Origin of the sequence: Sporosarcina sp. SAFN-015 (assembly GCF_051966875.1) — a bacterium.
Classification (GTDB): Bacteria; Bacillota; Bacilli; order Bacillales_A; family Planococcaceae; genus Sporosarcina.
On record NZ_JBQCKP010000010.1, the window covers coordinates 57,672 to 115,342 of the forward strand.

Sequence of the window (57,671 nt, forward strand, 5' to 3'; positions counted from 1 at the left end):
TTTACATTGATTGGGGCGACGACTAGAGCCGGTTCTTTGTCCGCTCCGCTTCGAGACCGTTTTGGTGTGCCGCTCCGTCTAGAATATTATGGAGAAGTTCCATTGAAGGAAATTGTAATTAGAAGTGCAAGCTTGTTCGATGTCGATATCGACGCCAATGCAGCAGTTGAAATAGCGAGGCGCTCAAGAGGAACGCCACGAATTGCCAACCGTCTCCTGCGCAGAGTGCGTGATTATGCACAAGTGCGTGGCGACGGCAGTATTACAATGAATATCGCGAAAGAAGCGCTTGAAATGCTGCAAGTCGATTCGCACGGTCTCGATCACATCGATCATAAATTGCTTGTCAGTATGATTGAACGATTCCGCGGCGGTCCGGTCGGGATTGATACGATTGCCGCAAGCATTGGCGAAGAGTCCATCACGATTGAGGACGTTTATGAGCCTTATTTGTTGCAAATCGGTTTCCTTCAAAGAACACCTCGCGGCAGGATTGCTACTCGACTCGCTTATGATCACTTCGGTTACGAGCCGCCCGAATCGATTACGTAATAAAAGATGTTCAATTATTGATAGAAGGAGTTCACGCGGATTATGGATGTAAATGATTTTGATTTTGATTTACCTGAAAGCCTCATTGCACAAACACCTCTCAAAGATCGGACTGCGAGCAGGTTGATGGTTTTGGATAAAGTGACGGGAGACGTAAAACATCGTCAGTTCCGTCATATTGTGGACGAGCTGCAGGAAGGGGATATCATTGTTCTGAACGATACAAGAGTCCTGCCTGCACGTCTCATTGGCACAAAGGAAGATACAGGCGCGTCGATTGAAGTTCTCCTTCTGAAAGAGACTGGCTCTGACGAGTGGGAGACACTCGTAAAGCCTGCAAAACGAGTGAAAGTAGGAACTGTTGTTTCGTTCGGGGACGGCAGTTTGGAAGCTGAATGCACTGAAATCCTCGAACAAGGGGGAAGAATATTTAAATTCCGGTACGAAGGCATTTTCTATGAAATTCTAGATGCCCTCGGACAGATGCCCCTCCCACCTTATATAACAGAGACGCTCGACGATCAATCGCGTTATCAAACTGTTTTTGCAAAAGAAAGAGGCTCCGCTGCTGCGCCAACTGCCGGTCTTCATTTCACCGAAGAAATATTGCAGGAGATCAAGAGAAAAGGCGTTGGCGTCGAATTTATCACATTGCATGTCGGCTTGGGAACATTCCGCCCTGTCAGTGTAGATTCCATCGAAGATCATACGATGCATTCGGAGTATTATCAAGTGACTGAAAAGGCGGCAAACGCAATCAATGAAGCGAAGGCGAGAGGTGGAAACGTCATTGCGATCGGTACGACTTCGGCGAGAACTTTAGAGACAATCGCTTCGCAAAATGACGGAAAAATCGTGCCGACCAGTGGGTGGACGTCAATTTTTATCTACCCTGGGTACGAGTTCAGCATTCTTGATGGTATGTTAACAAACTTCCATTTGCCGAAATCGACGTTAATCATGCTTATTTCGGCTATGGCGACACGTGAAAATGTGCTCGCCGCCTATAAAGAAGCGGTGAAGGAGAAGTACCGTTTCTTTAGTTTCGGGGATGCGATGTTCATCAACCCGCACAAAAAGTAAAGAGGTACTAATCCTCGAAATAGAAAGGATCACACGAAATGGCAGCAATTACTTACGAACATATAAAAACATGCAAGCAGACAGGAGCACGGCTTGGCATCGTCCATACGCCTCATGGTTCATTTGAGACACCGGCATTCATGCCTGTCGGGACTCAAGCGACGGTGAAGACGATGTCTCCTGAGGAATTGAAAGAGATGGGAGCCGGAATTATCCTAGGCAATACGTATCATCTTTGGCTCCGCCCAGGAAATGATATTATTAAAGAAGCAGGCGGCCTCCATAAATTTATGAACTGGGATCGACCGATTTTGACAGATTCAGGCGGTTTTCAAGTGTTTTCATTAAGTGAATTCCGTAAAATCGAAGAGGAAGGCGTCCATTTCCGTCATCATTTGAATGGCAGTAAGCTTTTCCTAAGCCCTGAAAAAGCGATGGAAATTCAAAATGATCTAGGTTCGGATATTATGATGGCTTTCGATGAATGTCCGCCATATCCTGCAACTTTCGAATATATGAAGGCGAGTGTCGAGAGAACGTCGAGGTGGGCAGAACGGTGCTTAAAAGCGCATGCCCGTCCTGGAGATCAGGGGCTTTTCGGCATCGTGCAAGGAGGCGAATTTGAGGAGCTTCGCAAACAAAGTGCTAAAGACCTCGTCTCGCTCGACTTCCCAGGATATGCAATTGGTGGGTTATCCGTAGGGGAGCCGAAAGATGTCATGAATCGCGCGCTAGAATTTACAACACCATTATTGCCGGAAAACAAGCCTCGCTATTTGATGGGGGTCGGTTCTCCAGATTCGTTGATTGACGGAGCAATTCGCGGAGTTGACATGTTTGACTGTGTATTGCCGACGCGTATCGCACGGAATGGAACGTTGATGACTAGTGAAGGCCGCCTTGTTGTGAAAAATGCGAAATACGAACGCGATTTCGGACCATTGGATCCGAATTGTGATTGCTATGCTTGTAAAAACTATAGCAGAGCATATATCCGTCACTTGATCCGCGCGAATGAAACATTCGGCATCCGTTTGACGTCCTATCATAATCTGTACTTCCTACTACGATTAATGGAACAGATTAGGGATGCAATCCGAAATGATCGCCTCGGCGATTTCAGAGAAGAATTTTTTGAACAATACGGATTCAACAAACCAAATGCAAAAAACTTTTGAATCTTGTATAATAAACCGAGAGAAGAGGGGGGAATAGAATGAATGATGGTAGTATGCTTGGAACGTTGCTTCCAATTATTGCGATGTTCGCGATCATGTGGTTTTTGTTGATTCGACCTGCACAAAAAAGACAAAAGCAGACGAAGCAGATGCAAGAAAGTTTGAAGCGTGGCGATAAGGTCATTACAATCGGCGGTCTTCACGGCGTGATCGATGCTGTTGACGATACATCCGTATTTTTGAAAGTCGCTGACGGCACAACTTTGCAATTCGATAGACAAGCTGTCGGTCGTGTTGTAGCATCTTAATAATGTACATGTTCAAAGAGGCGGATTCACAGTATTGAAACTGTGAACCGCCTCTTTTTAATTTGGGTATATTCCTGATCGGGAAAAGGCATGCTTTCCTGAAGAGGAGGGATACATAATGAATGATCTTCTTATCATTGGATTCAGGACAATATTGCTATATGCGTTCATCCTGATTATTCTCCGGCTGATGGGAAAACGGGAAGTTGGAGAACTAAGCGTCATTGATGTCGTAGTCTTTGTAATTATGGCGGAGGTTGTTGCGGTTGCATTGGAATCGCCAGATAAAAAGTTGAGCCACTCTGTTTTCCCGGTGCTCCTTCTACTTGTAATCCAGCTGCTGACATCTTTTCTTTCCTTGAAGAGCAAAAAATTCAGAGATGTTGTCGATGGAGACCCGACGTTGATTATACAAGATGGAATCATCCAAGAAGAGCAGATGAGAAAACAGAGATATAACTTGGATGATTTATTTCAACAGCTTCGTGAGCAGCAAATCGGATCAGTACGCGATGTGTCCTATGCATATTTAGAGCCTTCTGGAAATTTGTCAGTATTCACATATGAAAACACCCAACCAGTCCTCGCTCTCATATCCGATGGCGTCGTCCAAAGCCGCCATATTCAATTGATCGGAAGGTCCGAAGATTGGCTCATTCAAGAGCTAGAAAAACAAGGTGTAAATGAAGTAAATCAAGTCTTTTATTGCTCATTCGAAAATGGGAAGATACACTTTCAGCTGAAAAAAGCTTTTCAATAGTTTTTTATCAATCTCTTCAACATGAAAACATCGTTTTTCTTCACTTGCCCGAAAAGCAACAAAATGACGAGAAGGAATGCTGTCGTAATTATGCATTCGGTCAACAGACCGAAATTGCCGATTGGTATGAAAATAGGGCGTATGACGGCAACCATGATAAAGGATACATAAGGCAGAGCGAACATTGTGAAGCCGGCCGCCGCTGCTTTGTTTTTTCGTAATGTTGCTATATGAAGAAATGAAGTGACAAGGACTCCGAACCCAATCGCAAGCACTGCCCCTGTTTCCTGTAAGCCTGGCTGGGATGCTAAGACGAACATGACTCCCAGCTTAGCAATTCCGCCATATACTGAATTCATCATTCCTGCCTTTGCATCCCCAGTTGCTTGCAAAATGGAGTATAACGGGCTTTGGATATAATAAAAGAAAAATATAGGGGCAAGCAATGTCATATAGGAACCGCCATCACTAATATGAAAAAGCTTCTCGGCAAGCGCCTGTCCGTGAATATAAAAAACAGCTGCAGCGAAAGCGCCGGTCAATGCTGAAAGCCGCAAAGCCAAATGGATCCGCTCTTGCAGTCTTTTCTTATTGCTTGCAGCTGCAGCTCCACTTACAGCAGGCACAAGCACGACAGACAATGCGTAAGGGATAAATGAAGGAAAGAGCAGCAAAGGGATGAGAACACCTGAGATGACCCCGTATAGCGATGTAGCCGCTACTGCTCCGACTCCTGCCATTGATAAGGCACGAAGAAAAATGATTGGCTCTAGGAACCATGTGAACGTGCCGAATAATCTGCTGCCAGAAGACGGCAACGCAATCGATAATAGCGGCTCCATTGGATAGCGTTCTTTTTTGACAACAGGCTTCCTGTCACGACGTTTATGTTGTTGATATTTGAACCATAAATAACAGGCGGACAGCCCTTCGGCAAGCAATGTTATACCCATCGCGTAAGCGGCATTCATAGGGTTGTTATCGGGTACTAGAAAAATAGGCAACATCCATGTAATCAAAACGATTCGGAATAGCTGCTCAATAATTTGCGACCAAGCCGTTTCTTCAATTCTGACTATCCCTTGAAAATATCCACGGATCAAACCGCAAACAGCTGCGATCGGAATAATGGCGATTCCAACATATAACGTAGTGGAAGTAGCAGCATTTCCTAATAACGTTTCAGCTAAATAAGGGATGAAAAGAATGGATAGCGGGATGAATATCGCACCTGTGAAAATTGTTATGAAAGTTGCAGTCTTCATGACGGCAGGAAGTTTTGCAGTTTCCCCTTTTACCTTTAATTCCGCAATCACCTTCGCAACTGCGATTGGCACGCCTAGTTGAACGAGTGATAAGAAGAATATGAACGCCGGATAGGCGGTCATGTAGATTCCGACCGCTTCTTCTCCTGCGACGCGCATGAATTGGATGCGATAGACGAATCCTAATAGCTTTGTCATGAATACGGCAATCATCAGTATGGCAGTTCCACGGATGAAAGTGGACAATAAAAACAACTCCTTCTCAATTCCGGTCATTTCGTATACACTAAATCTATGCATAGGTTTGTCTATTTACGACTGAACGGGAAAGGGATGGAAATGGTGACGATTCAATTCGAGCAGATATTCAAACATGCACTGCCTGCTATTCAAAGTAAAAGGGATGAATTCCGTCTTTATGGCTATCACACAGTGACAAATGAAGAAATATGGAAATTCTGTATTCGTAAAAAATGGCGGAAGAAAAATGTGTCTACGATGCGAATCCACGAAATCGTGAATGGCATCTTGGCATTGACGCCTGCTGAATTCATGACGTATACCCAAATCGAGGAACAAAGGGATTCGAATTGGTTCTCAGATTTGAACAGCGATGAGCTGCAGTTGCTACTTTCACCGAAAAGTAAATCGTAATTAGATGTTCAATGAATGTCCAACTATTTGACAGATGCAATACTCTGTTTCATAATTGGAGTGTTGTATTTTCTTAAAAACTGTACATAGCAAACGTCTTACCGTTCCACGTACAGAGGGGGAACTAACTTATGAAAAAAAGAAGCCGGATCGTATCGTTCCTATTATTGCTTGTCTTGTTGGGTTCTTTAATAGGCGTTACGGTAAATCCGATTATAAAAGATGTTAGGCTCGGACTTGATTTACAGGGGGGCTTCGAGGTCCTATACGAAGTTCAGCCACTCAAAGACGGTCAAAAAATTACGGAAGATGTTGTGGCCGATACAGCTGGTGCATTACGAAACCGTGTTGACGTGCTCGGAGTAAGCGAGCCGGTTATCCAAGTCGAATCCAATAACAGGATCCGCGTGCAGTTGGCCGGTGTCGAAGATCAGGAAACGGCACGTGAACTATTATCCACTCAAGCAAATCTGACATTCAGAGATGCAGACGATAACCTGATGTTGGATGGAAATGATTTGAAAGAAGGTAAGGCGAAAGCCAACTTCGATCCAAGTGGTAATCCTGTCGTTACACTCGAGATGAAAGACCCGGACAAATTCGGGGAAGTGACAGCTGAAATTAAAGCGAAAGCTCCTGAAAATGTCATGGTCATCTGGATGGATTTTGAAGAGGGCGTCGATTCATTCAAAGAGGAAAGAATGAAGGAAAAGCCAAAATTCATTTCCGCTCCTTACGTAAGTAATGTTATCAATTCATCCAGTGTTGAAATTTCAGGAAGCTTCACAGTGGAAGAAACAAAAAGTTTGGCAGGCATCTTGAATGCAGGTGCGTTACCAGTTCATCTTGAAGAAATCTACTCTACTTCTGTTGGTGCTCAATTCGGAGCACAGGCGTTGGATAAAACGATTCTAGCTGGTATTGTTGGTATATCATTAATTTTCATTTTCATGTTAATTTATTACCGTATTCCTGGATTTGTCGCTGTTATTACACTGTCTGTTTATATTTACCTTATCCTTACTGTCTTCACAAGCATTAATGGCGTTCTTACACTTCCTGGAATTGCAGCTCTGATGCTCGGGGTCGGTATGGCGGTCGATGCGAATATCCTGACATATGAGAGGATTAGAGAAGAACTACGTGTAGGGAAATCAGTGAAGACGGCATTCTCGGTAGGTGCGAAATCTGCATTCACTGCCATCTTGGATGCCAATATTACAACTTTGCTAGCAGCTGTCGTCCTATTCATTTTCGGGACAAGCTCTGTCAAAGGCTTTGCAACAATGCTAATCATTAGTATCTTAGTCAGCTTCTTAACAGCTGTATGGGGCTCGCGTCTATTGTTGGGCCTACTCGTTAATAGCGGTATGCTTGATGGCAAGACTGGCCTATTCGGAATTTCGAAAAGGCGGGTCCACGCACCAGAAGAAAATGTGGATACGCTTGAACTATCAACGAAATTCGATCGATTCGACTTTGTTCATTCTCGAAAGAAATTCTATGTCATTTCGATGGCATTAATTATTGCTGGCATCATTGTCCTTGGTATTTTCAAATTAAACCTCGGGATTGACTTTGCAGGCGGTACGCGTGTAGAAATTTTATCGGATTCTTCTTTAACGACTGAAGAAATTTCAAATACGCTTGAAAAAATCGGCCATCCAGCAACGGATATTGTCATTTCTGGTGATACGAACAATATTGGCGTTGTACGTTATAAAGAAGAATTTAAGCAAGAAACCGTAAATAAATTCAAAAAAGATCTAGAAGCTCATTACGGTGCAGACCCAAATATTTCAACAGTTTCCAATACTGTAGGTAAAGAACTTGCTGAAAATGCATTGAAAGCTTTGATAGTCGCTGCACTCGGAATCATCATCTATGTTGCCTTCCGTTTTGAATGGCGCATGGGTGTATCATCCATTATCGGCTTGATCCATGATGCTTTCTTCATGGTAGCAGTATTCAGTATTACGAGGCTGGAAGTGGATATTACGTTCATTGCCGCTGTCCTAACCATTGTCGGATATTCGATAAACGATACAATCGTAACATTCGACCGAATCAGGGAGAATTTGCATAAGATCGGGAAAATTGATAATGCGGATACGTTGGCTGATGTCGTCAATAAATCGCTTCGTCAAACATTGGGACGTTCCGTGAACACTGTATTGACAGTCATATTTGTAGTAGTCGCACTAATTGCTCTTGGAGCAGAAGCGATCCGCCCATTCTCGATCGCCTTGCTGATCGGTTTGCTCGCAGGTACGTATTCCTCCATCTTCATCTCAGCTCAAATCTGGTTTGATTTGAAGAAGAAAGAGCTTCAAAAAACAGGCACGTTGAAAGTCGATAAAGTGAAAAAACAATGGGGTTCAGACGAGCCTGTAGTGTAATAACTACGGCTCCGACGACGTTTCAAACCTCAACAGGACAGGGTATACTCTACGTATATCCTGTTTTTTTATTTCAAAAGCGTAGGGCGCTTGCCCAGATACAACAGGCATAAGGCGAAGATGCGAAGTGGCGCTTTTTGCCACATAGCAGATTTGACTTATGACCCGAGCAAATCGAACTGCGAAGGGTTCGATTTGCCTTAATTTCTGCAGCTTTTTACAGAAATTAAGGCATCCTTATAGCGCCTGAAGCTGGATGTTAATTTTTTGAAAAGGAAGGTGGAGAAGAATGAAGATGCAATGGTCGTTAATACTCAGTATTCTTTTCGCCATCATTATCGCTGTATTCGCAATACTTAACGTTGACCCAGTCCAAGTAAACTACTTGTTCGGAGAAGCGCATCTGCCACTCATCCTCGTCATTCTTTTTACAGCTCTACTCGGCGCAGCCATTAGCGGCTTCCTAGCAATGTTCAAATCCATCCATGCCAATAGACAAATCAATGAACTAAAAAAGGAAATGACTGCAAAGGAAATTACAATCGCAAACCAGCAAAACGAACTAGCTGCATTGCAACATCTTGTTGATCCAACAGCCAAAGAGGAGAAACTTGAAGGTGAAACGTAAACAAAGCATCCTATTCGGGTGCTTTTTTCATGCAGTGCAACATAAACGATTTATTTATTAAGGAAACCGGCTATCCCCTTTAAGAGTCCGCCATCTTCCGATATAATGGGGATAAGAGGATGTGAGTCATTATGATAGAATCAATGAAAAACTGGACGATTAACCGTCCGGATGAAACAATCGTAAATACATTCATGAAAGAGCTTAGTATCCCTTCCATCCATGCTAAAATTCTAGCTTCACGAGGGTTTACGGATGTAGAGGTAACTAAGTCCTTTTTACATATGGAAGAAAATTGCTTGCATGATCCGTATCTTCTTTTCGATATGGAAAAAGCTGTCAATCGGATTCAGCTAGCAATTGATACAGGTGAAAAGATTACCGTCTATGGCGATTATGACGCAGATGGCGTCACAAGTGTCACTGTATTGACAACGGCTCTTGAACAGCTTGGTGCAAACGTCGACTTCTCTATTCCGAACCGCTTTGAACACGGATATGGACCGAATATCGGGCTGTTCGATGAACTGCATAAGTCAGGAACAAAGCTGATTATCACGGTTGATAATGGAATTTCCGGCTTGGAGGCTGTTGCCTTTGCTAAATCCGTCGGTATGGATATCATAGTGACAGATCATCATGAAATTGGTAACGAACTGCCGATTGCAGATGCGATTATTCATCCGCGTCATCCAAAAGGCGATTATCCTTTCGGTGAGCTAGCGGGTGTTGGTGTTGCTTTTAAGTTGGCTTGCGCATTACTAGGTGAAGTGCCGGAAGAACTGTTCGAAATCGCTGCGATCGGCACTGTCGCCGACTTAGTTCCATTGAAAGACGAAAACAGGTTCATCGTCAAGGAAGGCATCAAGAGGATGCGCTTGTCGCATCGACCAGCGATTCAGGCGCTCGTCAAAGTAAGTGGGACCGATCAGCATTCGCTGTCCGAGGAATCACTCGGTTTCATGATAGGGCCGCGCTTGAACGCCCCAGGGCGTCTAGGGAGTGCGGATCCCGCTGTCCATCTGTTGAAAACGGATGATCGGATGGAAGCTATGTCCATTGCGCAGCAATTGGATTCATTGAATAAAGAAAGACAAGCACTTGTTACAAAAATAGCAGATGAGGCTGAACAGGCGATGGTTGACATGTATGGCGATATGTTGCCGTATGTCATTGTCATTGCAGGGGAAGGCTGGAATCCAGGGGTAGTCGGAATCGTTGCTTCCCGATTGACCGAAAAATATTACAGGCCATCAATCGTCCTTTCCATAGATCATGATACAGGAATCGCAAAAGGTTCTGGGCGGAGCATAGCAGGTTTTGATTTATTCAAAGAGCTTTCGAAAGCTAGTGACCTATTGCCTCATTTTGGTGGCCATGAGATGGCGGCAGGCATGTCGCTTTCGATAAAAGATGTTGTGGCCTTGCGGAATCGGTTGAACGATCAAGGAAAGTTGAGTTTAACGGATGAAATGCTAACTCCGCAATTGCAAATAGATGTGCCGCTAGAAATCGGAGAGATTGATGTCGACGTTTTGGAAGCATTGGAATTGCTACGGCCATTCGGTGTATCATTCGAAAAGCCTGTTTTTTTAATCGAGAACTTATCATTGTCTTCTGTAAGGAAGATCGGAGCAGCCAAAAATCATTTAAAGCTTGAATTGTCCGATGGAGTGGATAGCCTTGATGTAATTGGTTTTGGTAATGGATATCTCGCCGATGAAATGAGTCCTGGCGTCACTTTATCCATCACTGGCGATCTTCAAGTGAATGAGTGGAATGGACGTAAAAAACCGCAGATGCTGCTCACCGATATCCAATCTAAGGATTGGCAGCTTTTCGATTTGCGTGGTATAAGAGAGCCAAATCGGTGGATTTCAATCATTCCTGAGAAAAATAATTTATTCATCGCCTTCCAGGAAACAACGATTGCCCATTTCCAACCAATCCTGAAAAATATACAAATTCATCAGTTCGGGCAAATAGAACTGTCGGAAACCGATCATATAATCATTTTAGATATGCCGGCAGGGACGGAGCAAATGAAAGAGTTGATTGAAAGAACGAATCCCAAAAGGGTATATGCTCATTTCTTCGTGAATGAATCATTATACTTCGAAGGAATTCCTAGTCGGGAGCATTTTGGATGGTATTATAGCTTTTTGAAGAAGCGGGGTACATTTGATTTGAGGAAGCAAGTACATGAATTGTCCAAGCACCGAGGTTGGAAGATCGACACAATTTATTTCATGACAAAGGTGTTTTCCGAGCTCGGATTTGTTAAGATAGAGAATGGTCTTGCTATAGTAAATGAAGACGCAGGAAAGAAAAATCTTTCTGAAGCGCCTTCTTACCAACAGAGAGAGCGTCAAATCGAATTGGAAAAGATGCTTGTATATGCACCCTATATGGAATTGAAAAATTGGATTGATGGGATTTTCAAAGAAACCGTCAACAGGGAGGAACAATTATGGATTTAAAAAGTTACGTGACAATCGTCCCGGACTATCCAAAAGAAGGTATTAGCTTTAAAGACATTACGACGATTATGGATAACGGGGATGCTTATAAATATGCGACCGATCAGATTGTCGAATTTGCAAAGAAAGTTGGAACTGACATTATTGTTGGTCCTGAGGCGAGAGGGTTCATTATCGGATGCCCTGTCGCATACGCATTGGAAGTCGGTTTTGCACCCGTCCGAAAACCTGGCAAGCTGCCTCGCGAAACGATAGCTGTCGAGTACGATCTTGAATACGGCAAGGATTCGTTAACAATTCATAAAGATGCCATCAAGCCTGGTCAGCGTGTATTGATCGTGGACGATCTGCTTGCAACAGGCGGAACGGTCGGTGCAACAGTTGAGCTTGTTGAAAAACTCGGTGGAGTAGTGGCTGGGTGCGCGTTCCTTATCGAACTATCGTATTTGAGTGGCCGTGAAAAGCTAAAAGGCTACGACATTCAAGCACTTATCACTTATTGAAGAAAAAAGATCCTCGCATTAGTTGCGGAGGATCTTTTTTGTTCTAAGGGCTTTACATTTTTATCTGTTTATACATACAATAGAATTATCTTTAATTTTTTTGCGGAATTAGTCGAAAGGAGTAGAAAAATGGCGAAAAATCGTGACATGACGGCAGAAGATATATTTGAAATCGTTGCCTCATATATGAATGAACAGCATGTCGCGTTCGTCAAAAAGGCGTATGAGGCAGCAGAGGCTGCTCATGAAGGGCAGTTCAGAAGTTCGGGTGAACCTTATATTCTTCACCCTATCCAAGTAGCTGGCATTTTAGCAGAATTGCAGATGGATCCTTCCACTGTCGCCGCAGGTTTTCTCCATGATGTCGTGGAAGATACCGACGTAAGCCGTGAAGATATCATACGTGACTTCGGTGAAGAAGTGGCGATGCTCGTCGACGGCGTGACGAAGCTGGAAAAGCTGAAATTCAAATCGAACGAGGAAAAACAAGCAGAGAACCACCGCAAAATGTTCATTGCGATGGCGAGAGATATCAGAGTCATTTTAATCAAGCTCGCGGACCGTCTCCATAATATGAGGACATTGAAACACGTCCCTGAGGAAAAGCAACGGAGAGTAGCGGCTGAAACTCTTGATATTTTCGCGCCGCTTGCACATCGGCTCGGAATTTCCACAATAAAGTGGGAACTGGAAGACACTGCCCTGCGTTATTTGAATCCGCAGCAATATTACCGGATTGTCAATATGATGAAGAAAAAAAGGGACGAACGGGAAAAGTATTTATTGAATGTGATGGAAACGATTCGTGCGGAAATTTCCGAAATGGGCATTGAAGCTGAAATCAATGGCCGGCCGAAACATCTGTATTCCATATATCGCAAAATGATCCTTCAAAATAAAGAATTCAATGAAATTTACGATCTTCTAGCTATCCGTATCATCGTTAAAAGCATCAAGGATTGTTATGCGGTGCTTGGAATTATCCATACATTATGGAAACCGATGCCGGGCAGATTTAAAGATTATATCGCTATGCCAAAACAGAACCTTTATCAATCTATCCATACGACGGTAGTCGGACCGGCGGGGGATCCGCTCGAGGTTCAAATCCGTACCGAGGAAATGCATAGGATTGCTGAATATGGGGTTGCGGCACACTGGGCGTATAAAGAGGGGAAAACCGTATCGGAAAAGCCGGATAATATTGATTCTAAGCTGAAATGGTTCCGTGAAATACTTGAATTCCAAAATGAATCTTCCAATGCTGAGGAATTCATGGAATCATTGAAATTCGATCTGTTTTCGGATATGGTTTACGTTTTCACACCTGATGGAGATGTCATTGAAATTCCGAAAGGATCGGTTCCAATCGATTTTGCGTACCGGGTCCATTCGGAAGTTGGAAATCGAACAATTGGCGCTAAAGTGAATGGGAAGATGGTTCCGTTGGATACAGAACTATTCACAGGTGACATCGTCGAAATTCTCACATCAAAGCAATCATTCGGACCGAGTCGTGACTGGTTGAAAATTGCGAATACATCGCAAGCTAGAAATAAAATTCGTCAATTTTTTAAGAAGCAGCTGAGAGAAGAGAATATTATTAAAGGCTCAGAACTTGTAGAAAAAGAAGTGAAGCTGCAGGAATTTGATCTGAAAGCCGTCCTCACTCCAGAAAACATTCAAAGGGCCATCGACAAATTCAGCTTTACATCAGAAGAGGACATGTATGCAGCTGTTGGCTCCAATGGCATCACGGCGCAGCAAGTCGTCAACAGGCTCGCTGAAAAGATTCGCCGGGAGCGCGACCAACAGGATGCGATTGATAAAATCGTGTCTGACATGAAAATGCCGCAACAAATGCGAACGACAGAATCTGGTGTTATCGTCAAAGGTCTTGAGAACTTGCTCATCAGACTTTCAAAATGCTGTAATCCGATTCCGGGAGACGAGATAGTCGGTTTCATTACAAAAGGCCGTGGCGTTTCAGTACACCGCGCAGATTGCCCGAATATCCTCACTGATGAAGATAATGATCGACTCATAGACGTCGAATGGTCGGTCGGCATGAACAATGAACGGAAGGAATTCCAAGTCGATATCGAGATTTCCGCATTTGACCGCCAAGGCCTTCTGAATGAAGTGATGATGATGGTGGCGGATACGAAAACACCGATAGTTGCAGTAAGCGGAAAAGCGGATCGTGATAAGCTTGCGAAAATTAGCATGACGATTAAGATTATGGACATTGCCCATTTGCATAGAATTGTCGATCGGATTAAACAAATTCGAGACATTTATTCTGTCCAGCGGGTGATTCATTAAGCAGGAAGGTGTTTGCATGAAAGTTGTTTTACAAAGAGCTAGAAATGCATCTGTAACAGTCGATGGCGAAGTGACTGGTTCCATTATGAAAGGGTATGTCCTCCTTGTCGGAATTACGCACGAGGATACTGAGCAGGATGCGGACTACGTTGCGAAAAAGATTGCGGGTCTTCGTTTATGGGAGGACGAAGAAGGGAAGATGAACCGGGCTATTGATGAAGTGGACGGTGAAATTCTTTCTGTCTCCCAATTCACACTGTATGGCGATGTAAGAAAAGGTCGCCGTCCAAGCTTCATTGAAGCTGCAAGACCGGAAAAGGCAGAACCTATATGGAATTATTTCAACGAAGCGCTCCGCCAGCAAGGCTTGAAGGTGGAAACCGGTGTATTCGGCGCCATGATGGATGTAAGCCTCGTTAATGATGGTCCTGTAACGATAATAGTTGAATCGAAATGATCTCATTGCAGCCCTAATAAAACGGGGCTGTGATTTTTAATTCCATGGCTTATTTTTTCATCAAAAAAACACCATGGAATTAAAAATCCCATGGTGTTGCAAGTCATTCGCCATCGAAAAACTCAAGCAGACCTTGATAAATTCCGTGAGTTGCCTGTTCGCGGAACATTTCGGTAGTCAGAATCCGTTCCTCGGATGGATTTGATAAGAATCCTAATTCGATGAGAACTGCATTTTGACGATTTTCCCGTAATACTAGGAAGTTGGCCGGCTGCGCTCCGCGATTTCGCAAGTTAATCGTCGATGCTAGTCCTTCATTGATAGAAGAGGCCAACGATTTTTGATTGCTATGCGTGTAATACGTTGTGAAACCAGTGACCGATGTATCAGGGTTAGCATCATAATGAAGGCTGACAAATGCATCGGCATTCGATTGCTGGCTGACGGAAACGCGTTTGCGAAGAGAAATGTATGTGTCTGATTCACGCGTCATGACAACAGTGGCACCTGCAGCTTTAAGCTTTGCAGACAACAGCTCTGCAGTCGCCAATGTCAAGAGCTTCTCGTCTGTTCCACGCGCTCCTGTCGTACCGCGGTCATTGCCTCCATGGCCAGCATCCACGACGATTGTGAGACCGTTTAACGTGCCTGATGCCCTAGCTGTCTTCTTCTTGTCGTCAGTACGTTCTGTCTGGGCCACGTTACCTGTTGAAACGACCCACTTGGCAATATAAGCCGTTTCTCCTGAAGATAGTGAAACATTATACCAATCGCCGTCTTCACCGACGACAGATAACTTCTCCCCGGCATTCGCCCTTGTGACGATGGACGATGATGTCGTTGCAGAGGATCTTAAATTTGTTCCATTCGTTAACACGGTTACTTGTTTATTACTAGCTGTTGATTTGCCGCCGGATGTGCTTTTTGGGCTCAATGTTCCGTGGAATGAATACACCCAACCGGAGGATTTCTTTCCTAAGGATAGACGGACCCAGTTTCCATCAGTTTCTTCGACTTGGTAGGATTCTCCTTTATGAATTAAGCCAACTCTCTTAGATGATAAATCTGGATTTTTTCTGACATTCAGCGCATCGACAGATACTGTAAATTGCCCAGTTTTATTCGCTTCCGCCTGCTTATTTTTTGTACCGGCTTGTCCTTTAGCACTTTGTTGAATTTCAGTAATGTAATCAGTATGTACCCATCCGTCAACGGCATTTGTAGAGATGGAAGCCCATTCACCTTGACGGCCTGTCATCACAGCTTCTTCACCGGCATTCATTTGTCCAATGACCGCTGCGTTTAATGAAGGCTCGGTCCGGATGTTCAAGGCATTCACTTTCGATACGGCAGTTGTTGCCGTTTGCTTCGTAGCTCCTTCATTGACAACAAGCCATGAAGCAATCCATCCTGTACCCGCTCCGAATTTGATTTCTTGCCAATCGCCTGCAGTGGATAGCACTTCTGCTCGTTCCCCTCTTTTCATAGAACCGGTCACAGGATAGGTGAGTCCTGGTCCTGAACGGACATTTAGGGATTTTGTATTGATGATGACTGTTTCGCCTTGAGCAGAAATTGTAGGCATCTCACAAACAATCGAAGCGAAAAGGATGATAGCTAGAATCCACTTGCTAAATTTCGACAAACTATCACTCTCCCTTTTTTCCATTGTAGAAGTTTTGTGAAGAAAAAACCACAATGAAATGAAAAAGGTTGACACTTCATGAATGAATGATTAAGATTATGGTTAATTCAAAACAACTATTTGCCGAAGACATGGAAAGTAACTGTATTGCAGGCTGACAAGAGAGGGATGGACGTGGCTGAAATCCATCCTACAGACGGATATAGTGAACAACACCATTGAGGCTCCATGCTGAACAAATTTTATCAGTAGGTATGGACGGAACCGGCCGTTATCCGGGTACGAGTGGGCATGTTTTTTGTGCCAATTTGGGTGGAACCGCGGAAGCTGACATAAGCTCTCGTCCCTTGTATAAACAAGGGATGGGGGCTTTTTTTGTTCTCTCGGTTCAGAAAAAGTGAAAGAAGGGGAAGTCAAATGAATTTCAAAGTGCCAAGAGGAACGCAAGATATCTTGCCTTCTGAATCGTGGAAATGGCAGAAAGTCGAATCGATCATTCGCGATGTGTGTGACAAATACCGTTACAAGGAAATCCGAACGCCAATTTTTGAGCAGACTGAATTGTTTCAAAGGACGGTAGGGGATACTACTGATATTGTGACAAAAGAAATGTACACGTTCACGGATCGTGGTAATCGCTCGATGACCCTCCGTCCGGAAGGGACTGCACCGGTTGTACGTTCATTCGTCGAAAATAAAATGTTTGGCTATCCTGATCAGCCAGTGAAACTGTACTACCAAGGTCCGATGTTCCGGTACGAACGTCAGCAAGCAGGAAGATATCGTCAATTCGTCCAGTTTGGAGTAGAAGCGATCGGCAGTGCGGATCCAGCAATCGATGCTGAAGTAATAGCTTTGGCAATGGGTGTCTATAAGCAAGCAGGTTTAACGGATATAAAGCTCGTCCTTAATTCGTTAGGTGATCGAGATTCAAGAAACGCTCACCGGGATGCTCTCGTTGCTCACTTTACTCCGCATATTGGAGAGTTTTGCAATGACTGCCAATCAAGACTTGAGAAAAACCCACTCCGCATACTGGACTGCAAAGTGGATCGCGAACATCCTCTAATGGGAACTGCGCCTTCACTGGCCAATTATTTGAATGAACAGTCAGCAGCTTATTTTGAACAAGTGAAAGGCTATTTGGATGAGATCGGCATTTCGTATGAACTTGATCCGAATTTAGTTCGTGGCCTCGATTATTATAATCACACTGCTTTTGAAATTATGAGCACTGCAACAGGCTTCGGTGCAATAACAACACTTTGTGGCGGAGGCAGATACAATGGCCTTGCGGAAGAGATTGGCGGTCCATCCGCTCCTGGCATCGGTTTTGGGATGAGCATCGAGCGCCTTTTGCTAGCACTTGAAGCGGAAGGGAAGTCGTTTACACAGGAAGCAGAACTCGACGTATATATCGTAACTCTCGAAGAATCGGCACATAGGAAAGGCTTCAAAATATTGAACGAACTAAGGGATGCTGGCATTCGTACTGATATGGACTATATGGATCGGAAAATGAAAGCTCAAATGAAGTCGGCAGATCGGTTCAACGCGAAAGCGGTCATCGTCATCGGTGAAGAAGAAGTTGAAGAGAATGTTGTTCAACTGAAAAATATGGCTGACGGCTCCCAAGAAACGATTGAAGACACAAGCATCATCGGAAAAATAAAAGAACAGTTGAATTAAGGAAGGTTGATGAACGATATGCAACGGACACATTATTGCGGACATTTGACGGAGAAAGTTATTGGCCAGACAGTTACATTACAAGGCTGGGTACAGAAAAGACGAGATCTTGGAGGTCTCATATTCATTGATTTACGGGACCGTGAAGGGATTGTTCAAGTCGTTTTCAACCCAGATTTCTCTAAAGAAGCGCTTGAAATCGCTGAAACTGTGCGTAATGAGTATGTTCTTGAAGTGACAGGAAAAGTCGTTGAGCGTGAAGAGAAGCAGAAAAACCCGAAAGTGAAAACCGGCTCGATTGAAGTGCATGTAGAAAAGGTGCACATCATCAACGAAGCAAAAACTCCTCCATTCATGTTAGAAGATGAAACGGATGTCAATGATGAGCTGAGGTTGAAATACCGTTACTTGGATCTTCGTCGTCCAGCACTCGCACGAGTATTCAAAATGCGTTCCGATATTACAAAAACGGTTCGTAACTTCTTGGATGGAGAAGGTTTCCTAGAAGTAGAAACTCCGATTTTGACGAAGTCAACACCGGAGGGGGCGAGAGATTATCTAGTTCCGAGCCGTGTCCATCCTGGTGAATTTTACGCATTGCCGCAGTCTCCGCAATTATTTAAACAAATGCTTATGGTGTCCGGTTTCGACAGATATTATCAAATTGCACGTTGTTTCCGCGATGAAGACCTTCGTGCTGACCGTCAGCCAGAATTCACTCAAATCGATATGGAAATGAGCTTCATGTCGATCGAAGACATTATGGAATTGAACGAACGTCTAATGAAAAAAGTGATGAAAGACGTTAAAGGAATCGATATAGAAATCCCGTTCAAGCGCATGCCGTACGATGAGGCAATGGGACGTTTCGGTTCGGATAAGCCGGACACTCGTTTCGGTATGGAACTGCAAGACGTATCCGAAATCGTGAAAGATTCTAGCTTTAAAGTATTTGCAGGAGCAGTCGAATCTGGCGGGCAAGTGAAGGCAATCAATGTAAAAGGCGCTTCGGACAATTACTCGCGAAAAGATATCGATGCATTAGGGGAGTTTGCATCGCGGTATGGAGCAAAGGGGCTCGCTTGGCTAAAAGTTGATGCGGAAGGTTTGAAAGGGCCGATTGCAAAATTCTTTGAAGGTGAAGCTGGAGAAGTTTTGGCGAAATCCCTTGAAGCTGAAGCAGGCGACCTTCTATTATTCGTGGCGGATAAGAAATCGGTCGTCGCCGATGCATTAGGAGCACTTCGATTAAAACTTGGCAAAGAGTTGGATATCATTGACGAAACAAAGTTCAATTTCCTTTGGGTCACTGAATGGCCATTATTTGAATACGACGAAGAGCTAGGGCGCTACTTTGCTGCCCATCACCCATTCACAATGCCTGCTGATGTCGCTGGTCTTGAAGCAAATCCTAACGATGTTAAAGCACAGGCGTATGACCTCGTGTTAAATGGTTATGAGCTCGGCGGCGGATCGTTGCGGATCTATCAACGTGACGTTCAGGAAAAAATGTTCAAAGCTCTCGGTTTCTCCGGAGAAGAAGCACGCGAGCAATTCGGATTCTTGCTTGATGCTTTTGATTATGGGACTCCTCCGCATGGAGGAATCGCATTTGGATTGGACCGAATCGTCATGTTATTATCCGGTTCGACAAATCTCCGCGATACAATTGCATTTCCGAAGACTGCAAGTGCAAGCGACCTGCTGACAGAAGCACCAAGCAGTGTGGATAGCGCACAACTTTCCGAATTAGGGATTTCTATCCAGTCGAAATGAGTAGAATGGACAAGCTATTGAAATAAAAATGTAATAAAATGCGGAAGTAAAATCGTTGAACGCAATTATTATGTATGGTAGTATACAAGTAATACGAATCCTGAAGTGTACGTTTTTTGCAAATCAGTTTTGACCGAACATATTTATCGTAGGGAGCTTTCATTCTGGCTTGGATGGAATGCCCTAGTAAAGGGACTTCAGAAGAGACTGATGAAGCACCCACCTGCTGAGTGCGGGTTCAAAACGATACTACAAAGACGGCACATTCGGGATTCGTTCCTATTCTTTTACAAACACTTGGTAGATTATATCCCCCTCTGGCGTCCTGCGGAGGGGTTTTATATTGACTTATATACGGAGAGGTGGAATACCATTGTTGCACCAATTTTCCCGGAATGAACTGGCTATAGGCAAGGAAGGCGTCGACTTAATGCGTCAAACGACTGTTGCTATACTAGGCGTTGGCGGTGTCGGTTCATTTGCAGCAGAAGCCTGCGCTCGCAGTGGCGTCGGCCGGATTATTCTTATTGATAAAGATACAGTAGACATTACGAATGTCAATCGTCAGCTCGTAGCAACATTATCAACGATCGGCCGGTCAAAGGTTGAAGTGATGAAAGAACGGATCCATGATGTGAACAAAGATTGCGAAGTGATCGGTCTTCATATGTTCTACACAGAAGATACGTACGAAGAGTTTTTCAGTTACAAACCCGATTACGTAATCGACGCATCAGATACAATCAGTTATAAAATCCATTTAATTAAAGAATGTGTTTCAAGAGGCATCAAGATCATTTCAAGTATGGGAGCTGCGAATAAACTGGATCCAACCCGTTTTCAAATTGCGGACATTTCTAAAACGCACACCGATCCAATCGCAAAAGTGATTAGACTCAGATTGAAAAAGGAAGGTATCAAAAAAGGGGTCCCTGTTGTATTTTCCGATGAAAGCCCAATTGTCATCCGAGAAGACGTCGCCGACACAGTCGGAAACCCGGACGCGCAAATTCGCAAGGCGAAGATGCCGCCTGCATCAAACTCCTACGTCCCTTCCGCTGCAGGGTTGGTCTGCGCAAGCTGGGTTCTCAACGATATCGTAAAAGACATTCATATCGAAAGAGTAAGGGACAAGAAGTAAAAATAAAGCTGTTTTCCTGTTATTTAGGGAAACAGCTTTTACTGTTTTCTAAAGGAATCTCCAGGATTGTAGCGAAAGGCGGCGACTCCTGTGGGAAAAGCTTGAGCTGAAAGCCCTGGAGGCGCAAAGCGATGAGGAGATTGAAGCCATGCCCACAGAAAGCGACTGCCTGAAGCGGAAATCCGGTATTGAAAAAGCCTTGTTCCCTTTATCCCCACCTGATACAATCAATTAGTAGGTCGAAAATCATGAAACTTAAGCATTATAATATAGAAATTGGAAGGATTGAAACCATTGCAAAAACAGGATGGAATCTTACTAGAAAGCGGTACGAACGAACTTGAAATCGTCGAATTCCAAATGGGAGACAACCGCTATGGAATCAACGTCATCAAAGTGAAAGAAATCATTCTTCCTACACCGATCACAGTCATCCCACACGCTCATCCATCCATCGAAGGAATCATTCAGCTCAGAGGGGCGGTCCTTCCTGTTGTCAATATGGAAAAAGTAATGGGGCTGCCGCAAACAATCGGCAAAAACGAAGGAAAATACATCGTCGCCGCCTTTAATAAGCAAGAAGTCGTTTTCCATGTCCATGAAGTCGCGCAAATCCATCGCGTATCATGGAATCAAATTGAAAAACCGGCAGATTTGTACACTGGGGACGCTTCCCAAGTAATCGGCGTCATCAAACGTGAGAATGACATGCTTCTACTTTTGGACTTTGAAAAAATCGTCGTTGACATTAATCCGGAAAGCGGAATTCAAGTCGAAGAAGTAAGAAAGCTAGGTGTTAGGGATCGGTCTCATAAAAAGATTCTCATTGCAGAAGATTCTGCGTTGCTACGGAAATTATTAAATGAAACATTAACAGAAGCGGGTTACGGTAATATTGAGTTCTTTGAAAACGGTAAAGATGCATTAGCATTTTTGAAAAATTTGATTGTTGAAGGTAAAAAGGTGAGTGATGAAATTCAACTAATCATTACTGATATTGAAATGCCTCAAATGGACGGGCATCATTTCACGAAGAGAATTCGTGCAAATAATGAACTGGCGATGTTACCGGTAATTATCTTCTCGTCATTGATCACTGATGAACTTAAACATAAAGGAATCAGCGTCGGTGCGAATGATCAAGTGAGTAAACCAGAAATTGCTGAGCTCGTACTCAAAATGGATAAGTATATTCTATAACAGAAAGCACCATCCTCGTATTCGGTGAGGACGGTGCTCTTTTTTGTTTTATTTCTCCTTCTTAAACGCCTTTAGCCGTTCATAAATGCCTGCCAGTCGTTTCTCTTCTCCTGCAATAATCGGCTCGTAAAACTCTGCCTGTTTAATTTTATCTGGCAAGTACTGCTGATTTACCCATCCACCAAATGTGCCGATCGGCGTATCGTGAGGGTAACGGTATCCCTCATGTCCAAGTTCAGCTGCTCCTGCATAATGCGTATCACGCAAGTGAAGAGGGATATCTCCCGTTTTTCCTTCGTTGATCGCTTTCACTGCAGAATCGATCGCTTTATAAGCGGAATTCGATTTGGAGGCAAGGCACATTTCAATGACAGCGTTCGCCAATGGAATTCGCGCTTCGGGCATACCTAGCCGGACAGCTGCCTCAGTTGCAGCAAGCACATGAGGGCCAACTTCCGGTGCCGCCAAACCGATATCTTCGTATGCCATGACAAGTAGACGGCGGGATACCGCAACGAGGTCACCTGTCTCAAGTAAATTAGCCAAATAGAAAATAGCAGCGTTCACATCACTGCCACGCACTGATTTCTGCAAGGCGGATAGCAAATTATAATGATGCGATCCTTTTTTATCCCCGACAAGCCCAATTCTTCCGATTAGATTATCGATAAGCCAGTCTTCAATAACGACTTTGCCTTCTTCTTCATCGCTTGCAGAAATGATAGATTCTAATAATGTTAGCGCTTTTCGGGCATCGCCGTTCACGCCTTCTGCAATTTTACGAATTTGGTCATCTGTCATCTCGATCGTCATTTTACCTAGGCCGCGCTCTTCATCGTGTAATGCCCGTTCAAGCAATTTGACCAAGTCTTCAGACTCCAACCGATTCAATTGAAGAATCTCGCCACATCTAGATCTGATGGCAGGATTTACATCGTGAAAAGGATTTTCAGTCGTTGCGCCGATTAGGATAATTGATCCTTTTTCGACATGAGGAAGCAGTGTATCTTGTTGTAGTTTATTGAAACGATGAATTTCATCAAGGAACAATATGACTTTACCTGTAATCCGAGCCTCTGCAACAACTTCCTCGACATCTTTTTTCCCTGAAACTGTCGCGTTCAATGCGATGAATGGCAAGTGGCTCGTACCTGCAATGGCATAGGCTAATGATGTCTTTCCGATTCCTGGTTCTCCGTATAGCAGCATAGAAGGGACATGTCCTTTGCTGATCATCCGATAAAGTGCCGTTTCTTTTCCAATTATATGTTGCTGTCCTGCAATATCATCTATGTTTTTAGGTCTCATGCGAAACGCTAACGGTTCATTATGCAATCAAATCACTCCCCCGTACATCCGTTCCACTATTATACACGACGGTAAGCACGAAGTCATTTGAAGGAAGCCTGACGGCAGTTATGCTATAATATTTTGAAGTGAACCGATGAATTACTAAGTGAAATGGACGAGAAAAGGACGTTGGTTATATATGAGGATTTCTACGAAAGGCCGTTATGGCCTTACTGTAGTTGTGGAACTTGGGAAGAAGTACGGAGAAGGGCCATTGCCATTACGAAAAATTGCTGAAGAGCATAATTTGTCGGAAGCTTATTTGGAACAGCTCATTCCGGCATTACGAAATAGCGGTATTGTGAAAAGTGTTCGTGGTGCATATGGCGGCTATAAACTTGCAAAGCCGCCAGGTGAAATTACCGCGGGCGACGTTATCAGATTGCTTGAAGGCCCTATCCAGGTCGTAGAAGGAATCGAGGACGACAAAGTTCCGCAACAGTCGTTATGGAACCGAATCGGTGACGCGATACGCGAAGTGCTAGACACAACGACAATCAAAGATTTGGTGGAGTCGGACGAATCGACTGATCTTGATGGATATATGTTCTACATTTGAAGTTAATCATTAAAGGAGTTTTATTATGCAAACGATATATTTGGACCATGCCGCCACTACTCCGATCCATCCAGAAGTAAGTGCAGTTTATATGAATGCAATGGATACAGTTTTCGGCAATCCTTCAAGCATCCATAGCTTTGGACGTAATTCCCGAAAATTGCTGGATGACGCACGCAAGACGATGGCGGAAGCAATCCATGCCGAACCGAATGAAATCATTTTTACATCAGGAGGCACAGAGGCCGATAATATTGCGGTTTTTGGTACTGCCGCTGCAATGAAGGAAAAAGGGAATCATATTATTACGACAGCGATTGAACACCATGCTGTTTTGAATTCGTGCAAGGAGTTGGAGAAAAGCGGTTTTCATGTGACATATTTGCCCGTTGATGAAAACGGTAGGATAAGTGCTGAACAGGTTGCCGAGGCGCTGACCGATCAAACAGTGCTTGTTTCAATTATGTACGGAAACAATGAAGTTGGCACGATTCAACCGATTAAAGAGATTGGCGCAATCGTTAAGGACCATCAAGCTATTTTCCACACCGATGCTGTCCAAGCATTCGGAATTATGGAGTTGAATGTAAATGAACTGCAAGTTGATCTGCTCAGCGTCTCTGCCCATAAATTGAATGGACCTAAAGGCGTCGGCTTCCTGTACCAAAGAAAAGGGCTCCAGACGACTCCGCTTCAATTCGGTGGAGAACAGGAGCGGAAAAGACGCGCAGGAACAGAAAATGTCCCTGCCATTGTAGGTTTTGCGGAAGCAATAAAAATTGCTAGAAATGAAATTGAAAACAATCATCAAAAATATAATCGATATAAAGCAATCATGACTGACATCTTCCGTAAAGAAGGAATTGACTTCGAAGTAAATGCGGATGAAGTCGATCGGCTTCCTCATGTTGTGAATATCAGCTTTCATGGAACTGAAATTGAATCGTTACTCGTCAATATGGATATGGCGGGTATCGCGGTATCGAGCGGCTCTGCATGCACCGCAGGATCGTTGGAACCGTCGCATGTATTATCTGCGATGTGGGGAAATGATTCTCCTAAACTTAGGAATTCTGTACGTTTTAGCTTTGGTCTTGGTCTCGATGAACAGTCGGTCCGCGATGCAGCGATGAAAACAACACAAATTATTAAGCGGCTTGTGAAATGAAAAAATAAAGGATGAATACGTATGAGAACTACAAATAAACCAATAGCCGAAACGCGGGTAGTCATTGGTATGTCTGGTGGAGTGGATTCATCTGTTGCTGCTCTTCTATTAAAAGAGCAAGGATATGATGTAATCGGCATTTTTATGAAAAACTGGGATGATACTGATGAATTCGGTGTTTGCACGGCAACCGAAGATTATGAAGATGTCATCAGCGTATGCAATGAAATCGGCATTCCTTATTATGCGGTTAATTTCGAACAGCAATATTGGGACAAAGTCTTCACATATTTTCTTGAGGAATATAAAGCAGGAAGAACTCCGAACCCTGATGTAATGTGTAACAAGGAAATTAAATTCAAGGCATTCCTGGATCATGCAATGAGCCTCGGCGCGGATTTTCTGGCAACAGGACATTATGCGCAAGTCGTTGAAACGGATCAAGGCGTTGCAATGCTTAGAGGGAAAGATGAAAACAAAGACCAAACTTATTTCCTCAATCAACTATCGCAAGAGCAATTGCAAAAAGTAATGTTCCCGATCGGCGGCCTTGAAAAATCAGAAGTAAGACAAATCGCTGAACGTGCAGGGTTAACGACAGCAAAGAAAAAAGACTCCACAGGCATTTGCTTTATCGGGGAAAGAAATTTCAAGGAATTCCTTGGACAGTATTTGCCTGCTCAACCAGGAGCTATGAAAACAATGGACGGCAAGACGGTCGGCAAACACGATGGCTTGATGTATTATACGATCGGTCAACGACATGGACTAGGGATTGGCGGTGCAGGCGATCCATGGTTCGTTATCGGCAAAGACTTAAAGGAAAATACTTTGCTCGTCGGTCAAGGATTCCATCATGACGCACTTTATTCCGATAGCTTAACGGCTATTAACATTGGCTTTGCGACTGCACGCACAATACCTACTACTTTTGAGTGTACAGCGAAATTCCGCTATCGTCAGCCGGATACGAAAGTGACAGTTCAATTAACTGGTGATGGCAATGCCAATGTCATCTTTGCTGAACCTGTTAGAGCAATCACACCGGGACAGGCAGTCGTCTTTTATGATGGCGAAGAATGTCTAGGTGGAGGAACGATTGATAAAGTAATAAAAAATGGCATGCATTTAGATTATGTAGGATGAGAGGAAATAGTATGGAACACAATGAAATAGGAATCAAAGCCCTGCAAGAAGGGGAATACGAAAAGGCGATTGAAGCGTTTATGAAAGCTGCAGAGCAGGAACCTGAGAATCCAGTTGGCTATATTAATCTTGGAAATGTCTTCGCTTCAGCCGGTGATACAGACAGGGCAGAACGGTTTTTCCAAAAAGCGATCAGTTTGGATGAAAATGCAGGTTCTGCGCTTTATGGATTAGGAAATCTTTATTATACGAATGAAAGATTTGAAGAGGCGGCAAAATTGTATGAAAAGGCGATTCGCGCAGGTTTGAATGAAGCGGATGCTTTTTTCATGCTTGGAAAGAGCTTGAAACAATCAGACAATCCAAAGCTCGCTTTACCGTATTTTCAAAGAGCGGCAGAGTTAGTGCCGGATGATTTGGAAATACGTTTATCGTACGGAATTTTACTAGCGGAAATGGAGCTCTTTGAAGAAGCGAGGAAGGAATTATCGTTTGTCATAGAGAAAGATAAAGAAAATGCGGATGCCCATTATAATTTAGGTGTCCTTTACGCGGTCTCAACCGATCGGAAGGATGATGCACTTTTCCATTTGGAAAAGGCATTTACGATTGAACCTGATCATACACAAGCACGATATATATTCGATATGATCAAATTAGGTTAATGTCTAAAATGGGCTAAACGTAAGGCGGTGATCTGTATGGCTGAAGGAAAAGGAAATAATGAAGCGATTTTTATCGTTGGACGGCCAGTCGTCACTATTTTCCATAATCCTGATAATCTCTTTTCCATTGTGAAAATGAAAATAAGTAAAACGAATAGCGGCTATGGAGATAAGGAAATTGTCATTAAAGGAAATTTTCCTCCTTTGGCGAACGAAGACGACTATAGATTGACGGGAAGACTTGTCAATCATGCGACTTATGGGAAACAGTTCGATGTCCACACGTTCACAAAAGAAATGCCAGAAACCGAAACGGGAATCGTCCATTACTTATCCGGTGATCTATTTCCTGGAATCGGAAGGAAAACTGCCGACACTATTGTGAAAACATTAGGTAAAGATGCCATTAAACAGATACTCGAAAATCCTGATGTGCTTGATCGGGTTCCAAAGCTGTCGGAAGAGCGGAAAGAGACCCTCATTACCGTTCTTCAGGAAAACCTTGGGTTGGAACGAAGCATGGTCCAGTTGAATGAGTGGGGATTCGGTCCCCAGCTTTCGATGCGCATTTACCAGACGTATCGGGAGGAAGTCATCGAGCTGCTAAAAGAAAATCCATTTAGGCTAATTGAAGACGTAGAGGGAGTCGGATTTCAACGGGCAGACGAATTAGGCAGACAGCTCGGAATCACTGGCAAACATCCATCACGAGTAAAAGCCGCAATCCTTCATACGATGAACCAAGGAGTTCAGTCCGCTGGGCATGTCTATTTAGAGGCAGAGACAGTACTGCCCGAAGTGAAGCGGTTGCTTGAATCGAGTCAATCGGAAGAAGTGCCATTTGACAATATTTCCCGAAGTATCATTGAGTTGGTTGAGGAGAGTAAGCTGTGCGGAGAAGGAAAAAGGCTTTATATTCCTTCACTTTATTTTTCGGAAATTGGCATCGCCTCTAAAATGGATAGAATTATGGAGAATGATCTTTCCGACAAGTTTCCGGTATCTGAAATCCGAAAGGCGATAGGTGAAGCGGAAGAGAGGCTTGGCGTCAGCTATGCTGAAACCCAAGTGGCCGCCATTGAAAAAGCTCTCCATTCACCTGTTATGATTTTAACAGGTGGACCGGGAACGGGGAAAACGACTGTCATCCGAGGTTTAGTAGAAGTATTTGCGGAGCTGCACGGCCTATCACTTGACCCGAAGTACTATGCGGATAAAGAAGAGACCTTTCCAATCGTTTTAGCAGCACCTACTGGACGAGCGGCGAAGAGAATGTCTGAATCGACAGGTTTGCCTGCAATGACTATCCACAGGCTTCTCGGATTCAATGGACAAGAAAAGGATGATGCAGTCGGTAGAGAGGTGGAAGGGCGGCTCATCATTATCGATGAAATGTCTATGGTCGACACTTGGCTTGCGCATCAGCTTCTGAAAGCCTTACATGATGATATCCAAGTATTATTCGTCGGCGACCAAGATCAGCTTCCACCTGTTGGTCCAGGCCAAGTGTTAAAGGATATGCTCGACTCGGAAAAGATTCCGGTCGTTGAACTGACTGAGATTTATCGACAAAGCGCCGGATCGACAATCATAGAAATGGCTCATATGATTAAGAATGCAAAGTGGACTGATGATGTCACTAGAAAAACGTCGGACCGCTCTTTCATAAAAGCAAACGGGGATCAGATACTCGAAGTGGTCGAACAGGTCGTGAAAAACGCCGTTTCGAAAGGTCACCATATTAGGAACATTCAAGTTCTAGCACCTATGTATAAAGGACCTGCAGGCATTGATGGACTGAACAAAATGATCCAGCAGATGGTAAACCCACCTGGACCTGATCGGAAAGAAGTCGTCTTCGGTGATGTCGTCTATCGTATTGGGGACAAAGTGCTCCAGCTCGTCAATCAACCCGAAAGCAACGTATTCAACGGTGATATGGGAGAAGTCATTTCCATCATTAAGGCGAAGGAGACAGTCGATAAAAAGGAATTGCTCATTGTTTCTTATGATGGAATCGAAGTGGAGTATGAGCGAAATGATCTAAATCAAATTACGCTCGCTTATTGCTGCTCCATCCACAAGTCCCAAGGAAGTGAGTTTCCTATTGTCGTAATGCCGATAGTCCGAGGATATAGGAAAATGCTGCGGAGAAATCTTTTATATACAGGCATAACTAGGGCTAGAAACTTCCTTATCCTTTGCGGTGAGCCGGAAGAATTCAAAATCGGTATTAACCGGACGGATGAGCTGGAACGGCAGACGACGTTGAAAGACCGGCTGCGGAAGGAATCCACTTTTGAAGACCGGACAGATACTGTAATAGCTCAGCAAGACGATGAGCTACAAGTTGAACCGATCGAAGCCGTCAGTGAAATTCCGGAAATCCCGAAAGAGTATAGGCTGACAAAGGAGACGATTTTCGGAATCGACCCGATGATCGGTATGCAAGGTATCACTCCTTTCGATTTTCTGGAAGCGAAGGATTGACACGGGGACGGGGATTCCCTATAATCCAAAGTATCATATGAAATTCGATGACGGAGAAAGTACGCTTACCGCTATGCTCAGAAAGGAATCCCTAGGCTGCAAGGATTCCCATGGCCGTTTGCCGGAAAGCTACTCCTGAGAGCAACTAACACTTGCCGTTAGCCGCGTTATGGCTTCTTGAGATACCGGCTTTCCGCCGGTAAATTAGGGTGGTACCACGAAAAATCTTCGTCCCTTGTACAGGGGCGGGGATTTTTTTATTTGTATCGCTCAACTATTAAAGGAGGATTACTCATGAAAAAATTAACAGCAGCTGAAATTAGAAGAATGTTTCTCGAATACTTCAAAGAACACGGCCATAGCGAAGAGCCATCAGCACCACTAGTCCCAATTGACGATCCATCACTTCTTTGGATCAACAGCGGCGTCGCAACACTAAAAAAATACTTTGACGGACGTGTAATTCCGACAAATCCGCGCATTGTCAATGCACAAAAATCAATTCGCACCAACGACATCGAAAATGTAGGCAGAACTGCTCGCCACCATACATTCTTCGAAATGCTCGGGAACTTCTCAATCGGTGACTACTTCAAAGAAGAAGCGATCATTCGCGCATGGGACTTCCTAACTAATGAAAAATGGATTGGCTTTGACCGAGAATTGCTCTCTGTCACTGTACACCCGGAAGATAATGAAGCATACGACATTTGGAAAGATAAAATCGGCATTCCTGAGGAACGCATTATCCGATTGGAAGGTAACTTCTGGGATATCGGAGAAGGTCCGAGCGGTCCGAACTCTGAAATTTTCTACGATCGCGGACCAACTTTCGGCGACGACTTCTCAGATCCGGAATTGTACCCTGGCGGAGAAAACGAACGTTATTTAGAAATTTGGAACTTAGTATTTTCTGAGTTCAACCATAATCCAGATCATACGTACACCCCACTACCGAAGAAAAATATTGATACAGGAATGGGTCTTGAACGGATGGCTTCAGTCATCCAAGAAGTGCCTACGAACTTTGATACAGATCTTTTCATGCCAATCATCCATTCAGTGGAAAAAGTGTCAGGTGAAAAGTATGGCGAGGATGATGTAAAGGATACCGCATTTAAAGTTATCGCAGACCATATCCGTACTGTTGCATTCGCGATCGGCGATGGTGCATTGCCTTCCAATGAAGGAAGAGGCTACGTCTTAAGAAGACTTCTACGTCGCGCTGTCCGCTTTGCAAAACAGTTGGGCATCAACAAGCCGTTCATGTATGAACTCGTTCCTGTCGTAGGGGAAGTTATGCAAGACTTCTATCCACAAGTCAAGGAAAAAGAAGCTTTCATTATGAAGGTCATTAAGAATGAAGAAGAACGATTCCATGAAACGTTGAATGAAGGATTGGCAATTTTGAATGGCGTCATCGAAAAAGCGAAAGCGAGCGGCAACACGATCGTATCCGGTGCGGATGCATTTAAGCTTTATGACACATACGGTTTTCCTTTCGAACTGACAGAGGAGTTTGCGGAGGAAGCAGGCGTTGAGGTCGATCGTGCTGGATTCGATGAAGAAATGGAAAATCAACGTAAACGTGCAAGAGCTGCACGGCTTGATGTCGATTCGATGCATGTACAATCGGAAGTGCTTGGCAATATTCACGAACAAAGTGAATTTATCGGCTATGATCAATTGTCTTGCGAGACAAAAATCATTGCACTCTTGCACAATGGCGAATTGGTCGCTCATGCTTCAGAAGGTGATGAAATTCAGTTCATGCTTGAACGCACTCCATTTTATGCGGAAAGCGGCGGACAGATTGCCGATAAAGGAATCATTACAAGTGATACATTTATCATCGATGTGAAAGATGTGAAAAAAGCACCGAATGGTCAACATTTGCATACTGCTGTTGTTCGTTCAGGTGAAGTATCTGAGAAAACCGAAGTATTAGCTGAAGTAAATCCGGAATTACGTAAAATGACGATTAAAAATCATACAGCAACACATCTTCTTCATAAAGCATTGAAAACCGTCCTCGGAGAGCATGTCAATCAGGCAGGATCATATGTCGGTCCTGACCGTCTCCGTTTCGACTTCTCCCATTTCGGGCAAGTGACGAAAGAGGAACTAGAAAAGATTGAAGCGATTGTTAACGAAAAGATTTGGGCAGACATTCCAGTCCAAATCGAACAAAAACCGATCGGCGAAGCAAAAGAGATGGGTGCGATGGCGTTATTCGGTGAAAAATACGGGAATATCGTTCGAGTCGTTTCAGTCGGAGATTATTCTATCGAATTATGTGGCGGCTGCCACGTGCCCGCAACGTCTACAATCGGCCTCTTCAAGATTGAATCGGAAGGCGGCATCGGAGCGGGAACGAGAAGGATTGAGGCGGTAACAGGCCAAGAGGCATATCATTCAATTAAAAACGAAGAGGCTCTTCTTACAAATGCCGCAGCATTATTAAAATCTAACCCGAAAGATATTGTTACGAAGGTTAGTGCATTGTTAGTAGAAATGAAAGATCTTCAACGCGAGAATGAATCACTTTCTGCTAAGCTTGGAAATAGTCAGCTTACGGATATCCTTGCTACTGCACAACAGATTGACGATGTGACAGTGCTAGCGGCAAGGGTAGATGTGAAGGACAATAATGCACTTCGCCAAATGATTGATGAATTGAAGCAAAAAGTGAGTAAAGGTGTAATCGTTTTAGGTGCTGCAGCTGATGAAAAAGTTCTATTGGCAGCGGGAGTGACAGAAGATTTGAAAAATGGGAACTTCCATGCTGGAAAAATCGTCAATCATGTAGCATCTCTCTGTGGTGGCAAGGGCGGAGGCCGTCCAGACATGGCGATGGCAGGTGCGAAAGATGCTTCTAAACTTGATGAAGCACTTCATTCCGTGTATGATTATGTCAAATCCGTTTAAGCGGAAATGGATGTCGGGTATAGAGCAAGTGGGAAAGGTATCCGATTTGTAAACGGACGATTGGAAAGCGGGGTGTCGACTATGAATTCATACGACAAGACGATGAAATTCAACTTTCCTGAAGAATCGATGGAGCAAGAAGTGAAACAAGTTATGCTTCATGTGCACAAAGCACTGGAAGACAAGGGCTACAATCCTATCAACCAAATCGTCGGTTACCTATTATCGGGCGACCCGGCTTACATCCCTCGCCATTACGAAGCGCGTAACCTAATCCGGAAGTTGGAAAGGGACGAGATTCTTGAGGAACTGGTGAAGTTTTATATCCGTGAAAACGGAGGTAAGACGAATTGAGGGTAATGGGAATGGATGTAGGATCCAAAACGGTCGGTATTGCAATCAGCGATGCGCTTGGGTGGACAGCCCAAGGCATCGAAACGATTAAAATCGATGAAAGTACCGGCCAATTTGGCATGTCTAGAATTCAGGAACTTGTAACTGAATATGCTGTCACCTCTTTCGTAGTCGGTTATCCGAAAAACATGAATAACTCTGTCGGTCCGAGAGGGGAAGCATCCGAAAAATTTGCTGACATGTTGAAAGAGACGTTTGGTCTACCCGTTATGCTTTGGGATGAACGACTGACGACGATGGCTGCAGAACGCATGTTGATTGCAGCTGACGTGAGTAGGAAAAAGAGGAAGACGGTCATCGATAAGATGGCAGCAGTCATGATACTTCAAGGGTATCTTGATTCAAAAAATAGATGAGGTGAATAGAATGGAACATGGACAAGAAACAATGACAGTCGTTGATGAGCACGGTGAGGAACATGTGTGTGAAGTAATCTTCACATTTGAGTCGGAGGAATTTGGGAAATCATACGTCCTATATCATATTTTAGGTGAGGAAGAAGTAGGCGATGATGAAGAAGTTGAAATTCATGCTTCTGCATTCATTCCTTCTGAAGACAACGAAGACGGTGAACTATTACCGATCGAAACTGACGAGGAATGGGACATGATCGAAGAGATGCTAAATACTTTCCTTGCAGAAGACGAAGACGAAGAATAATCCATATGTGCACGGACGGAATGGTGCAGGCCATTCCGTCTTTTTCACTGCCATGGACCTATAAATAAATAGTAATTGTTCGGAATGAGGTGATGCTAGATGGATAATGGCTCGAAAAAGGATCAAATGTTTGAAAAAATGCTTGAACAGAAGAAAGAAGTAAAGATAGTCAGGCGTATCGTGTTTGTTGTTGCGCTCGTTCTCATCATCGGAGGTCTAATCGGAGGTCGAGCGGTCTATAAATACATAACGGGAGCCCTTCAACCTGTCGATCCGAACTCGGAGGAAGTAATTGAAGTGGAAGTTCCGATTGGATCTGGACTGACATCCATTTCAGAAATGCTGGAAGATAAAGGTCTCATCAAGGATGCTAAGATCTTCAAATATTACGCGAAGTTCAATAATGAATCCCAGTTCCAGGCAGGAACATACGGCTTGACAAAAGCGATGACGTTAGATGAATTGATTGAAAGCCTTAAAACGGGGAAAGTGTATAGGACGCCTGTGTTTACGATGACAATTCCCGAAGGCTTGACGTTGGACCAGATTGCCGCAATCGTTGAAAAAAGGACAAGCATTACGAAAAAAGAGTTTTTGGACTATGTCAATAATGAACAGATAATTACCGATCTGATGGGTAGGTATCCGAACATCCTTACAGAAGAAATCTTGGGAGAGGATGTCAGATATCCACTGGAAGGTTATTTATTCCCTGCGACGTATCCGTTTTATGAAGAAAAACCGACTGTCGATACAGTCGTTTCGACGATGCTAAATGCAACGTCTGATAATATTACTCCATATTTTGCCTATCTTGAAAGTAATGAAAAATCGGTTCATTGGCTGCTCACTTTTGCCAGTTTGCTTGAAAGGGAAGCGACGGCAAAAACGGACCGTGAGACGATCGCTAGTGTGTTTTATAATCGACTCGATGACGGTATGCCATTACAGACCGATCCGACTGTCCTATACGCTTTAGGTGAACATAAGGATCGAGTCTTATTTGAGGATCTTGAAATCCAGGATCCATATAACACGTATGTAAACACCGGTCTTCCTCCAGGTCCGATTGCAAATGCAGGTAAATCTTCGATAGAGGCCGTTGTTGACCCTTCTATTACAGACTATTTATATTTCCTTGCCGACAAGGAAGGAAATAATCACTTTGCGAAGACCTATGATGAGCACTTGGCAAATCGGGCAAAATATATTGATTAAGTGATTCAAAAGAATGGAAGTGCCTTGAATGAAAGACATAGAAGCCTATATTTCGGAATTGCGGGAAGAAGATAACTCGCTGATTCGTGAGATGGAGGAGTTCGCAGCGCAAAATCGTATTCCAATAATGGATCGTAACGGAATAGAAACGTTTATCGGCCTCCTTAGGATTCAGCGTCCAAAGTTTATACTTGAAATCGGAAGCGCAATAGGCTATTCTGCTATCCGGATGGTATCTGCATTAGAGGGAACTTCAGTCGTTACAATTGAACGGGACAAGGAGCGCTATGCATCCGCATTGGAATATATTGAACGAAGCGGTTTTGGGGAGAGGATTACGATCATTGAAGGAGATGCCCTTCTCCTACATGATGAATCGCTTCCTTCCTTGAAGTATGACGCCCTTTTCATCGATGCGGCTAAAGGGCAATATAAGCGATTCTTTGAAAAATACGCAGAGCATTTGACGCCGGGTGGCATCATTTATTGTGATAATATGTTTATGCATGGTGCTGTGATGCTGCCTGATGAAGAAGTGCCAAAACGGAATCGGACGATGATTCGTAATTTGAAGGAATTCACTTCATGGGTCATGAAGCATCCTAAATACGAAACATCATTGCTGCCAGTCGGCGATGGAATCCTGGTTGCTGTCAAAAAGAGGGACTGAGCAAGATCCCTGTAATTTGTGGGAGGAAAAGAAATGGATAAAAGAAAGCCTCTTGTCATCGGTATCGCCGGTGGTTCGGGATCAGGAAAGACAAGTGTAACGCACCGAATTTATGACGTCTTTAAGGAGCACTCCGTTGTCGTCATCGAACAGGACTTTTATTACAAAGACCAATCTCATTTGGAGTTTGAAGAAAGATTGCGGACGAATTACGATCATCCTCTTGCATTCGATACGGATCTGTTGATTGATCATATCGGAAAGCTTCTTGATCGGGAGCCGATTGAAAAGCCGGTTTACGATTATGCGCTTCATACTAGGTCTGATCGAAAAATAGCCATTGAACCGAAAGATGTTATCATTCTTGAAGGAATTCTCGTTTTAGAGGATGAAAGGCTTCGGAATCTCATGGACATTAAACTCTTTGTCGACACGGATGCAGATTTACGCATCATTAGACGCCTTATGAGGGACATAAATGAGCGAGGAAGAACAATCGAATCGGTTATCGAACAATATCTTTCGGTAGTTCGTCCGATGCATAATCAGTTCATTGAACCGACAAAGCGCTATGCGGATATTATCATTCCTGAAGGCGGTCATAATGAAGTTGCAATAGACTTGATGGTCACGAAAATAAAAACAATTCTTGAATTTGGAACGAAATTGTAATATGATAAAGTCAGAATTCAATATAAATAAGACTATGTCGCATACCTCTTGCAGGAGCGGCATAGTGTTTTTATGAACAGGAATATGAGGAGTGTTGTATGATGGTATCAGAGAAAAAGTTTCCGATGACAGCATCGGGTAAGAAGAAATTAGAAGAGGAACTGGAATTCCTAAAAACCGTAAAACGTAAAGAAGTCGTGGAGCGCATCAAAATTGCACGAAGCTACGGAGACCTTTCGGAGAACTCGGAGTACGATTCCGCTAAAGAAGATCAAGCATTTGTAGAAGGCAAAATTTCTACATTGGAGTCGATGATCCGCAACTCTGTCATCATTACAGAAAACGAAATGAATACCGATGAAGTTCAACTCGGGAAAACGGTTACATTCAAGGAGTTGCCCGATGGAGACGAGGAGACATATACAATTGTCGGCTCTGCCGAAGCAAATCCGATCGAAGGGTTGATTTCGAATGATTCCCCGATTGCGAAAGGCTTGATTGGCCGCAGTAAAGGCGACGAAGTGAAGATCTTGACTCCTGGTGGAGAAATGTCGGTCGTTATTGTTGAAATTAAGTGACCTTAAATGGCCGCCTTCAATTGAGGGCGGCCATTACTCGTTAGCAAGAAGATAGGGGGAAGGATATATGAAAGGAAATGATCCTAGATACTCGCGTGTGAATCGGAAGAAAATGCGCAATAAGAGCAACCAGCTATTGAATATTATGATTGGCCTCGTCGTCATGTTAATTATTATTGTCGGTGCTTCTATTATCATTGGCAATAATGACGACGGAAAAGAGAGCGCCCTTAAAGAAGAGGTGCTCGATGATGCCGGTTCATCTACAGATGAGACCCAAGATGAAGAAGATGACTCTAATTCCGAATCCGAGGATGAAAATGGCTCGGGTGAAGAGGAAAGTGAAGGGGAGGGTCAGTCTTCAACTGAAAGCGAGGATGTAAGCGGGTCAGACAGCAGTGATGGAGATGCTAAAGATGAAGAGGAATCTGGCAATGTGACGATTGTTCCGGATAACGACGAGATCATTAAGGAAACTGTTATCAATCCTGGATGGCAGCCGGTCGGCACAGCCCAAACGGGTGTCCACGAATCGAAGTATGACGGTGAATCCGTTGATTGGAATGAGAAGAAGAAGGCAATCTCATATGCAGTCGGACATTCCGAGGAAGAGTTGATCTTCTGGAAAATTAAAAATGGCGGCGGTCCTCAGAAGTCGATTGGTATCGCTTCAACGAGGGACAAATCGGAGAAGTATCGCGTTTATCTTGAATGGGTCGATGAAAAAGGTTGGAAGCCCGTTCAGATGGACATCTTGAATACGTTAGATTTTGAATATTGAACAGTGTCATCTGACACAAGTTCGGTCGGAGGATTTTAAAGATGAAAATAGCTATTATCGGAGCAATGGAGCAGGAAGTAGAAATTTTGAGAGGGAAAATCGAAAACCCGCAAATCGAAACAATTGCAGGATGTGAATTCGTCGAAGGGAAAATCGGCTCCCATGATGTTGTACTTGTGAAAAGCGGAATCGGAAAAGTGAACGCCTCAATTGCGACGACATTGCTTATTCAGAGCTACTCGCCGGATGTCGTCCTTAACACAGGCTCAGCGGGCGGCTTCAAAGAATCTCTTGATGTTGGAACAGTTGTCATTTCAGACGAAGTGAGACATCATGACGTCGATGCAACAGCCTTTGGCTATGAGATTGGTCAAGTACCTGGAATGCCAGCTTCTTATCCGGCAGATGAAAGACTTATCCAGATTGCAAAAGAGGCAGTGGAGGAAATCGGTGAGCATGAACATGCTGTTGGTTTGATCGCTTCTGGTGATGTATTCATGAGCGATGCAAAGCGGGTTGAAATAGTAAAGGAACAATTCCCTGCAATGATTGCAGCGGAAATGGAAGCTGCAGGTGTAGCGCAAGTTTGCCATCAGTTTGGAACGCCGTTTGTTGTCATCCGTGCTTTGTCTGATATTGCAGGTAAGGAATCGTCCATCAGCTTCGATGAATTTTTACCGCTTGCGGCGAAACACTCTTCGGAAATTGTCATGCACGCTATCTCGAAATTCTAAATTGATTATGGTATGATGAAAGCATGATACATATTGCTGCGAAGGAGGTAGTCAAGGATGTTTTATTTAATGGCTGGAGTATTCTTTGTAACAACGGTTATTGCTGTCGTCATCGCTCGTGAGGTAAGTGCAGACTGAGTTCGGCATGTATAAAAGAACGATAAAGAGGCGTTTCCTTTCCGAGGGCCATGGCCCCGTGTCAGGAAACGCCTTTTCATTTGTGCTGTAGATCTGTTTCATTCGTTGTACTCATGCTTAAATAGCTGGTACAGCTTTACGATCGCCCTTTTTTCAATGCGTGAGACATAACTTCTTGAAATGTTCAACTGCTGTGCAATTTCCTTCTGCGTCATCGGTTGGTCGTCGAGTAAGCCGTACCTTCTTTGAATGATTTCCAGCTCTCTGCCGTCCAGCTTGCCTAGATGGCGGTACAGTCTCTCTTTCTGCTCTTTCTGTTGGACAGTGTCAATCGGCGCCTCCTCATCGGTTTGCAACAGATCCGCTATCTGAAGGGACTGACCATCTTTATCCGTCCCGATTGGATCGAATAATGATACATCCTTCTGTACTTTCTTTTGTGTTCGCAAGTACATAAGAATTTCATTTTCAATACAACGGGCCGCATATGTCGCAAGCTTCGTCTTCCGATCGAGTGTAAAACTGTTAACAGCTTTCATAAGCCCGATTGTTCCGATGGAAATATAATCGTCTAGTTGTTCGTGTTTTGGATGGAATTTTTTTACGACATGAGCAACGAGGCGCATATTCCTTTCGATGAGTTCATCTCTTGCACTTTCATCGCCTTCTGCCAATCGTTTCAAGCAATCAGCCTCTTCCGCTTTCGATAGCGGTCGACGGAACGCCTGCCCCCTGATATAACCGACCATAGCAGGGACTTCGACCCACAGTTGGACGAGTGCCATGACAAACCCGCTCATCGGTCCACCTCCTGTGTCGTTATATGACAGCATATGCGATGACTGCTTGTTTACATTCAATATTGCATAAATGGAAATCGTACAGATTTACGGCTTGGTCCAATCCGTGCCATTAGAGGTCAATATGGTATAATCGGAATACAATTAGTGAAATAACGGAGTGGTAAACATGTATAAATATTTCTTGCCAGATGAATATGTTAAAGATATATTTCAAATCTCGCCTGAGGCACTAAAAGAAAGAGGAATTAAAGGAATCATCACCGATTTGGATAATACTTTGGTGGAATGGGATCGTCCTGAAGCGACGCCTGAAATTATTGCATGGGTGAAGATGATGCAAGACGCCGGTCTGCAAGTGACAATCCTTTCGAATAATAATATAGGAAGGGTAGAAACTTTCTGCGGTCCGCTTGGCACCCCGTTCATTTGCGAAGCCCGGAAGCCGTTAGGTAGAAATTTCAAAAACGCTCTCGAAAAGATGGGTTTGAAGAAGGAAGAGGCCGTCATGGTTGGTGACCAGCTTATGACAGATATTTTAGGCGGCAACCGTTTTGGTCTTCATACGATACTCGTAGTTCCTGTTGCAAGCTCGGATGGTTTCGTGACAAAATTCAATAGGATGATCGAAAGAAGAATTATGGCAAAACTGAAAAGACAAGGTTTGATTAAATGGGAGGAATAAGGTTGGAACGACTCACATGCATAGGTTGTGGAATTGAAATTCAGACAGAGGACCCGAAAAAGGAAGGATATGCACCTGCAGCTTCTTTGGAAAAAGAGGAAGTGATTTGCCGCCGCTGTTTCCGTCTTCGGAATTATAATGAACTACAGCCCGTCTCATTGTCGGGTGACGATTTCCTTGCGATTTTGAATGGGATTGGTGAAAAGGACGGGCTTATTATCAAGGTTGTCGATATATTCGATTTCAATGGTAGCTGGATTACTGGATTGCAACGTTTTGTCGGAAAGAAAGACATTCTTTTGATTGGCAATAAGTCCGATGTTCTGCCCAAGTCGATTAATCGCAACCGACTGGTTAACTGGATGAAAACAGAGGCAGCGAAGCTTGGCTTAAAGCCGATAGATGTTATGCTTATTTCTGCACATAAAGGGCATGGCATGGAAGAAGCTCTCGAAGCTATTGATAAATATCGAAAAGGAAAAGATGTCTATGTCGTCGGATGTACGAATGTCGGGAAATCTACATTCATCAACAGAATCATAAAAAATGCGACTGGCATGGGCGAAGTGATTACTACTTCTCATTTCCCAGGGACGACACTCGACTTAGTTGAAATTCCGCTCGATGATGGTAAAGCTATTTACGACACACCGGGCATTATTAACGACCACCAAATGGCTCATCATTTGGATGCAAAAGACTTGAAAGCGATCACGCCAAAGAAGGAACTTAAACCAAAAGTGTTCCAATTGAACGCAGAACAGACACTATTCATCGGTGGTCTTGCGAGATTCGATTTTCTGGCAGGGGATCGCTCGTCCTTTACCATACATGTATCTAATGAAATACCGATTCATCGTACAAAGCTTGAAAATGCCGATTCGTTATATGCAACGCATTTAGGGGAAATGCTTTCTCCGCCAAGTGGTGAATCTCTCGAAAAAATGCCGCCGCTTGTTAGGCACGAATTCTCGATTAAAAAACCGAAAATGGATCTTGTCATTTCGGGATTGGGTTGGATTACTGTGCAGCACCCGGGTGTCGTCGTAGCTGTACATGCGCCTCGTGGAGTCGATGTAGTGCTCCGTCCATCTCTTATTTAAGGAGGATTGCTTCATGAAAAAATGGTATGCGGTCATTGGTGATCCGATAGAGCAATCAAAATCACCAATGATGCACGATATATGGTTTCAAGAAAATGGAATCGATGCATCATATATACCGGTCCATGTGGAGTCGAATCATCTGGAGGATGCCGTAGCAAGCTTGAAAAGATTAGGCTGCAGCGGCTGGAATGTTACGGTGCCTCATAAAAGTGCGATCATCCCATTCATGGATCATGTAGACGAGGAAGCAAGACGAATGAACGCCGTCAATACGGTTAAGGTTCTAGATGATGGAACCCTTTTCGGAACAAACACCGACGGACGCGGCTTTGTAAAATCCTTGCAAGAAATCGGTGCCACATATGATGGCGTCGGCGATCTACTTGTCGTAGGGGCGGGCGGTGCCGCAGCAGGCATTTCCTTTGCACTTGCGTCTGCGGGTTTTGGACCGATCACCATTACGAATCGCACAATCGAGAAAGCGGAAAGAATGACTGAAAGCTTACCGGGTAGTTCCGTTCTCTCATCTGATGAAGCACAAGCGACAATTGAAAAGTTTGGTTTGATCGTTCAGACGACTTCGGTCGGGATGAATTTTGCCCATAATGGAATGCCGCTTGATCCGGCTCGTATATCGGACGGAACAATTGTAGCTGATATTATTTATAATCCGTTGGAAACCGAATTTTTACGCCATGCCCGGGAGGCTGGCGGCAAGACAATCAATGGTGTCGGAATGTTTGTCCATCAAGGTGCTTTGGCCTTTGAACTATGGACAGGCATTTATCCTGATACTAAAAAAATGAATGAATTAATTTCAAATGAACTTGGAGGAAAATAAATGTTAACAGGTAAACAGAAAAGTTATTTGCGAAGTGAAGCGCATCATCTTCAACCAATCTTTCAAATTGGAAAGGGTGGTTTGACTGAGCCGATCATCAAACAAATCGAAGAGGCGCTGGAAGCCCGTGAGTTAATAAAAGTGAGCATTCTTCAAAACTGTGAAGAAGATAAAACTGATATTGCAACAAAACTTCAAGAGGCTGGAATCGGAGTTGTTCAAGTGATTGGAAAAATCCTTGTACTATATAAAGAGTCGAAGGAGAAAAAGCGGATCGTTTTACCTTAAGGAGGACAACATGAAAAAGGTCGGACTGTTGGGCGGTACTTTCAATCCACCGCATATCGGGCATCTCATCATGGCAAATGAAGTGAAGCATGCATTGCAACTCGATGAAGTAAGGCTCATGCCAACTTCAATTCCTCCCCATAAGGCGGATCCTTCAGATGCAACTCCTGTACAACGATTGCGGATGGTTGAAATCGCCGTATCAGACACTCCTGGATTACACTCATCTTCATTTGAAGTGGATAGGGGAGGTGTCTCGTATACGTTTGATACGATGAAAGCTTTGACGGAACAAGAGCCGGGCACGGAATTCTTTTTTATCATCGGCGGCGATATGATTGATATGTTGCACAAATGGTATAAAATCGATGAGCTGATGAATATAGTGACGTTTGTTGGTGTAGCGAGACCGGGTACAATAGGGAAAACGCGATATCCAATTACAATGGTTCAAATTCCTGAAATTGATTTGTCATCGACCTTGATTCGTAAACGAATGCAAACTGGAGGCACAATTCAATATCTCGTTCCGGATGATATTGAGACATATATCCGACAGGAGGGACTTTATGCAAACCGGCCCGTTACGGATTGAACTTGAAAAAAGATTACCGAGAAAACGATTTGAACATGTAGTAAGAGTTACGGAAACGGCTAAGGAAATGGCTTCCCGTTTTGGAATACCGGTGGAAAAGGCAGAACAGGCAGCTCTTTTCCATGATATTGCGAAATTCATGGAACCTTCCGAAATGCGTAGACTAATTGAAGAGAATGGTGAGGACGCTAGGCTTCTTTCTTTCCATCACGAACTTTGGCATGCGGCTGCTGGATGCATCATCGCGGAGAAAGAATTCGGCGTAGAGGATCCGGATATCCTAAACGCTATCCGCTATCATACAACTGGCAGAGCTGGCATGTCCCCTCTTGAGAAACTTATTTACATTGCCGATCTTATTGAGCCTGGACGAGAATTTCCGGGCATCGATGAATTGCGCAAGAGTGCTGAACAGCAGATTGACGACGCGATGAAAGCTTGTATCGTTCACTCGGTGCTTTATTTAATCGATCGGCGTGCGTCTGTTTTTCTGGACTCCATCGAATGCTATAATGAACACGTACAACGAATTTGAAACAGCCAACTATGAAAGGAAACGTGAAAATATGCCAACTTTACTTGAAACAGCCTATAATGCAGTAGACGATAAGAAAGGGCAAGATATTGTCGTTTTAAATATGGAAGGGATCTCACTCATCGCAGACCAATTCATCATTTGCCATGCGAACTCTGAGCGCCAAGTGCAAGCGATTGCCAGGGAAGTCGCCGATAAAGCTGCAGAGAACGAATTTGAAGTGAAAAGAGTAGAAGGTCTTGAAAATGGAAGATGGGTTCTCGTCGATTTGGGCGATGTAGTCGTTCACGTATTCCATAAGGACGAGCGCGGTTATTATAACTTGGAGAAGTTATGGGGAGACGCTCCATCACTGAACATGGATAATGGACAATAAAGAAGCTTATACAGATTTCGCCCTCGTCTATGATGAATTGATGACCGATATCCCTTACGATGCTTATGTCGATTTGATCTCCATTGCAGCGAACGGGGTAAAAGGAAAGAAAATCATCGATGTCGGTTGCGGGACAGGGCTGCTATCTGTGAAACTATCGAAAGCTGGAGCGATTGTTACGGGAATTGATCTTTCTCGAGACATGCTTAATATAGCGGAAAAACGTGCAAATGACCTTTCATTGAAAATCGATTTTCAGGAAAAGCCTATGCAAGAAATAGATGGGACGGAGCAATATGACGCTGCTGTCATTGCAATTGATTCCCTTAACTATTTGTCTGACCGTGAAAGTGTCCTATCAACCTTCAAAGGAATCCATTCGGTCTTGAAAAGCGGTGGAGTGCTCATTTTCGACGTGCATTCCACTTTCAAGACCGATGTCATTTTCATGGAAGGGCCTTTCACGTTCGACAACGACCGTATTGCGTACATTTGGCATACGGAGGAAGGCGATGTGGATCATTCCGTCCTATCTGAACTAAGCTTCTTCGTCAGAGAAGAAAGCGGTCTTTATCGTCGTTTTAATGAAAAGCATGTACAACGGACTTTTCACGTGTATGAATATGTGGATTTCTTACGGGAAGCCGGTTTTACGTTAGAACGCATCTTTGCTGACTGGGAGGATGAGCCTCCGCACGAAGAAAGTGAAAGAATATTTTATCAAGCGCGTAAATGAATCTTTCATTTTTCGTTGTAATCATATATAGTGGGATATGACTCCATATGGATGCCTCATAGAAAGGGTGGGAAAGCTGTTTCTATCGATCGTATCCGGAAAATGGCGTAAGATCATCACCCCTATCGCAGCAATCGCTGTACTTTCCGCAATTCTGTTCTTTCCCCGAGGACAGGCAGGCAGTAAACAGACAGCCGCAAGCGGACAAACCCCAATTATTGATGTATTACAAGAGCAAGACGAAGAGCATGAGCAACCGATTGATATCGTTGAGGCGGCTTCGTCTATGATTATGGTGGATATTCAAGGCGCCGTTAAATATCCGGGTGTCTATTCACTAAATGAGGGCGATCGTCTCATCGATGCGATTCATGCTGCGGGAGGCTATCTGGCAGAGGCAGACTCCCGAATGCTCAACCATGCGATGAAACTACCCGACGAATTTTTTATTTATATTCCGAGACACGGTGAAGAAGTTGACTTTTCTGATGCCTCTATCTTATCCCATCCACTGTTGGGTGAAGAGGAGGATGATGGAAAAGTGAATATTAATACTGCGGATGCTCAGCAACTTATGACGATCCCGGGAATTGGACCTGCTAAGGCGACTGCCATTATTCAATATCGGGAGGAGCATGGTCCATTCGCTTCACCGGAATCGATAATGGAAGTATCGGGAATCGGGCAAAAGACATTTGAAAATCTTGAGTCTTTCATTACAGCAAAATAATTGATACTTTTTGGAGGCATACATATGGAGCGTATTACATGGGATCAGTTTTTCATGGCGCAATGCCATTTGTTAGCAGTAAGAAGCACATGTACAAGGCTGACAGTCGGGGCGACAATTGTCAGAGACAACAGGATTATTGCTGGGGGCTATAACGGTTCCATATCAGGCGGAGACCATTGCATCGATCATGGATGCTATGTCGTCGGGAATCATTGTGTGCGAACTATTCACGCGGAAATGAACGCGTTACTCCAATGTGCGAAATACGGAAGTCCTGTTGAAGGAGCATCGTTATATGTTACACATTTCCCGTGCTTGCAATGTTCAAAAGCGATCATCCAATCAGGAATTAAGACCGTCAATTACGCATCAGATTATAAAAACGACGAGTACGCTTTAGAGCTTTTCAAACAATCCGGAGTCGAAATTAGGCATATTCCTTTTGATGTGAGGGAAGTCGATTTCTCGAAGGAAGGGAAGCTAGAGCTTATTAATGACTTGCTTGTAGAAATGAAATCATTGGGTGCGCCCGCTGAAGAACTTGTTCCATTTAAAAGAAGGATGGATGACCTATTTGGCAAGTGATCAGTGAAGTTCGTTTTATTTATATTTGTATTCCGGTCGCCGTATCCGCTTTTGCTGCATACGGCCCGGTTCAAGTATTACTCCTCAACCTTTTGCTTATCCCCATCTTTCTTCGTAGAAAAGAAGCTATCACTCCCATTCTTGCATTGGTGGCTTCATTACTCTCCTATTTTTTCATTTCCATGCATGTACCTGAAATTAACGAAAGCGGACAGCAAACAATCATTAATCTTACATGGACAGATCAAGTAAAAATCGACGGTGGCAAAATGAAAGGCTTTGCAAAAACCGACTCTGGTGACGTTGTGTATGCCTTGCTGAAATTTGAAAACGAAGCGCAGAAATTGCAATTCCAAAACTTACATATCCCTTCATATCGATTTACATTGGAAGGTTCCTTTCAAGAACTACCGCGCTCCGCACATGAATATTCCTTTAACATGGAGCGTTATTTGAACATGTACGGTGCAGTAGGCATGTTTGAATCCGATAGATTGAAAGGATATGGACTAAATACCGGATTACAGAAAATATTGGCTGAGCATAGATGGAACGTGAAGCATCACATTAAGGAAACCTTTCCCGAATCCCTCATAGTGGAAGCGGAAGCTTTACTAATTGGAGATCGAAGCGGTATGGACGAAGAGGTGGCTTCTAGGTACAGGATGCTCGGAATAACTCATCTTTTCGCCATATCTGGCCTCCATGTCGGGCTGTTGACGTTTTTATTTCGTCATCTACTAATCAGATTATCGATCAGAATTGAAACAATTGATAATTTGCTGATTGTTCTATTGCCGCTATATGCAGTTATGGCTGGCGGCGCCCCATCGGTATGGCGGGCTGTGTCCGTGACGATTATAATCTTGTTGACGGCGACAGGGCGATTCAAGATAAGGATGGATGATGCACTTTCTTTGAGTGCAATCGGCTTTATACTTTGGCAGCCGTTTGTCGTATTCCAGCCTGGTTTTCAACTTTCTTATTTGGCGGCATTCTCACTAATTTACTCAGTAAAGATTCTATCACGCCATGCATCCGCAATAATGGTGTCATTTCTCGTGACGACCATTACTCAATTGGCGTTGTATCCGGTTCTCTTATATCACTTCTACGAGTTGTCTCTGTCGTCTTTCTTTGTGAATCTTTTTTATGTTCCTCTTTATTCTTTTGTCATTCTGCCGATGAATATCATTTTGCTTTTATTGTCTTTTATAATGCCTCCAATTGCACATGCAGTTTTTTTATTCTATGAACCGCTAAGAGGCTGGGTCGAGACTCTTACTGTATTTCTAGCTTCCATCCCGTACCAAGTATGGGTGCCTGGTCGACCGGGAATCCTTGCGTCCGCATTAGCTGTCGGTGGTACATTCCGGTTTCTCATTGTCCTTGAAAGGGGAATAAATGCAATTCGAGCTATGCCGTTCATCATAGTTCCTGCGATTCTCATCCACATCATCCCCTATGCTGAATCAGAGTTAAGAGTGACATATCTTGATGTGGGACAGGGTGACTCAATCGTCATCGAACTACCCTATCGGCGAGGGGTATATGTCATTGATACAGGAGGAGCAGTGAGTTTTGGAGAACCGAATTGGCGCACACCGGAAAAAGTATTTGAAGTTGGCAGGAGCATAGTTGTTCCGTATTTGAAAGGAAGGGGTATTACGACAATTGATAAATTGATTATCTCTCATGCGGACAGTGACCATATGGAAGGTGCGGATGAAGTGATTGAGGAGGTACAAGTCAAGGAAATCCATATTTCACCGGGTAGTGAAAAAGAAAAGACGATGGAAGATGTGTTTCGTTTAGCTGGAGAAAAGAGGATACCGATATTTGCGATGACAGAAGGAGCAAATTGGTCGGTTACATCCGTCAATTTGTTCTATATAGCGCCTTCTGGAGGTGCTTACAAAGGGAATGATAGCTCTCTCGTACTTTACATGACGACAAAAGGGCCATCGTTTCTTTTTACTGGAGATTTAGAGATTGAAGGGGAGAAGAAGCTAATTAGAAAATATGGAGATTTGGATTGGGGAAAATTGATTCTGAAAGCAGGCCATCATGGCAGTCAAACTTCCAGTTCCGATGAATTCATACGAGCTCTACAACCGGTACTGTCAATTTTCTCTTATGGCAACAATAATCGGTATGGCCATCCACACGCAACAGTTGTGGAGACGTTTGAAAAATATCAAATTCCGATGATGGCTACAGCAGATCATGGCTCCATAACGATTTCCGTGAAGAGAGATGGCAGTTATACTATTTTGACACGAGAAAAATGAAAAGGCGGCCATGTCCATTTCGTTATCGAAATGAACAAGCCGCCCTTCAGGAGTGCTATTAGTGCGCGACGAAGTCTATAATTGTAGCAATAACGAAAATTGCAGAAAAAGCAACGAAAGCTACAATGAAACCGACACCAGAGTCAATTAAATCATTGCGTTTAGACTGTACGTCATGTTCAAACTCATTCATTGCTACACCTCCTAATTCCTTTATAGTATAGATGATACCGGATAAAAAATCTATATCAAACGATCTTTTATGCCGAGTTTATGACAAACGACACAAATTGTTCATAGTCGTGTATCGGTAATGTATAATGAAACAATGTGAGTGACTGGAGGGATTCAGATGGTCAACGCTATATGGAAGAGTATAGGAGAAGGGAAAATCGAACCTGTTTATTTATTGACAGGCATCGAACAGCATCTAATTGACACGACAATTAAAAGAATTACAAAGGCGATGCCGGATATCGATGAAAGTTCGGTCATCCGCTTCGATTTAGAAGAAACGCCAATAGAAGCAGTTCTTGAAGAGGCGGATACACTACCTTTTTTAGAAGATAGGAAATTGATCATCGCGAATAATGCATCTTTTTTGAAGGCAGCCGATAAGGCAAAAGAGAAAGTTGTACATAATATTACATTGCTTGAAACGTGGTTAGACAATCCTTCGCCAACAGCGACTGTCCTCTTCTTAGCACCTTATGAAAAACTGGACGGTCGGAAAAAGATCGTAAAGGTGATGCAGCAAAAAGCGATCGTCGTAGAAGCGATGCCGCTGACAGGCCGTGATCTGACAACTTGGATTCAAAACGAAGCAGGTACGAACGGCATTAAAATCAGCCCGGAAAATGCACAAGTCCTCGTCGATATGGCAGGCGACAGCCTTTTGACACTATCGAATGAAATTAACAAAATCGGAATGTATATGAATAGCAATGGCGACGTAACGAGAGAAATCGTCGAAATGCTTGTCCCCCGCCTGCCTGAAATGGACGTCTTCCGCCTGACGGACGCATATATGACCGGCAATGTGAAAAGAACGATATCGATTTACCATGACCTGCTTCGAAATGGAGAAGAGCCGATCATGCTGACATCCCTCATAGCGGGACAAATACGCCTAATGATTCACGTTAAATCATTAGTGAAAAAAGGATACCAGCAACAGCAAATCGCAAAAACATTAAACGTGCATCCATACCGTGTAAAGCTGATTATGGAAAATAGGAGCATCCCCCAAATGGAAAGGCTTCTTCTCATTTTGCAAAAGCTGGCAAATATCGATCACCAATTGAAGTCAACAAGCGGAAAAAGGGAAAGAGTTCTAGAAATCTTCTTTATGGAGCCACTGAGGGTATAAATACAATTTTTATGGTGGGTGGTACTTTAAAGTATAGGTTAGCAGAATTCTTACGAGGATTGGAGCGGAAGGCGGCGACTCCAGCGGGAACAGCGCGAGCTGAAAGCCCCACAGGAACGCAGTGACGAGGAGATTGAAGCCGTGCCCGCGGAAAGCGTCCGTCTGAAGCGGAAATCCGGGTTTATAGCATTTTTATAAATAGAAAAGGCTGTCCACTTTGTCGAGTTAACGACACAAGTGACAGCCTTTTTTACGTCCAGACTTCGGGTGGTAGCTGTTCGGGTCATAAGCCAGCTCTGCTGTACGGCTAAAAGCACCATTTCGCAGATCTGTCTTATGCCTGTCGCAGCTAACCGCCACCCTCCGCTTTTGATTATTACAAAGCTTTTTTTGTAAGACGTGCTTTTTGACGAGCAGCTGTATTTTTGTGGATAAGACCTTTACGAGCAGCTGTGTCCAATTTTTTGACTGCGTCTTTCAAAAGTTCAGAAGCGTTCTCTTCTTTATTGATGAGCGCAGTGTCAGCTTTACGTACAGCAGTACGCATTGCAGCTTTGATTTGTGAGTTCTGCTCATTCGCAGCGGCACTTTGTTTTACGCGCTTAATTGCACCTTTGATGTTTGGCATTCCATTCACCTCCAATTTCAGGTAAGGCAAGAGTGTTTCCATAATAGTATTCGGATATCTCTTTACAACATTAACATTTTAGCAAAAACCTAGCTTTAACGCAATAAAAATATGCAAAGAATATTTCCTTGACACAACGTGCAAACTGCATGTTGAGGTGATGACAATGGATAAATACGATTTTTACCGTACCGACCTGCTCGTGGAAAACGAGGAAATGGTTCGCCATCGGACGGAAAAAGAAAAGCAGAAATTAAAGGATTCCGAAGGCATACAATTTGACGAACGGAGACAAGGAAGGGTTATCTTGACATCCGTCAAAATTAATGCTGAAGGCGAGAAGAAGATCGGCAAGAAAATGGGTACCTATTTGACATTGACAAACCCTACGTTAACGCACACGGATCGTGAAGGGCTACAAGAGATGGCGAATATACTCAAATCGAAACTGACAGAACTTACCACAGGAATAAAGAATTTACGGACAGGAAAAATCCTCATGGTCGGTCTAGGAAATCGTGAAGTAACTCCAGACGCTGTTGGCCCGTTGACAATGGATCGATTGAAAGAAATCGTTCCCTTATACTATTCGGACGAAGGGAGTGAACTGTTCGTCTATGCACCAGGAGTGACGATTCAGACTGGTCTCGAGACGGCTGATTTCGTAAAAGCGTTAGTGAATGAAATCCAACCTGATGTATTGATTGTTATTGATGCGCTTGCTGCCCGGGACAGTTCGAGACTGTGCAAAACAATTCAGATGACAGACACGGGCATACATCCCGGCTCAGGTGTAGGAAATAGTCGTAAAGAGCTATCAAGAGAGACATTGGGCATCCCAGTCATTGCAATTGGCATCCCAACTGTCGTGGACGGTCCGGTATTAATTGCAGATGCTATCAATACTCTTTTTAGTTACATCGCTTCCAAAATAGAGGAGGAGAGTAATCCATCCTCCAGGCTATCCGTCGGGAATTGGTTGCATACTCCAAACAAGGATGCGGACCGGACGAAGCTAATTCCGATTTTCGGAGATTGGACATCGTGGCCGCATGAGGAAAGGGTTCAATTATTTGAGGAAGTATTATCGAATCATGATTTGAATACATTCATTTCCCCGAAAGAGATCGACTCCTGGGCGGCACTTTACTCAGAAGTATTAACGGATTCCATAAGTGAATGGATTGAGGAAATCAAAACAAGTCATTGACCTATCCCCCCGCGCATATAGTTGAAGACGGGGGGATGTCGCATGAAGAAAAATCTGCAAATATGGACTGCAATCGTATTCGTTCTTTTCCTTTTCCCAGTACTCATCCAATTCATACCGGAAGATTCAAAAATCACAAATTCCAAAATAATAAAGGAAAACGCCCTCATCGTCTATGCATCAAATGTAGTGGCAGTGGATGAGCCAGTTCCTGAAGTTGAAAGTGAAGCCGAAGTAGATGTCGAAGAAAAACCTAGACTTGGTACAGTATTGATTTATAATACACATTCCACTGAAGCATACAAGCCGATCACAAAAGCAGTGGATGGAAAAATCGCTGTAAACCATCAGGTTGAAAATGTTGTGAAGATGAGCGAAAAACTTAAAAGCTTACTTGAAATCAATGGTATGGATGCAGAAACGCTAAAAAAGGAAGTACCATATGCACGCGCCTATAAGGATATAAGGCCGTTTGTGAAAAAGCAGCTTTCTGAAAAAGAGTATGATTTAATTATTGACATTCATCGGGATTCAGTAGGTCCCGAAAAGACGACAATCGTACACGAAGAGGAACGTTACGCGAAAGTCGCTTTTGTACTCGGTTTGGATAATCCTTCCTACAAGAAAAACGAAGCGATGACGAATAGATTGAAAGCAGAAATGGAAAAGAGGATACCGGGTATTACGAGAGATGTCATTCCAAAAGGTGGGGCAGGTGTGGATGGGAAATATAACCAAGATCTTCACCCGAACCTTGTATTATTGGAACTTGGCGGGATCGGAAACACAGAAGAAGAGCTGAACAGGACGTTAGCAGTCATTTCAGAAGCAATTGTGGAAATGTTCAATGAGAATGAATCAATAGGGAAATGAATGAAATCAAAGGCTTTGTGGATAAACATCCATGAAGCCTTTTTAGATGTGCAAAGACCAATCTTTATCAAAACGCCGTCATCTGTTAGACTTGATAAGTCAAATGAATGCTTTCATTATTTGATTTTCGGGAATAAGAAAATGTAACATGTTTATCAGTTATTTGCTATAATGCAAATAGCTTATATAGGAGTGAACTGACAGATGAATAATGAAGAAAGATTGGCACGTCAAAAAAATATTAGAAACTTCTCGATCATTGCCCATATCGATCACGGGAAATCGACGTTGGCCGATCGTATATTGGAAAAGACAGAAACAGTGAGCTCTCGAGAAATGAAATCACAGACACTGGATTCAATGGATTTAGAGCGCGAACGTGGAATCACAATAAAATTAAACGCAGTGCAGTTATCATACACGGCTAAAAATGGCGAAGAGTATACGTTTCACTTAATCGATACTCCGGGTCACGTCGACTTTACGTACGAAGTGTCACGAAGCCTCGCAGCATGTGAAGGGGCTATCCTAGTTGTCGATGCAGCACAAGGGATTGAAGCACAAACATTGGCGAATGTTTATTTGGCATTGGACAATGATCTGGAAATTTTACCTGTCATTAATAAAATCGACTTACCTGCAGCAGACCCTGATAAAGTGAAGCAGGAAATAGAAGATGTTATTGGTCTTGATGCTTCCGAGGCAGTCCACGCATCCGCGAAAGCTGGCATCGGTATCGAAGAGATTCTCGAGCAGATTGTCGAGAAAGTACCTGCTCCAATTGGAGATCCGGAAGCGCCATTAAAGGCGTTGATCTTCGACTCACATTATGATCAGTACAAAGGTGTCATCGTCAACATTAGAATTGTAGAAGGAACAGTCAAGCCTGGAGATAAGATTCGTATGATGGCGACAGGAAAAGAATTTGAAGTCATCGAAACAGGAGTATTCACGCCAAAGATCTCCTTGCGAGATGAATTGTCGGTAGGCGATGTAGGATTCCTATCCGCCGCCATTAAAAATGTCGGGGATACGCGGGTCGGGGATACGATTACGAACGCGAAAAATCCTGCGACTGAACCGTTGCCGGGCTATCGGAGACTAAATCCGATGGTGTTCTGCGGGTTGTACCCGATTGACTCGTCCAAATATGTTGATTTGCGCGAAGCGCTCGAAAAACTTGAGTTGAATGACTCAGCTTTAGAATATGAAGCAGAGACATCTCAAGCACTAGGCTTTGGATATCGATGCGGATTCCTCGGACTCCTCCATATGGAAATCATCCAGGAGCGGATTGAACGGGAATTCAAGATAGACTTAATAACTACTGCCCCGAGTGTTGTATACAATGTTGTTACTACAGATGGAAAAGAATTGAAAGTAGACAACCCATCTATGATGCCGGACGCACAAAAGATCGATCACGTCGAAGAGCCGTATGTGAAAGCATCGATTATGGTGCCGAATGAATACGTCGGTGCAGTAATGGAACTTTGTCAGCAAAAACGAGGTAATTTCAAGACGATGGATTACTTGGATTCATCTCGTGTTAATATCATCTATGAATTGCCTCTTGCTGAAATTGTATATGACTTTTTCGATCAATTGAAATCGGGCACGAAAGGTTATGCGTCGCTTGACTATGAATTGATTGGCTATAAAACATCGAAGCTTGTTAAAATGGATATCCTGTTGAATGGTGAGCAGGTCGACGCACTTAGCTTCATTGTCCATCGCGACTTTGGCTACGAGCGCGGTAAAGCAATCGTTGAAAAACTGAAGACGCTTATCCCGCGTCAGCAGTTCGAAGTGCCTGTCCAAGCTGCCATCGGTCAAAAAATCGTTGCCCGTTCGACAATCAAATCGATCGGTAAAAACGTTCTTGCCAAATGTTACGGCGGAGACATCTCCCGTAAACGAAAATTGCTAGAAAAGCAAAAGGAAGGGAAAAAGCGGATGAAGCAAGTCGGTTCCGTCGAAGTTCCCCAAGAAGCGTTCATGGCAGTTCTCAAAATGGACGAGGACTAAAGCGAAGTGAGCCTGAATTGAGACGACGGGCATAAGGCGAAGATGCGGAGTGGCGCTTTTTGCCACAGAGCAGCTTTGACTTATGACCCCGAGTCTCTGGCTCACGGAGCTGGATGAAGACTGATATTAAAAAAAGAAAAGGAGTCCAAAATTGGGCTCCTTTTTGCACGACCGGCATTGCCGAGGAAAGGGGACACAATAAATGCGAGGCATGTATATTCATATTCCTTTCTGCCACCAGATTTGCCATTACTGTGATTTCAATAAAGTGTTCTTTAAAAATCAACCTGTAGATGAGTATATCGAATCGATCGGAAACGAGCTTGCAATCATGGTGAAGGAAGGCCACTCTTTCGAAGGACTGGAGACGGTCTTCCTTGGAGGCGGAACACCGACTTCGTTATCGGAGAAGCAGTTAGATCGTCTGCTTGAAATAATCCATCAACATGTCGATGTACAATCTCTGCGGGAATTTTCGACGGAAGCAAATCCCGATGAATTGACCCGTGGAAAACTGGCTGTCTTAAAAAATGGAGGCGTCGAACGGCTCAGCATCGGCGTACAGTCTTTTGACGAGCAACTATTAAAAAGGATCGGCAGGACGCATGGGGCAAATACTCCGCAAAAGGTCATCCGAGAAGCGCGTGAAATCGGCTTTGAAAACATAAGCATCGATCTCATCTATGGATTGCCAGAGCAGTCTATCCGCCAATGGGAAGATACACTCGATAAAGCACTAGCATTGGAACTGCCCCATTATTCCGGATACTCGCTTATCGTCGAGCCGAAAACAGTATTTTATAACTTGATGAATAAAGGAAAGTTGCCTTTGCCGGGTGAGGATATGGAGGCAGAGATGTTTTCCATGCTAATTGATCGCATGGATCAAGAGGGCAAACAGCAATATGAAATTAGCAATTTTGCGAATCCAGGGAATGAATCGATACATAATCTCATTTATTGGGATAATGACGAGTATGCTGGAATCGGCGCAGGAGCTCATGGTTATTTGAAAGGACAAAGGTATGCAAATTACGGTCCGCTCAAAAAATATATGGAATCTATGGAAAGCGGGTCGCGTCCTATAATGGAAAAGCATGAAGTGACGTTGACAGAAGAAATGGAAGAAGAAATGTTTTTAGGGCTACGAAAAATGGACGGTGTATCTCTACATTTATTCAAATCGAGATTCGGGAAATCGTTGACAGATGTGTATGGCGATGTTCTTGAGGAACTATCCGGAAAAGGACTGATTTATGAATCTGAGGGTAGTATAAAATTGACAGGGAAAGGCGTATTTCGAGGGAACGAAGTATTCCAGCAATTTCTTAAATGATCGAGGCTTAATTCGTTGACACTGACAATACGATTTGTTAAATTATGAGTAGTATTAGCACTCGTCATTAAGGAGTGCTAACAGGAGTGATGATTATGTTGACAAACAGACAATTGCTTATTTTGCAACTGACGGTTAACGATTTCATCGAATCCGCCCAACCTGTCGGATCAAGGCAGTTATCTAAAAAACCGGAAGCTCCGTTTAGTCCTGCGACCATTCGGAATGATATGGCAGACTTAGAGGAATTGGGTTATTTAGAAAAGACCCATACTTCCTCAGGTAGAGTCCCATCCGAAAAAGGCTACCGTTTCTATGTCGATCATTTATTGACACCTGAAAAGCTGACATCGGAAGACAGTATGCAATTACGTTCCTTATTTCAAAATCGGGTTACGGAAACGGAAGAACTTATACGGAATTCCGCAAAGATCATATCCGAATTGACGAATTATACGTCAATATTGTTAGGACCCGATATGTCCATGCATTCAGTGAAGCGGTTTTCCATCGTTCCATTGGATGATACGAAAGCGGTCGCCATCATTGTGACCGACAACGGGCATGTGGAGAACAGGGTCTTCGATGTTCCACAAGGCATGCTCGCATCGGATATTGAAAAGATGGTCAATATTTTAAATGAAAGGCTTGTTGGGACGCCATTGAGCGCTCTGCAAAACAAGCTTGCCCTGGAGACAAGAACTGTTTTCGAACAGCATGTGCACCATGCCGGAGAATTGTTCACCTCCTTCCAAAGGGCGATGACAATTAAGCCGGAAGAACGCCTGTATTTCGGCGGTAAAATGAATATGATGAAGCAGCCGGAATTCAACGATCTCCAAAAAATGAAAATGTTCTTCGAGTTGATGGAAAATGGCGTGCCTGCGATGACATTTTTTCAAGATGATTCAAAAGGCATTCATGTCCGCATCGGTTCCGAAAACAAACATAATGCAATGGAGGATTGCAGTGTGATAACTGCCAATTACTCGGCAGGCGATACGATGGCTGGTTCAATTGCCATAATTGGACCGAAACGAATGGACTACGGCAGGGTCATTACGATGCTTGACATCCTAAGTGAAAACTTATCTCAAGCATTATTGAATATGACCATTGGATTGGATAGGAGGAAAGATCAGTGACGGATAAAAAGGAAGAAGTGGAAAAGGACGTACAACAGGAAACAACAGATAATGAGATGGAGACCGTAAATGCGGAGGACATTGCTACAGAGAAACAAGAAACGGTTGACGAAGTCAGCGATGTAGGAGAAGACGCTGAAGAAGTAGATGAAAAGGATCAGAAAATCAGCGAGTTGGAATCCCAATTACAGGATCAGGAAAACAAGCTGCTACGCGTCCTTGCAGACTTTGAAAATGTCAAAAGAAGGAATGCTTTGGATCAGGAAGCGCTTGTCAAATACAAAGCGCAAAGCTTGTTAACATCTATTCTTCCTGTCTTGGACAACTTCGAGCGTGCTCTTGCTGTTGAAGTAAAAGTAGAAGAGGCACAATCGATCATGACAGGAATGGAAATGATTTATCGCAATCTTCTTGATGCGCTTAAAGGGGAAGGCCTTGCCGAAATAGAGGCGTTAGACAAGGAATTCGATCCGAATTTCCACCAGGCTGTCATGACGGGCAGTGATGCCGATAAGTCATCAGGCATCGTGCTTGAAGAGCTCCAAAAAGGGTATATGTTGAAAGATCGTGTACTTCGTCCTACCATGGTCAAAGTGAACGAATGATGATTGTAGATTAGTTGAAGATGCATTATTTAGGAGGAATTTAAATGAGCAAAATTATTGGTATCGACTTGGGTACAACAAACTCAGTAGTAGCAGTATACGAAGGTGGAGAAGCGAAAGTTATTCCGAACCCGGAAGGTAACCGTACAACTCCATCCGTAGTTGCGTTCAAAAACGGAGAACGCCAAGTCGGTGAAGTGGCAAAACGCCAATCTATTACGAATCCAAATACGATCATGTCAGTGAAAAGACATATGGGATCAGACTATAAAGTAAAAGTTGAAGATAAGGAATATACCCCGCAAGAAGTATCTGCAATGATCCTTCAATACATGAAAGGTTATGCGGAAGAATACTTAGGTGAAAAAGTGACGAAAGCAGTCATCACCGTTCCGGCATATTTCAACGATGCACAGCGTCAAGCTACGAAGGATGCTGGTACTATCGCAGGACTTGAAGTCGAAAGGATCATCAACGAGCCGACAGCTGCCGCTTTAGCTTACGGTCTAGATAAGACCGATGAGGATGAAACGATCCTTGTTTATGACCTTGGGGGCGGTACATTCGACGTATCGATTCTTGAGCTTGGCGATGGTGTCTTCCAAGTCCGTGCGACAGCAGGGGACAACAAATTGGGCGGAGACGACTTCGACGATGTTATCATCGATTACTTAGTGCAAGAATTCCGCAAA

Annotated in this window: 56 protein-coding genes, 1 other RNA gene and 2 other annotated features (2 of these 59 cut by a window edge); of the genes, 51 read left to right on the forward strand and 6 right to left on the reverse strand. The window is 43.6% G+C overall.

Annotated features, from left to right (window positions below):
- The 5 genes from ruvB to ACTHPA_RS16020 all read left to right on the forward strand — a co-directional run.
- Positions 1 to 552, forward strand: partial view of a Holliday junction branch migration DNA helicase RuvB gene (ruvB, locus tag ACTHPA_RS16000; protein WP_440501613.1) — the 3' portion only. It extends 453 nt beyond the left edge of the window; the window shows 552 of its 1,005 coding nt (coding positions 454–1,005); its start codon lies off the left edge, out of view; it ends in the stop codon at positions 550 to 552.
- Positions 553 to 594: 42 nt separating this feature from the next.
- Positions 595 to 1,635 carry a tRNA preQ1(34) S-adenosylmethionine ribosyltransferase-isomerase QueA gene (queA, locus tag ACTHPA_RS16005; RefSeq protein WP_440501614.1) on the forward strand — a complete coding sequence of 347 codons (1,041 nt, stop codon included), beginning with the start codon at positions 595 to 597 and terminating at the stop codon, positions 1,633 to 1,635.
- A gap of 38 nt (positions 1,636 to 1,673) precedes the next feature.
- Positions 1,674 to 2,813 (forward strand): tRNA guanosine(34) transglycosylase Tgt, encoded by a 1,140-nt coding sequence (gene tgt / locus ACTHPA_RS16010; protein ID WP_440501616.1) that lies wholly within the window; start codon positions 1,674 to 1,676, stop codon positions 2,811 to 2,813.
- A gap of 38 nt (positions 2,814 to 2,851) precedes the next feature.
- Positions 2,852 to 3,121 (forward strand): preprotein translocase subunit YajC, encoded by a 270-nt coding sequence (yajC, locus tag ACTHPA_RS16015; RefSeq protein ID WP_440501618.1) that lies wholly within the window; start codon positions 2,852 to 2,854, stop codon positions 3,119 to 3,121.
- Positions 3,122 to 3,239: 118 nt separating this feature from the next.
- Complete coding sequence (locus tag ACTHPA_RS16020; RefSeq protein WP_440501620.1) at positions 3,240 to 3,881, forward strand: DUF421 domain-containing protein; 642 nt, start codon at positions 3,240 to 3,242, stop codon at positions 3,879 to 3,881.
- Here the strand turns inward: ACTHPA_RS16020 and ACTHPA_RS16025 are convergent.
- Entirely contained in the window at positions 3,875 to 5,446 is a 1,572-nt protein-coding gene (locus ACTHPA_RS16025; protein ID WP_440501621.1) for a putative polysaccharide biosynthesis protein, read from the reverse strand. The two genes, ACTHPA_RS16020 and ACTHPA_RS16025, sit on opposite strands and share 7 nt — an antisense overlap.
- A gap of 39 nt (positions 5,447 to 5,485) precedes the next feature.
- Here ACTHPA_RS16025 and ACTHPA_RS16030 point away from each other — a divergent pair, with 39 nt between their 5' ends.
- The 7 genes from ACTHPA_RS16030 (at position 5,486) to dtd (ending at position 14,592) form a co-directional block, all read left to right on the forward strand.
- Positions 5,486 to 5,800 carry a post-transcriptional regulator gene (locus tag ACTHPA_RS16030; protein ID WP_440501623.1) on the forward strand — a complete coding sequence of 105 codons (315 nt, stop codon included), beginning with the start codon at positions 5,486 to 5,488 and terminating at the stop codon, positions 5,798 to 5,800.
- A gap of 131 nt (positions 5,801 to 5,931) precedes the next feature.
- Positions 5,932 to 8,199: a protein translocase subunit SecDF gene (gene secDF, locus ACTHPA_RS16035; RefSeq protein ID WP_440501624.1), complete on the forward strand. Its 2,268-nt coding sequence runs from the start codon at positions 5,932 to 5,934 to the stop codon at positions 8,197 to 8,199.
- Between the two features lie 289 nt (positions 8,200 to 8,488).
- Positions 8,489 to 8,827: a LapA family protein gene (locus ACTHPA_RS16040; RefSeq protein WP_440501626.1), complete on the forward strand. Its 339-nt coding sequence runs from the start codon at positions 8,489 to 8,491 to the stop codon at positions 8,825 to 8,827.
- Between the two features lie 131 nt (positions 8,828 to 8,958).
- Positions 8,959 to 11,307, forward strand: a complete 2,349-nt coding sequence (recJ, locus tag ACTHPA_RS16045) for a single-stranded-DNA-specific exonuclease RecJ (protein WP_440501627.1) — start codon at positions 8,959 to 8,961, stop codon at positions 11,305 to 11,307.
- The gene (locus tag ACTHPA_RS16050) at positions 11,298 to 11,810 is read left to right on the forward strand and encodes an adenine phosphoribosyltransferase (protein ID WP_440501629.1); all 513 of its coding nucleotides are present in this window, start codon (positions 11,298 to 11,300) and stop codon (positions 11,808 to 11,810) included. Before recJ ends, ACTHPA_RS16050 begins: the two co-directional genes overlap by 10 nt.
- A gap of 129 nt (positions 11,811 to 11,939) precedes the next feature.
- Entirely contained in the window at positions 11,940 to 14,135 is a 2,196-nt protein-coding gene (locus ACTHPA_RS16055) for a RelA/SpoT family protein (RefSeq protein WP_440501631.1), read from the forward strand.
- A 16-nt stretch (positions 14,136 to 14,151) separates the two neighbouring features.
- Positions 14,152 to 14,592 carry a D-aminoacyl-tRNA deacylase gene (dtd, locus tag ACTHPA_RS16060; protein WP_440501633.1) on the forward strand — a complete coding sequence of 147 codons (441 nt, stop codon included), beginning with the start codon at positions 14,152 to 14,154 and terminating at the stop codon, positions 14,590 to 14,592.
- 103 nt (positions 14,593 to 14,695) lie between these two features.
- Here the strand turns inward: dtd and ACTHPA_RS16065 are convergent, their stop codons facing one another.
- On the reverse strand, positions 14,696 to 16,237 hold the full coding sequence (locus ACTHPA_RS16065) for an N-acetylmuramoyl-L-alanine amidase (RefSeq protein WP_440501635.1): 1,542 nt from the start codon (positions 16,235 to 16,237) through the stop codon (positions 14,696 to 14,698).
- 117 nt (positions 16,238 to 16,354) lie between these two features.
- Positions 16,355 to 16,588 (forward strand) — a binding site (T-box leader).
- 66 nt (positions 16,589 to 16,654) lie between these two features.
- On the opposite strand from ACTHPA_RS16065, the gene hisS reads away from it, so the two are divergent.
- From hisS to ACTHPA_RS16090, 5 genes are all read left to right on the forward strand, one after another.
- Positions 16,655 to 17,926, forward strand: coding sequence for a histidine--tRNA ligase (gene hisS, locus ACTHPA_RS16070; protein WP_440501637.1), 1,272 nt, complete (start codon positions 16,655 to 16,657; stop codon positions 17,924 to 17,926).
- A gap of 18 nt (positions 17,927 to 17,944) precedes the next feature.
- The gene (gene aspS, locus ACTHPA_RS16075) at positions 17,945 to 19,702 is read left to right on the forward strand and encodes an aspartate--tRNA ligase (protein ID WP_440501638.1); all 1,758 of its coding nucleotides are present in this window, start codon (positions 17,945 to 17,947) and stop codon (positions 19,700 to 19,702) included.
- 94 nt (positions 19,703 to 19,796) lie between these two features.
- A non-coding RNA gene (ssrS, locus tag ACTHPA_RS16080) (6S RNA) lies at positions 19,797 to 19,979 on the forward strand.
- A gap of 96 nt (positions 19,980 to 20,075) precedes the next feature.
- Positions 20,076 to 20,843 carry a tRNA threonylcarbamoyladenosine dehydratase gene (locus ACTHPA_RS16085; RefSeq protein WP_440501640.1) on the forward strand — a complete coding sequence of 256 codons (768 nt, stop codon included), beginning with the start codon at positions 20,076 to 20,078 and terminating at the stop codon, positions 20,841 to 20,843.
- Between the two features lie 294 nt (positions 20,844 to 21,137).
- Complete coding sequence (locus ACTHPA_RS16090; RefSeq protein WP_440501642.1) at positions 21,138 to 22,043, forward strand: chemotaxis protein; 906 nt, start codon at positions 21,138 to 21,140, stop codon at positions 22,041 to 22,043.
- A 48-nt stretch (positions 22,044 to 22,091) separates the two neighbouring features.
- On the opposite strand, the gene ACTHPA_RS16095 is transcribed toward ACTHPA_RS16090, so the two are convergent.
- Positions 22,092 to 23,378: a replication-associated recombination protein A gene (locus tag ACTHPA_RS16095; protein ID WP_440501643.1), complete on the reverse strand. Its 1,287-nt coding sequence runs from the start codon at positions 23,376 to 23,378 to the stop codon at positions 22,092 to 22,094.
- Positions 23,379 to 23,532: 154 nt separating this feature from the next.
- On the opposite strand from ACTHPA_RS16095, the gene cymR reads away from it, so the two are divergent.
- From cymR to mtnN, 15 genes are all read left to right on the forward strand, one after another.
- Entirely contained in the window at positions 23,533 to 23,952 is a 420-nt protein-coding gene (gene cymR / locus ACTHPA_RS16100) for a cysteine metabolism transcriptional regulator CymR (protein ID WP_440501645.1), read from the forward strand.
- Between the two features lie 25 nt (positions 23,953 to 23,977).
- Positions 23,978 to 25,120 (forward strand): cysteine desulfurase family protein, encoded by a 1,143-nt coding sequence (locus ACTHPA_RS16105; RefSeq protein WP_440501647.1) that lies wholly within the window; start codon positions 23,978 to 23,980, stop codon positions 25,118 to 25,120.
- A gap of 21 nt (positions 25,121 to 25,141) precedes the next feature.
- Positions 25,142 to 26,266 (forward strand): tRNA 2-thiouridine(34) synthase MnmA, encoded by a 1,125-nt coding sequence (gene mnmA / locus ACTHPA_RS16110; protein WP_440501648.1) that lies wholly within the window; start codon positions 25,142 to 25,144, stop codon positions 26,264 to 26,266.
- 11 nt (positions 26,267 to 26,277) lie between these two features.
- On the forward strand, positions 26,278 to 26,931 hold the full coding sequence (locus ACTHPA_RS16115; RefSeq protein ID WP_440501649.1) for a tetratricopeptide repeat protein: 654 nt from the start codon (positions 26,278 to 26,280) through the stop codon (positions 26,929 to 26,931).
- Positions 26,932 to 26,967: 36 nt separating this feature from the next.
- Positions 26,968 to 29,421, forward strand: coding sequence for an SF1B family DNA helicase RecD2 (gene recD2, locus ACTHPA_RS16120; protein WP_440501651.1), 2,454 nt, complete (start codon positions 26,968 to 26,970; stop codon positions 29,419 to 29,421).
- A gap of 38 nt (positions 29,422 to 29,459) precedes the next feature.
- Positions 29,460 to 29,660: a binding site (T-box leader), on the forward strand.
- A gap of 55 nt (positions 29,661 to 29,715) precedes the next feature.
- Positions 29,716 to 32,349: an alanine--tRNA ligase gene (gene alaS / locus ACTHPA_RS16125; protein ID WP_440501652.1), complete on the forward strand. Its 2,634-nt coding sequence runs from the start codon at positions 29,716 to 29,718 to the stop codon at positions 32,347 to 32,349.
- Positions 32,350 to 32,430: 81 nt separating this feature from the next.
- Positions 32,431 to 32,703, forward strand: a complete 273-nt coding sequence (locus ACTHPA_RS16130; protein ID WP_060206092.1) for an IreB family regulatory phosphoprotein — start codon at positions 32,431 to 32,433, stop codon at positions 32,701 to 32,703.
- On the forward strand, positions 32,700 to 33,119 hold the full coding sequence (ruvX, locus tag ACTHPA_RS16135; protein ID WP_440501653.1) for a Holliday junction resolvase RuvX: 420 nt from the start codon (positions 32,700 to 32,702) through the stop codon (positions 33,117 to 33,119). Before ACTHPA_RS16130 ends, ruvX begins: the two co-directional genes overlap by 4 nt.
- 10 nt (positions 33,120 to 33,129) lie before the next feature.
- Positions 33,130 to 33,423, forward strand: coding sequence for a DUF1292 domain-containing protein (locus tag ACTHPA_RS16140; protein WP_440501655.1), 294 nt, complete (start codon positions 33,130 to 33,132; stop codon positions 33,421 to 33,423).
- 99 nt (positions 33,424 to 33,522) lie between these two features.
- Complete coding sequence (gene mltG, locus ACTHPA_RS16145) at positions 33,523 to 34,641, forward strand: endolytic transglycosylase MltG (RefSeq protein WP_440501657.1); 1,119 nt, start codon at positions 33,523 to 33,525, stop codon at positions 34,639 to 34,641.
- A gap of 28 nt (positions 34,642 to 34,669) precedes the next feature.
- A complete protein-coding gene (locus ACTHPA_RS16150) occupies positions 34,670 to 35,311 on the forward strand; it encodes an O-methyltransferase (RefSeq protein WP_440501659.1) in 642 nt (213 codons plus the stop codon).
- Between the two features lie 33 nt (positions 35,312 to 35,344).
- Positions 35,345 to 35,983: a uridine kinase gene (gene udk, locus ACTHPA_RS16155; protein ID WP_440501660.1), complete on the forward strand. Its 639-nt coding sequence runs from the start codon at positions 35,345 to 35,347 to the stop codon at positions 35,981 to 35,983.
- 101 nt (positions 35,984 to 36,084) lie between these two features.
- Positions 36,085 to 36,561, forward strand: coding sequence for a transcription elongation factor GreA (greA, locus tag ACTHPA_RS16160; protein ID WP_440501662.1), 477 nt, complete (start codon positions 36,085 to 36,087; stop codon positions 36,559 to 36,561).
- A 67-nt stretch (positions 36,562 to 36,628) separates the two neighbouring features.
- A complete protein-coding gene (locus ACTHPA_RS16165) occupies positions 36,629 to 37,342 on the forward strand; it encodes a YrrS family protein (RefSeq protein WP_440501664.1) in 714 nt (237 codons plus the stop codon).
- Positions 37,343 to 37,383: 41 nt separating this feature from the next.
- Positions 37,384 to 38,076, forward strand: coding sequence for a 5'-methylthioadenosine/S-adenosylhomocysteine nucleosidase (gene mtnN, locus ACTHPA_RS16170; RefSeq protein WP_440501665.1), 693 nt, complete (start codon positions 37,384 to 37,386; stop codon positions 38,074 to 38,076).
- Positions 38,077 to 38,312: 236 nt separating this feature from the next.
- Here the strand turns inward: mtnN and sigK are convergent, their stop codons facing one another.
- Positions 38,313 to 39,014 (reverse strand): RNA polymerase sporulation sigma factor SigK, encoded by a 702-nt coding sequence (gene sigK / locus ACTHPA_RS16175; protein ID WP_060206077.1) that lies wholly within the window; start codon positions 39,012 to 39,014, stop codon positions 38,313 to 38,315.
- Between the two features lie 169 nt (positions 39,015 to 39,183).
- Here sigK and ACTHPA_RS16180 point away from each other — a divergent pair, with 169 nt between their 5' ends.
- The 11 genes from ACTHPA_RS16180 (at position 39,184) to ACTHPA_RS16230 (ending at position 47,785) form a co-directional block, all read left to right on the forward strand.
- Positions 39,184 to 39,699: a YqeG family HAD IIIA-type phosphatase gene (locus ACTHPA_RS16180; RefSeq protein WP_440501668.1), complete on the forward strand. Its 516-nt coding sequence runs from the start codon at positions 39,184 to 39,186 to the stop codon at positions 39,697 to 39,699.
- Positions 39,687 to 40,802 carry a ribosome biogenesis GTPase YqeH gene (gene yqeH / locus ACTHPA_RS16185; RefSeq protein ID WP_440501669.1) on the forward strand — a complete coding sequence of 372 codons (1,116 nt, stop codon included), beginning with the start codon at positions 39,687 to 39,689 and terminating at the stop codon, positions 40,800 to 40,802. Before ACTHPA_RS16180 ends, yqeH begins: the two co-directional genes overlap by 13 nt.
- A 13-nt stretch (positions 40,803 to 40,815) precedes the next feature.
- Positions 40,816 to 41,646 carry a shikimate dehydrogenase gene (gene aroE / locus ACTHPA_RS16190; RefSeq protein WP_440501671.1) on the forward strand — a complete coding sequence of 277 codons (831 nt, stop codon included), beginning with the start codon at positions 40,816 to 40,818 and terminating at the stop codon, positions 41,644 to 41,646.
- Positions 41,647 to 41,934: a ribosome assembly RNA-binding protein YhbY gene (yhbY, locus tag ACTHPA_RS16195; protein ID WP_440501673.1), complete on the forward strand. Its 288-nt coding sequence runs from the start codon at positions 41,647 to 41,649 to the stop codon at positions 41,932 to 41,934.
- 10 nt (positions 41,935 to 41,944) lie between these two features.
- Positions 41,945 to 42,529: a nicotinate-nucleotide adenylyltransferase gene (locus ACTHPA_RS16200; protein ID WP_440501674.1), complete on the forward strand. Its 585-nt coding sequence runs from the start codon at positions 41,945 to 41,947 to the stop codon at positions 42,527 to 42,529.
- Positions 42,504 to 43,064: a bis(5'-nucleosyl)-tetraphosphatase (symmetrical) YqeK gene (gene yqeK / locus ACTHPA_RS16205; protein ID WP_440501675.1), complete on the forward strand. Its 561-nt coding sequence runs from the start codon at positions 42,504 to 42,506 to the stop codon at positions 43,062 to 43,064. Before ACTHPA_RS16200 ends, yqeK begins: the two co-directional genes overlap by 26 nt.
- A gap of 31 nt (positions 43,065 to 43,095) precedes the next feature.
- Positions 43,096 to 43,440, forward strand: coding sequence for a ribosome silencing factor (gene rsfS / locus ACTHPA_RS16210; protein ID WP_440501678.1), 345 nt, complete (start codon positions 43,096 to 43,098; stop codon positions 43,438 to 43,440).
- Positions 43,430 to 44,176, forward strand: coding sequence for a class I SAM-dependent DNA methyltransferase (locus ACTHPA_RS16215; protein ID WP_440501680.1), 747 nt, complete (start codon positions 43,430 to 43,432; stop codon positions 44,174 to 44,176). The genes rsfS and ACTHPA_RS16215 overlap by 11 nt, the downstream gene beginning before the upstream one ends.
- A gap of 67 nt (positions 44,177 to 44,243) precedes the next feature.
- Entirely contained in the window at positions 44,244 to 44,906 is a 663-nt protein-coding gene (locus ACTHPA_RS16220) for a helix-hairpin-helix domain-containing protein (RefSeq protein WP_440501681.1), read from the forward strand.
- A gap of 24 nt (positions 44,907 to 44,930) precedes the next feature.
- Complete coding sequence (locus tag ACTHPA_RS16225) at positions 44,931 to 45,494, forward strand: ComE operon protein 2 (protein WP_440501683.1); 564 nt, start codon at positions 44,931 to 44,933, stop codon at positions 45,492 to 45,494.
- Entirely contained in the window at positions 45,491 to 47,785 is a 2,295-nt protein-coding gene (locus ACTHPA_RS16230; RefSeq protein ID WP_440501684.1) for a DNA internalization-related competence protein ComEC/Rec2, read from the forward strand. The genes ACTHPA_RS16225 and ACTHPA_RS16230 overlap by 4 nt, the downstream gene beginning before the upstream one ends.
- A 58-nt stretch (positions 47,786 to 47,843) precedes the next feature.
- Here the strand turns inward: ACTHPA_RS16230 and ACTHPA_RS16235 are convergent, their stop codons facing one another.
- Positions 47,844 to 47,978 (reverse strand): YqzM family protein, encoded by a 135-nt coding sequence (locus ACTHPA_RS16235; RefSeq protein ID WP_082713522.1) that lies wholly within the window; start codon positions 47,976 to 47,978, stop codon positions 47,844 to 47,846.
- Positions 47,979 to 48,137: 159 nt separating this feature from the next.
- Here ACTHPA_RS16235 and holA point away from each other — a divergent pair, with 159 nt between their 5' ends.
- A complete protein-coding gene (holA, locus tag ACTHPA_RS16240) occupies positions 48,138 to 49,154 on the forward strand; it encodes a DNA polymerase III subunit delta (protein ID WP_440501686.1) in 1,017 nt (338 codons plus the stop codon).
- A gap of 376 nt (positions 49,155 to 49,530) precedes the next feature.
- Here holA and rpsT read toward each other — a convergent pair whose 3' ends face one another.
- Positions 49,531 to 49,782, reverse strand: coding sequence for a 30S ribosomal protein S20 (gene rpsT, locus ACTHPA_RS16245; RefSeq protein WP_440501688.1), 252 nt, complete (start codon positions 49,780 to 49,782; stop codon positions 49,531 to 49,533).
- Positions 49,783 to 49,948: 166 nt separating this feature from the next.
- On the opposite strand from rpsT, the gene gpr reads away from it, so the two are divergent.
- The 7 genes from gpr to dnaK form a co-directional block, all read left to right on the forward strand.
- Positions 49,949 to 50,992, forward strand: a complete 1,044-nt coding sequence (gene gpr / locus ACTHPA_RS16250; RefSeq protein ID WP_440501689.1) for a GPR endopeptidase — start codon at positions 49,949 to 49,951, stop codon at positions 50,990 to 50,992.
- A 42-nt stretch (positions 50,993 to 51,034) separates the two neighbouring features.
- On the forward strand, positions 51,035 to 51,865 hold the full coding sequence (gene spoIIP / locus ACTHPA_RS16255; protein WP_440501691.1) for a stage II sporulation protein P: 831 nt from the start codon (positions 51,035 to 51,037) through the stop codon (positions 51,863 to 51,865).
- Positions 51,866 to 52,069: 204 nt separating this feature from the next.
- On the forward strand, positions 52,070 to 53,893 hold the full coding sequence (lepA, locus tag ACTHPA_RS16260; protein ID WP_440501692.1) for a translation elongation factor 4: 1,824 nt from the start codon (positions 52,070 to 52,072) through the stop codon (positions 53,891 to 53,893).
- A gap of 202 nt (positions 53,894 to 54,095) precedes the next feature.
- A complete protein-coding gene (gene hemW, locus ACTHPA_RS16265; RefSeq protein ID WP_440501694.1) occupies positions 54,096 to 55,229 on the forward strand; it encodes a radical SAM family heme chaperone HemW in 1,134 nt (377 codons plus the stop codon).
- A 95-nt stretch (positions 55,230 to 55,324) separates the two neighbouring features.
- Positions 55,325 to 56,374 carry a heat-inducible transcriptional repressor HrcA gene (gene hrcA, locus ACTHPA_RS16270; protein ID WP_440501696.1) on the forward strand — a complete coding sequence of 350 codons (1,050 nt, stop codon included), beginning with the start codon at positions 55,325 to 55,327 and terminating at the stop codon, positions 56,372 to 56,374.
- On the forward strand, positions 56,371 to 56,979 hold the full coding sequence (gene grpE / locus ACTHPA_RS16275; RefSeq protein ID WP_440501698.1) for a nucleotide exchange factor GrpE: 609 nt from the start codon (positions 56,371 to 56,373) through the stop codon (positions 56,977 to 56,979). The genes hrcA and grpE overlap by 4 nt, the downstream gene beginning before the upstream one ends.
- Positions 56,980 to 57,023: 44 nt before the next feature.
- Positions 57,024 to 57,671, forward strand: the beginning of a protein-coding gene (dnaK, locus tag ACTHPA_RS16280) for a molecular chaperone DnaK (RefSeq protein WP_440501700.1). 1,191 nt of this gene lie beyond the right edge of the window; 648 of the gene's 1,839 nt are visible here — the first part of the coding sequence; its start codon is at positions 57,024 to 57,026; its stop codon lies off the right edge, out of view.

Coding starts and splice junctions, on each gene's coding strand:
- ACTHPA_RS16180 (WP_440501668.1), top strand. CDS start 39,184: ATGTATAAATATTTCTTGCCAGATGAATATGTTAAAGATATATTTCAA.
- ACTHPA_RS16115 (WP_440501649.1), top strand. CDS start 26,278: ATGGAACACAATGAAATAGGAATCAAAGCCCTGCAAGAAGGGGAATAC.
- rpsT (WP_440501688.1), bottom strand. CDS start 49,782: ATGCCAAACATCAAAGGTGCAATTAAGCGCGTAAAACAAAGTGCCGCT.
- ACTHPA_RS16105 (WP_440501647.1), top strand. CDS start 23,978: ATGCAAACGATATATTTGGACCATGCCGCCACTACTCCGATCCATCCA.
- ACTHPA_RS16165 (WP_440501664.1), top strand. CDS start 36,629: ATGAAAGGAAATGATCCTAGATACTCGCGTGTGAATCGGAAGAAAATG.
- secDF (WP_440501624.1), top strand. CDS start 5,932: ATGAAAAAAAGAAGCCGGATCGTATCGTTCCTATTATTGCTTGTCTTG.
- ACTHPA_RS16235 (WP_082713522.1), bottom strand. CDS start 47,978: ATGAATGAGTTTGAACATGACGTACAGTCTAAACGCAATGATTTAATT.
- ACTHPA_RS16030 (WP_440501623.1), top strand. CDS start 5,486: ATGGTGACGATTCAATTCGAGCAGATATTCAAACATGCACTGCCTGCT.
- ACTHPA_RS16200 (WP_440501674.1), top strand. CDS start 41,945: ATGAAAAAGGTCGGACTGTTGGGCGGTACTTTCAATCCACCGCATATC.
- yqeK (WP_440501675.1), top strand. CDS start 42,504: ATGCAAACCGGCCCGTTACGGATTGAACTTGAAAAAAGATTACCGAGA.
- ACTHPA_RS16225 (WP_440501683.1), top strand. CDS start 44,931: ATGGAGCGTATTACATGGGATCAGTTTTTCATGGCGCAATGCCATTTG.
- ACTHPA_RS16130 (WP_060206092.1), top strand. CDS start 32,431: ATGAATTCATACGACAAGACGATGAAATTCAACTTTCCTGAAGAATCG.
- yhbY (WP_440501673.1), top strand. CDS start 41,647: ATGTTAACAGGTAAACAGAAAAGTTATTTGCGAAGTGAAGCGCATCAT.
- aspS (WP_440501638.1), top strand. CDS start 17,945: ATGCAACGGACACATTATTGCGGACATTTGACGGAGAAAGTTATTGGC.
- recJ (WP_440501627.1), top strand. CDS start 8,959: ATGATAGAATCAATGAAAAACTGGACGATTAACCGTCCGGATGAAACA.
- ACTHPA_RS16040 (WP_440501626.1), top strand. CDS start 8,489: ATGAAGATGCAATGGTCGTTAATACTCAGTATTCTTTTCGCCATCATT.
- ACTHPA_RS16055 (WP_440501631.1), top strand. CDS start 11,940: ATGGCGAAAAATCGTGACATGACGGCAGAAGATATATTTGAAATCGTT.
- udk (WP_440501660.1), top strand. CDS start 35,345: ATGGATAAAAGAAAGCCTCTTGTCATCGGTATCGCCGGTGGTTCGGGA.
- dtd (WP_440501633.1), top strand. CDS start 14,152: ATGAAAGTTGTTTTACAAAGAGCTAGAAATGCATCTGTAACAGTCGAT.
- mtnN (WP_440501665.1), top strand. CDS start 37,384: ATGAAAATAGCTATTATCGGAGCAATGGAGCAGGAAGTAGAAATTTTG.
- holA (WP_440501686.1), top strand. CDS start 48,138: ATGGTCAACGCTATATGGAAGAGTATAGGAGAAGGGAAAATCGAACCT.
- cymR (WP_440501645.1), top strand. CDS start 23,533: ATGAGGATTTCTACGAAAGGCCGTTATGGCCTTACTGTAGTTGTGGAA.
- ACTHPA_RS16050 (WP_440501629.1), top strand. CDS start 11,298: ATGGATTTAAAAAGTTACGTGACAATCGTCCCGGACTATCCAAAAGAA.
- hrcA (WP_440501696.1), top strand. CDS start 55,325: ATGTTGACAAACAGACAATTGCTTATTTTGCAACTGACGGTTAACGAT.
- greA (WP_440501662.1), top strand. CDS start 36,085: ATGGTATCAGAGAAAAAGTTTCCGATGACAGCATCGGGTAAGAAGAAA.
- ACTHPA_RS16215 (WP_440501680.1), top strand. CDS start 43,430: ATGGACAATAAAGAAGCTTATACAGATTTCGCCCTCGTCTATGATGAA.
- gpr (WP_440501689.1), top strand. CDS start 49,949: ATGGATAAATACGATTTTTACCGTACCGACCTGCTCGTGGAAAACGAG.
- spoIIP (WP_440501691.1), top strand. CDS start 51,035: ATGAAGAAAAATCTGCAAATATGGACTGCAATCGTATTCGTTCTTTTC.
- queA (WP_440501614.1), top strand. CDS start 595: ATGGATGTAAATGATTTTGATTTTGATTTACCTGAAAGCCTCATTGCA.
- ACTHPA_RS16150 (WP_440501659.1), top strand. CDS start 34,670: ATGAAAGACATAGAAGCCTATATTTCGGAATTGCGGGAAGAAGATAAC.
- hemW (WP_440501694.1), top strand. CDS start 54,096: ATGCGAGGCATGTATATTCATATTCCTTTCTGCCACCAGATTTGCCAT.
- alaS (WP_440501652.1), top strand. CDS start 29,716: ATGAAAAAATTAACAGCAGCTGAAATTAGAAGAATGTTTCTCGAATAC.
- lepA (WP_440501692.1), top strand. CDS start 52,070: ATGAATAATGAAGAAAGATTGGCACGTCAAAAAAATATTAGAAACTTC.
- aroE (WP_440501671.1), top strand. CDS start 40,816: ATGAAAAAATGGTATGCGGTCATTGGTGATCCGATAGAGCAATCAAAA.
- ACTHPA_RS16020 (WP_440501620.1), top strand. CDS start 3,240: ATGAATGATCTTCTTATCATTGGATTCAGGACAATATTGCTATATGCG.
- yajC (WP_440501618.1), top strand. CDS start 2,852: ATGAATGATGGTAGTATGCTTGGAACGTTGCTTCCAATTATTGCGATG.
- yqeH (WP_440501669.1), top strand. CDS start 39,687: ATGGGAGGAATAAGGTTGGAACGACTCACATGCATAGGTTGTGGAATT.
- rsfS (WP_440501678.1), top strand. CDS start 43,096: ATGCCAACTTTACTTGAAACAGCCTATAATGCAGTAGACGATAAGAAA.
- mltG (WP_440501657.1), top strand. CDS start 33,523: ATGGATAATGGCTCGAAAAAGGATCAAATGTTTGAAAAAATGCTTGAA.
- hisS (WP_440501637.1), top strand. CDS start 16,655: ATGAATTTCAAAGTGCCAAGAGGAACGCAAGATATCTTGCCTTCTGAA.
- recD2 (WP_440501651.1), top strand. CDS start 26,968: ATGGCTGAAGGAAAAGGAAATAATGAAGCGATTTTTATCGTTGGACGG.
- ACTHPA_RS16025 (WP_440501621.1), bottom strand. CDS start 5,446: ATGCATAGATTTAGTGTATACGAAATGACCGGAATTGAGAAGGAGTTG.
- sigK (WP_060206077.1), bottom strand. CDS start 39,014: ATGAGCGGGTTTGTCATGGCACTCGTCCAACTGTGGGTCGAAGTCCCT.
- tgt (WP_440501616.1), top strand. CDS start 1,674: ATGGCAGCAATTACTTACGAACATATAAAAACATGCAAGCAGACAGGA.
- ACTHPA_RS16140 (WP_440501655.1), top strand. CDS start 33,130: ATGGAACATGGACAAGAAACAATGACAGTCGTTGATGAGCACGGTGAG.
- mnmA (WP_440501648.1), top strand. CDS start 25,142: ATGAGAACTACAAATAAACCAATAGCCGAAACGCGGGTAGTCATTGGT.